This is a genomic window from Yersinia frederiksenii ATCC 33641 (assembly GCF_000754805.1).
Lineage (GTDB): Bacteria > Pseudomonadota > Gammaproteobacteria > Enterobacterales > Enterobacteriaceae > Yersinia > Yersinia frederiksenii.
Window position 1 is genome coordinate 1 of sequence record NZ_KN150731.1, and the last position, 55,720, is coordinate 55,720.

Genomic DNA, 55,720 nt, shown 5'->3' on the forward strand with positions numbered 1-55,720 from the left:
GGTCTTGCTGCTACTGTTCCTATTAATGCTAAATCGGTTAATGGTTGGGTAGGGATAACGACAACGGGCCCGGCAAATAATCAGATTTTTGTCGCGTCATCAGCGTCAGGGATTTATGAGCATTTGATTCAGTCGGCCCAGATAACAACATTAAACGCATCTCTACCTGAAATCCCCATCATTACCCCGCAGGCGGTTTATTATAAGGCGGCCTCAAACGGTACGGTGTCTCTATTCGTTATTGATATAAACGGGTACACGTTCTAAGAGAGGAAATGCTATGTATGTTCAATTTGCAGACGCTACTGAGGCAGTCATTATTAGTTATTTCTGCTGCCAGCAAGATCCAATTTATTATTCGTTCTTGGGAGAAGTTGAGGTGGATGACCCCCGCTACATAGTGTTTTATGAAAAGATGCCGGACTATGTTCAAGTGAGTTTACCTACGCCTATCTATCCATAACTGATATGGCAGGGATGCCAGTATAATAAATACAATACCGGGCTTAATGGCCCGGTCTATTCATCTACTTTATTAACTGACAGTTCACGCCTGAAACCAATCATCTGCACTTTCCCACGTCTCCTTCAAAATCTCCTGAATCACTTCTTTGTCATCAGGCATCCCACCTAGAACGGTTAATCCATCCGCGCCCGCAAATCTTACTTTCACGTCAAAATCGCTAAATTTCCGACTGAGGCGATTTGTTAACTCTTCTGTCAGAGCATTAGTGTAGCCAACCGGAAAGCTCTTCGCATTCAGCTTATCTATCGTCACTTCGACACGCAGCATAAATCCCCCTCAATTAAATATCGATAACTAGCCACTGATCTGCTTCATCAAACATTTCCTCAACCAGTCGGCTGAGGATGGCCTTATCACCTTTGCTGGCGTCGGTATTGATGCCATTCGCTTGCATGGGCTTAACCTTGACCTCAGCTTTAGGGAAGACACGGCGCACACGCTTGGTTAGTTCAGCCAGGATCAGCTCGTTGGCACCCGGAATCTCTTTCACGTTTCGCTTATCGTAAACCAGTTCAACTTTCATGATTTCACACCTCATTAAGTAACTGTGTTTTTATACAGTAAAGTGGTGGTGATTATCAATAGGGATTCATAATAGCGGGCTACCGTCTGACATAACCCGCTGATTATAAAGATCATAAAAAAGTTAATATATTATGAATATCATATCTAACTCATTGTTTTAACTTAAAACCAATGGCAATTTAAAATCCCTCGGCTTATGGCTGTGCGGGTTCAAGTCCCGCCCCGGGCACCATGGAAACAAATCTAAGTAAAACAAAGTAGTATGAGTATGTCGTTAACCGCCGTGAGGCGGTTTTTTTGTGCCTGAAATTTGGCAAGTGGCAGCAAAATGGCAGCAGGGTGGCAGCACCAGTTTTTTGATGCCATGAAAAATCCCGCCGAAAGCAGGATTAAGGTAGGGCAGATAAATATATTTTCGGTAGTCAGAACATAACCACCTGACCACCGTTTTGTGGGTGGGGTTGAACTGGGTTAATTTCACCTGGTTTTGATATTGAACGCATAAAACTTTCCATCGTCACAAAGGTATGGCCGCAATTCACATTGATGCACTGGTGATAGCGTTCTTTGGTTTCGGTGGTGATTTGGCTACTACTGCGGGTATGGGCTGCACTGTGGCATAAAGGGCAATTGAACATGATCCGGACTCCGGCATCATCCCGACTATGGTCGGTGTTAATGATAATTATGCGTGATTATTGATTAAAAATCATCATTCCATATCCAAATCATCTATTTTCACCTCTAATTCCAGCGCGGTAGTAAAGCCGGTGTCACTCACTGAATGGGTAACAGTGACTAGCGTCCAATCGGCCTCGTCAATCTGCTTTTTGAATCCGGTCACTTTAACCGGCACTTCTGGATAAAGATCGGCGCGACCCTTGGCAAGTTGGATGGAGAATTTCGCCGCGCCACGTTGCAGCCGTTCCCAATTCGATTTAGCCGCCCGTTGTGCGTTGTTTTTACTGGCGTAAGTGGTGCGCAAGGTCAGCACGTTTTCATCCGTGCCAATCAGATATTCACCTTGTTTCTCTTCTGGCTCTTTGGGCTTCGTGGCGGCGGTTGTTTTTCTTTTTCGTTTGCGCTTTACCTTAACCACCGGTTTTTCCGTGGTGCGGGTATTAAGCCAGTTCGCCACTACGCCGGTATATGCGCCTCGGTCAGCCATACTAAATTGATGGCCGTCACCCAAACTGCGGATAACGGTCATGACTGGTATCGGTTTACCGCTGGCAGTTTTCGATTGGCCTTGTTTAATAAATAACAAATTGCCATTCTTCACGGCGGCAATAGCGCCATATTGTTTCGCCAAGCGGGTAATTAAATTACCGTCTGATTCGTTGGTTTGGTCTATATGGTCAACCGTTAAATCAGACATGGCTTTATTTAAAGTTGGCGTGAGTTTATTGCGCTCGGCAATTATTTTAATGATCCCACCAATGGTGGTTTTATGGTAAGACTGATCACGGCGAACATTCAGCGTTTCACGAAAATCCGCACTGCGGGCGCGAATAGTCAGCTTATCCGGTGCGCCACTGTGCTCTATTTCATCCACGGTGAAAGTACCTTTATCAATCAGCGCTGCCCCTTGCCAGCCTAACGCTACGGCTATTTTTGCCCCTCGGCGTGGTAGCACTAATTGACCGTCTGAATCATCTAACTCAATATCAAGCTGATCCGCTTCAAAGCCACGATTATCGGTTAGGGTTAATGACATTAGGCGCTTTTTAATGCCGCTGCTTTTATCGATGCCATCCACGGTAATAGAATAATCCGGCGCGTTATGGCCGCTATTTAGCAGGCTATCCATCATGTTCATGATAATAATCCGCTGGCAGTGTCAGATATTTGAGAGGCAATATCATCAAATTGCTGAGATAAATCACCAAACATTTCTTTTAATGATTCATCGGTACGTTTCAGCGTGAGGGTAAATTCAATTTTCCGCGCCGACCCGTCACTAAAAAAAATACTTTTAGTACGGCTAAGATTCTCAATCACAAACATGCCGTGGATCGCGCCGTTCCCCTCAATCAGTGACCAGGCTTTGCCGGTTTCTGCCATCAGTTGTAACGCCATCAGTGAGACTTTACCGCCAGTCAATTCAGGGTATAACACACCGGATAAGGTAATTGATTCCTCGTCTGGCCCTAAAAACTGACTGACAGGCCGCAAGCCAAAGCGGGCATTGGACGGGTGACGCCATGCCATTTGATGCTGAAAATCTTGATAGGGGACGGTTTGCAACATAAAGACAAACATCCCTAATGCCATCATCATGTTATAGCTCCTTAGTCGTCATGGTCTTGATAGCTGCGGTTTGATTTGTTTTGTACCTGGCGGTTATAGGCCGCAAGTTGTCGCGCCACCTCGCGGGCAATATCCTGTGCATCATGCTGTGGTAGCGGGTAGATATTGATGATTGGCGCGGGATGGCCGCCAGTTTGTTTTTGCTGACCATTGTTAGTTGGCCCGGTGTGGTGATTGCGGTACTGCGCAGCCGGTAAACTATAGGGATGCAGCGGTGCGGCGGCGGCCTGATAGCCGCTAAATAGCATGGAGGCGGCAACTGCCATAGCGGCAGTATTCCGGCGGCCGGTGACCTGCGCCGGGCCGTTAATGATTTCCGGGCCATGCTCACCCACCACGCCAAATTTACCTAATGGGATGTAACCGCCGTTATCATATTCGCCGGTATATTTCGCGGCGATATCAGCGGCGCTATTGCCCTTGGGGGCTGGCTTCCATGTGATGCCGTAATTACCTGCGGCGGCAGCTACCGCCGGATTTGCTTGTGCCAGTTCGCGGGTTTTCTCGGAGCGCTGTTTCACTTCATCCAGCTTTTCCAATACCCACTTAATGGATGAAATTAATAACTTAAGCGGTGTCATTGCTAAATCAATGCCATCAGCCAGGAACTTACCAAAGGCTTTACCGGCATCGGCGGCGCTGTTCAGGTCGGCAGTGGTCGATTGCACCGGCTCTAATAACTTTTTAAACCAGTTCCAGACGCTTTTAACCGCATCACCAATCCAGTCAAATACCGGCCCCAGCGGTTTAAGTGCCTCTTTGATTGGCGCGGCAGCTTGCATAAAACCATCCACCACACCACCGAGAAATGCCTTAATTGGCTGCCAATACTTGTAAATCAGCAAGCCAGCGCCAACGATGGCCGCACCAATGAGGCCAATCGGGCTGATTAATATCCCGAACAAGCCACCGAGGGCAAAGCGCAGGAATTTAAGCGGGGATTTAGCCAGCCAGCTAACGGCATTGCCCAATATTTTAAAACCGCTGATACCGGATTTAACCGGTGAACGCACCACATTAACCAGACCATTACCCAGCCCTTTAAGGGTGGCAATTGCCGACTGACCGCCATTTTTAGACAGGGTGAGCAGTGAGCGACTAAAGTTGCCGATCTGTGTGGTGGTTATCGGGGTAGTGCTTGCCAGTCTGGACATACCAAACGACAAGCGCGGCAGCAAGCGAATGCCTAATACTGAGGTAGTAAAGCGCAGTAGTGCGAACGGCCCCAAAATACCGACAACGGCAATCGCCAGTGCGCCAAATGCGGCGGTCGCAATAGCGATAGCGGTACCCACTTGCACAATGCCAAGACTGATTTTTGGGTGAGCCTTGAGGAACTCAGCCACACCATGCATAAATTCAGTAATACTTTTGGCTGTAGACCTGAGCCATGCGTCATTTTTTTCAAATAATTCAACGCTGACGTTTTCCAAGGCTGCGTGAATAATTGTCATGTCGCCTTTCAGGTTGTCCAGCTTGGTAGCAGCCACGCGAGCCGCCTCGCCGTCATACTCACCTGGCTGCCCGCGCATCTTATCGAGCGAGCCATTACCGGCAGCGTGCATCAACACACCAAAGCCGGTGACAGCATATTGCCCGGCTATGTCCTTAAAGATAGCCCCGCGCTCAACGTTACCCATCTTGGCGGTTTTCTCATTGATATCTTTGAGAATATCCACCAGATCGCGCATGTTGCCGTTTTTATCGGCGGTCTTAACGCCTAAATCTTTAACGGTACTAGAGCCACCAATGCGGCTTAAGATGCTGCGCATGGTGGTACCAGCCTGGCTCCCCTGAATACCGGCGCTACCCAGCATGGCGGTGGAAGCGGCGACCGTTTCCAGACTCTGCCCGTATTCCCGGCCAACACCGCCGGAATACTTCATAGACTCACCCAGCATCGGGATATCCACGTTATTACGGGTAAACAGAGCGGTGAGCACGTCGGCCACCCGATCCATTTTCTCCGCCGGTATACCCATCGCGGTTTGAATATTGGAAGCAATATCCGCCGTAGTACCGAGATCAATATCGCCTGCGGCCGCCAGATTCAGCATACCCGGCATCGCCCCAACCACTTGTTTAGGGGTGTAGCCGGTACGACCAAGATAATATTGACCCTCGGCGACTTGCAGATCGGTAAATTTAGAAGAGAGAGGCAAGGTGCGCGCCTGATGGCGCATAGCTTGCATTTCAGGCGAGTTTTTATCTTGAATGCGGGTTACTGCCTGAGTGCCGCTCATCATGGCGTCAAATTCATAACCGACATGCAAGGCGTTCTCAATCCCGCGCCCCATCGCGCGACCAGTGGATAGCGAGGTGTAACCCAATCCGGCGGCAATGGCTTTGCGCTGATTGCTGCTATCAAAGCGGTTACGGGCGGCACTGAGGCGCTGTTGCTGTTGGGCTTGCTGTTCTAACCTGCGCTGCTGTGCGGTCAGTGCGGCGGTGGTGCTGGTGATATTAGCCTTAAGGGATCGTTGAGCCTGACCTAATCGGTTAGTGGCAATGCCGCTGCTTTGTAATGCGGTGCGTTGGGTATGTAACGCAATACGTAAATCATTGTATTTTTGCTTAAGCCTGGCGGCTTCTTCACTGGCGCGCTTAAACTCTCTAGCCTGTTTAGCTGTGGGGGAGGCACTGTTTTTTAACTCGGTGGCAAGCTGGCGTGCTTTATCGCGGGCGGCGGCCAGCGCCTGAGCGGCACCATTGACCGCCACTTTATTCTTGCGAAAGCCCTCAATTTTAGCCGCCTGGCTATTGAGTTGTTTAAGTTCTTCTTTGGAGTTTTTAATAGATGCGGCCAGCATCTTATTGCTGGCCAACATAGATTTAAATGGCTTGGTGACTTTATCTATGGCACTTAAAGAAACCTGTAAGCGGAGGTTCTTATCACTCATCACTGCCCCCGTTGCGGATAATGGCTTTATGTCGCCATTCTAAAAGTTCGCCGACCGTCATCGGATCGGTGGCTGACGGCGGCCAATGGAAGGTGACCGCAATATCAGCCACCAAATCATCAACGGTTAAGCACTCAGGTAGTCGGACTTGACCGAGTTCGGCAAGAAAAAAATCGCCAGCGCCTGAGACAGCGCATAGATATCAGCCGGATCAAGATTGCTAATTTCTGGCACGGTCAGATTCGGGGTAGTGATGCGTGGCAACACACGGATCAAGGCGTCAACATCAGTATCTAATAGCGCTTGCAACTTAGCCCCGCGCAGTGCTCCGGCGTTGGGCTTGTTAACGGTCACTTCGGTGATGGTGGTATTGCCCCGAACAATAGGCACATCCAGAGTGATTACGTTAAATTTGTCTTGCTCCGGCGCAGTGGTATCAATCCCTGTTGCGGCCTCGGTGACTGCTTTGTCTACTTTCATGATGACTTTCCAAATAAAAATAAAGATAAGAAATGAAATAAGGTGCGAAATAATCCACGCGACGATATTCGCCATGTTACAGACCGATATTGCGGCGGTGGGCTTCCAACATGTCTACGCCATTAACGATTTCAACCATATTCACAATATCGACCTCGATCAGCACTTCGCCGTCCCACGTCAATTTGTAGTAGGTGTTTTTGGTGGAAATCTTGGTGGTGGTGTTATCACCTTGCTTGCTGTCACCGCCGTCAATTTCCTCATGGCGGCCACGCATTACGATCTCTACCGCGTGGGTTTCGCCGGTATCGTCGCGCTGATAGGAGCCTGCAAAACGCAGCAATACACCGTCAACCTTGGTTACACCCCATTGCTTATAAATCTCGGACTCAATGCCACCGAGTGTCCAGTCGACATCTAACGCACCATCAGCCAGCCCCAAATCGACCTTGGCGCTGCCATTCATGCCGCCACCGCGAAACTCTTCAAATTTGCGGTTGAGTTTTGGCAAGGTGATCGATTCAACCACCCCTTGATAGCTGTTCCCGTCATTGAATACATTCAGGAACTTAAGTTTGCGTGGTAAGGCCATAATTAAGCTCCTTAGCTGTTAACGGCGGCGGCGAAATTAGCCAGATAGCGATCAGTAATGCGCTGGCGCAGGGTTAAATCTTCCAGTGGTGGCACTGGCGTATAGTCGTAATCGATAAACAGGCGGCCCGCTTTCAGGGTGTCTTTATCGTTCACGCTGTCGTCATACCAGCAATCGCCATCGATCAAATAGCCCAATGATTTCAATTCGCGCATTTTGGCGCGAATGCCCTCAATGATGTCTTTTGCCAGTGACGGCGTAAGCGGCTTATCGTTAGCCCACATATGCGCCTCGGCCATGGTGTCAGCCAATACCTGTGCGGTGCGGGTGTAATTTTCAAAGGCAAATAGCGGATCATCAGAGCAGGAGCGGGAACCCCAGAAGCGATAGCCGTCTTTGCGGATCAGCGTGGTGACGTCTTTACTGTTAAGTAAATTGGCATCGGTGGCGCTGTTTTGCAGATCCCAAAACACATCTGCGCTAATACCGGTGACGCCATTCACCCCAACGTTAGACAGTGTTTTATGCCAACCAACATCATTATCAATCTTGGCACGCAATCCGAGGGCGCGTGCAGTCGCAAAGGCGGTAGCCTCAGCATTAGTGACCGTATCCCAACTGAGAAAATCCGGCCAAATCACCATGGCCTCTCGCTGGCTGAAATTATCGCGGTAGATAATGGCCTCTTCTTTGGTTTTACAACCATAAGCGCTGATGTAGGCAAAGGCGCGTAAATCTTGAGCGATAGAAAGCAGTTCAGTGGCTACCGCTTTAGTGTCATGACCGGGTACACCTAAGATGCGGGGTTTAACGTCAAACTTGCCCTGTGCGGCTAACAGCGCTTTCATGCCGGTGTAGCGGCCATCTGGCGTGGATCCACCAATGATGTTTGACGTGGTTTCGGCTTCGGTTTCGCCTTGAGCGACACGAACAACGATAGTGACGGGTTTGGTTTGGTCGCCGATAGCATCCAATGAGTGGGCTAATGTGCCGGTTTCACCGGCCTTGCCACTGGCGGCTAACACATCGGTGAGTAATACCGGGGTATTTAATGGAAATACGGTGGCGTCAGCATCATCGGAGGTACAGACCATCCCGACCACCGCCGTACTGACAGTGCGGATCGGGCGAGTGCCTTCGCTAATTTCAATGACGCGCACACCATGGTGGTAATCGGTTGCAGACATGCGTTTTCTCCGGTTAAGCGTTCATTCGCTATGATGCCGGATTGTCACGCGCGGGGCAGTTAGTGGGGATTGTGTGAGAGGTGGCACAAGAAAAGGGCGGCTACTACCGCGATAGTAGCAGCAACCACTGCATGATATTAAGGATAGACTGGCGGCACCATTCCTATTTTTCCCATTTCTGGGATTGACTCATAAAAACTGATATAGCGGGGATCGTTTACTTCAACCTCCCCGAGAAATTCATAATAAATTGGATCTTGTTGGCAGTAGAAACAACCAATAATCACTGATTCAGCCGCATCTGCAAATTGAACATGCATATTATTTCCTCTCTTAGAACGTGTACCCGTTTATATCAATAACAAATAGAGACACCGCACCGTTTGAGGCCGCCTTATAATAAAACGCCTGTGGGGTGATGAGGGGGATTTCTGGTAGAGGCGTATTTAATGTTGTTATCGGAGCCGACTGGATCAAATGCTCATAAATCCCTGTCGCTGATGATGCGACAAAAATCTGATTGTTTGCCGGGCCTGTTGTCGTTATTCCTACCCAACCATTAACCGATTTAGCATTAACAGGAACAATAGCAGCAAGACCGATGGCAATATAATTTGCAGGCAAACTATTTGATGTTGTTGCCGGTACAACTGGCGTAATTATTCTTCTATCCGCCTGGTACCCAATAACAAACTGACTATTCGCTGTTCTCCATACGCTAACCAATGCCGAGGCTGTATATCCTGGCGGCATAATACCGTACAAAACCTCCGGAGCTAACACAGGTGTTGTATTAACAGCCAGCAATGCAGACGCCTGAGTGGATGGGTTGTAAATCGCATACAGCGCGACAAATCCAGTAACCGGCACCGAGCCGGTATCCATACCGCCAGCGCCAGTGGTCGCCAGGTTAATCGTTTTGTTGAAGCCAGTTAGCTTGTACTGAAACCCACCTAACGCCGTTTGCACGATTAATTCATCTGCCGTGAAAGTGGCTGTAGATGAAGCCGCCGTAACGCTCATTTTTGCATTGCGTGAAGTACCAATGACGCCAGTCAGTTGTGCCATCTGTAAATATTGCTGATGGGGGTTGTCTGCTTTGCCGTGGTCATCCAGTGCCTTGGTTGTCGCCTCGGAAACCGTCTTGACGGCCTTTGGTGTAGCGGCCAGCACTTCGCTATCGCTGGTTGTGGCGCTGCTTAATTTCACAAAGCCTTTTTCGGTTTTGCTGGCGTCCGGGTGGTTACGTGATTTCTCATGTTCAACCAGTAAATTATCGGCGTATTGCTTAACCTCAATTGCTTTGTCATCGGCGTACTTACGCGTTGCCAGCACCACCGATGGATCGATTTTTAATGTGACCGCTTCAGTACTGCTCACAATCAGCACCATGCGCACGGTTTGCGTGCGGCCACTGCCCTCCTGCAATTGCGGTTTATAGGTTTCCGGGCAGTTGGCAATGGCGATTAATACGCCGTCTTTATCAAACAGACCCACTTCACGTATCCACCAACCGCCATCCGTTTCCGGAATAACCTGTTCCGCGATAATCTGGCTACTGTTGGCCGCATCAATACTTAATGAATTCAATGCGGCGCGGCGTTTTTCACTGATAAGCTGCGTTTGTGCCGGGCTAGGTGTGGGCAACGCGCCGCCACCGTCACCCACTGCCATCTGCGTAATTTGTAATTGGGTACCGAGAGCGGCCGCATTTGCCAGCTTGGCCGCCCCCAAATTGGTCAGTAGCGCAAAATATTTCACTGTCATGGGTTCACTCTCATATCATCAATCAGATGCACAACACCGCCAGTGTAATTCTGGCCGGTGACGGTAATGGTTTCGGGTAGGTAGGGGTAAATGGTCATTTCGTCACCGTCATAACTGGCGGCGCTGATGGGGATGATTCCATTTACATCCAAATTAATTGACAGGCCGATCAGATGGCGGCTACATGGCTTGGCATCTTCAATCAGGCGTTCTAATTCCTGATACATTTCTTCGGTAATACCGGTTTCCAGCACACCTACATCCAGGCGAAACGTGCCGGGTGCCTCGTTGGTTTTCCACCACTCAATCACACGGATCAGATAACCGAGCGGCTCCACTACGCGGCGGATCGCGCCAATGGTGCCTTTGCGTTTATGCACGACGTAAGAGGCTTTGACGACGGCGCGCTTTGTCGCTTCCGGCCAATTCTCATCCCAGCGATCCACTGACCAGGCCCACGCCAGATATGGCAATAATTCCAGTGGGCAGGTGTCAGCATTCCATAGCTGGCGTAATGGCACCTCAATATCCGCCATGCGCGCACAGGCTTGCGCGGCGGCAATTTCCAGTGGTGTAGAGCCAACGGGTAACAGGCGTTTATTCATCAGAGCCGCCCACCGTCAAGGTATAGCCGGTACAATAAGCGGCCTGCGTCCTATCCAGTACCACATCAACCATCGGCGCGGCCAGTTCGACCCGTTGCACACCCTCAACATGCAGTGCGGCATAAATAGCGGAAAGGCGAATATCGCGCCCTAATCGGCGCTGAGTGCTGATATAGGTTTGCAATTGGGCTTCTGATGCTGCGCGGATAGGCTCGGCTTCCGGCCCTGGGTAAAAATAGAGCGTGGCGTCAATCTGGTATTCCACGATATCAGCGGCGTTAACCGTCAATCGGTCGGCAACTGGCCGCACATTCTCATCATTCAGTGCGGCAAAGACTTTATTCAATAAATCCTGTGGTGCCGTACCGTTTCCCTCACGGGATAGCACGGTGACGGTAACGCAAGCGGGGGACGGGCTGATTGCGGAGGCGTCAGCGATGCGGCCGTCAGCACTACGTGCATGGTATTCATACGCGCCGGTTGGCCCCGCCACACTCAACCCCTCAAAGGCTTGCGGGATACGTACCCGGAAATCGTCGTCAGACTCCATCACGGCGGCAGTGGGCGGGATGGCATCTGGATTGGCTGGCGTGATGGTTAATCGCTCAATACCATTATTCGCGCCGAGGTGATCTAAATCGCTACCCATCGCATGAGCCACCATCACCGCCTGCGCCCCCTCATTGACACGCTGGCGCAACAGCAATTCACGGTAGGTACTTTCCTGCAACAGTTTCACGATGGGTTCCGACTCAAATGATAATGTTAGGCGCACCGCGTCTTGTTGGTCAGCTGGATATAAGGCGATAAATGCCTCTTTGCGTAAGGTAAACAGGCTTTCAAAATCCAGTGATTCAATCACCAGCGGGGCCGGTAACTGGCTTAAGTCGATAGTCGGCATTATTGGCCCCCTAGCGGCACGGTCAGACTTAACCGGTTATTGCTGTCTGTGCGGCTGCCGGTTAAATCCACGATCATTTTGCCGTCAATCTGCGTGCTAATACTGATGGCGTTTAGGGTAACGCGCGGTTCCCAGCGCATCACCGCACCATAGACAGCGGCCATCATTTTTAGCCGTAAGGCGGGATTCTGAGGCTGGTCGATTAAGGTTGATAATAGCGAGCCATAATCACGGCGCATTACCCGCGTGCCTTGTGGCGTAGTCAGAATGTCGCTGATTGACTGGCGAATATGGTCAATATCGCCGATGGCTAAACCGCTATAGCAATCCATGCCGATATATTGATAAGTTGTCATTTAATCCCCGCCGTATAATCCCCGCCGCGCTGCACTGCCCCGTGGTCATGCTCATCGACAACCACACCATTAGATGAAAACTTACCGCCACTATGCTCAATATTCCCGCTCATTTTGCCGCCTTGTTTAACTTCTAAGGTGGAGGTAGTCAGATGTTTGGTGCACTCCACAATAGGGGTATCCAGCGTGATTTTTATTGAGGCGGTATTGGTAATATTGGGGGCGGTGGCATTGATTGATTCACTGGCATTGATTGCCGCAGTCTTTATTCCGGTTACCGCTAAATGACTGGTTTCCGGTTCGTACTCAAAACGCGCACCATCAGGAAAGGTGATCACGATGGCATCAGCCGATTGTGACGGGGCTGGATTGGCATCCGAAAAGATGGCGGGCAGCACAAAGCCGGTGGTGAGTTCACCGCCGATACTGAGCACCATGACTTGCTCACCCACGGAGGGGGCAGACCAAAAACACACCCGACCGGCGCGCAGGGTTAACCAATTGAGCCAATCGGTTTCAAGGTTGCCGATTTTGACTCGGCATAATCCGCTAGCAAGATCGACGTCTGAGACGATGCCAATGCGGATAATGTTAGCCAAGAGGCGCTTGAGGCCAGCAATAAGGATATTCATTCGGTCAGTTTGCCGCCTACGGGCGCGCGGGGCATGTGATGGTTTTTGTGTGAGGGATGGCACAAGGGAAAGGGATCGCAGACCATGGAGCATCGTCACATCTATCTGTACTGCAGCTTATTTTTATTTCGTTTAACCAAGGCGGCCAACACAGATAACAATGACTATTTAGCGATATGCTCTAACGCTAAATCGCCTATCCATTCGATATCACTGTCAGTAAAGCCGAGTAATTGGCGGCGCTCGTATTTCACTGTTGGCCCGTTCTTTGTGACTTTATCCCGCAAGCCGTAGTGGTGCACCCTGGCCAAATTATTGACCGTACCGCTAAAGGTGACGGCGGCCTCATCGGCGCTGGATTCGGCCTTGATAAAACGGGCGGTGCGCAGTTTGGTAAACATCTTACGCTTGATGCGGCCTTGTTTATCACGGCGCTTTTTCTTGCGGGCCACAAATGGAGATCCGTCAGGATTTTGTTGTGCCTGAATGTGCTTTTGTTGACGCTGGCGCAGTTCTTTAGAGACTTGACGCATAAATGCGCCGCGCGCCTGTGGGGATAATTGCGCTAGCAAGATTGATAATGTTTGGTCTAATTCGTGCAGGTCACTCACTCGGCCCACTCCGCGACGGTTTTACCGTCAACGTTCACTTTGTAACTGTTGACAAAATATTCCGGTGGCACTGGCTCATCCAAATGAGTCACGGTTAACACCCCGTCTTGTTCTTTAACGATAGTTCGCTCGGTGAGCTTGAGATCAATACTGATATCTCGCAGCTTATTATCCAAATAATCCACCTCAAAGGTGAAACCATCTGGCCGTTTATCTGGGTTTGCCATGATATCCGGCTGGTTTGTGCGCAACCAATGCAGGATAGGGACAATGATCAAATCCAAATTATCGGCATAATCCGTAATCACCAGATTTAAGGTGTACTGATATTCAAAGGATAATGACGGGGCCAGTGTGGCAATAATGGCCCCGTTGTCGATAAACAAATGCAAGCAATCGGGGTTTTTCTTGATGTACGGCACGGCTTTCATGATATTGGCGCGCAAGGAGTCAGGCTTTAGCATCGGAAGCGGCCTCTTGCTGGCAAATGAGAACAGTATCAATCTGCGCGGCACAAGCGTGCAAAGCCGCTTCTAATTGGTCGATATCGTCGTTTAAATCACCGTTAGTTTGTGGGCTAGCCGCCGGAAACAGGCAGGGCGTGACTGTCGGACAGCCATTGACGGTAATCTTCGGCCCCGGTGAGGGCGGGCCGTCGGCGCAACCGGATAATATCATCAGGCAGGGGAGTGTCAGCCCAATGGCGTAGCGTTTCATTTTCACGGTATAACCTCTTAAGCTGGTTGCTGCGTTGCGCCAGCAACTGATCCGCATTAGCAACCTGTTGGCGTAACCGCGCCTGTGCCTGATTGTTGGCATTGGCGGTCAGTGCCAGGGCGATAAGCTGGCCGTTTTTACTGGCTGTTTCGGCTGCTTGCATATCAATCACCACCTGGCGGGCCTCCGATAAACGGTAGGTTTGTACACTACCGGCAACCAATAAGACGGCGGCGACTGTCCAGGCGAGTGGGGCTGTATTGATAATTGACATGGATTAGCCCGGATATTGACGAGCGGGCAATTGAAAATGCGGGCCGTCTTTAAAGGTTGTCCAATTGCCGCCCCATTCCACGGCGATCCCCAACTCGGCGGCGGCCTGTTTCATGGCGTCAGCCATGGGGTAAAAATACCTCCATTCCCAACTGATCTTACCGTCCGGTAACGGCACGATATCGACCGCATGGCCGGTTAAATGGCGGCTGTTTAGGGTCTGGCTGGCACCGGCTTTGACTAGGTCACGCTGGCGCTCTATTGTGCGGCGGCCCTCAATCACTTTAAAATCAATGGGGGTGAGTTCTAGGGCGCGGCGCACGACTTTGACCAAATCAGGATGCACGCCGATCAGATTGCTCTCGCTGGCCTTACCGAAAATGAATTTATTGTTTTGCATCCGTGGTTCCCGCCTTTTTGTTGATGACTTTGAATACCAGTTCACGAATGGCTTGTAAGCCAATCAGCCCGATTAGGCAGCTAATAAAGATTTCTACTTTCCCAGCGGCGACTTCGGTTAATGCACCATTCAGCCAGGGAATAGCATCAATAAGTCGGATCAGCATGGGGGAAATGACCGGGCCTATATTGACGCCGACCAGCCCACACACCACGCCCTCGCCGATGCCTTCACGTAACTTGCCACCGCCCCATACCACACGACGAAACGCCACAATAAAGGCGACAAAAAAGCCATTTATCATGGTGGAATGGGCGGAATAAAAGGCCAGTGCCGCACCTATCCAACTTGGATCTTTTTCTGGCATCTTCATGTCCGTTACCCCCTTGTGGGGAATTATGCAATTAGTCCCAAAGTTGCAGGGTTTGCGTGGTGGTTGCGGTGCTCACTTCGGGCATTTCCACCGGATAACCGTGCGGTAAAAACGGCCCGATATCGGATAGCCCCGGATTAGCCGCCAACACTTTTTCTGTCACACCCTCAGTGCGGCCGTAGTAGCGCCAGCACATCGCGTCAACAGTGTCGTACTGCTGCGCCAGAATGCGCACTAAATCAGCTCCACTGTCATACGGCTGATAGCCTGAATATCGTTAATCGCCCAGGCAGCATCACGGCGTAAATTGTCAATGGTCGGCTCCAGTGAATCGGCCCGCTTCCCTCCCGCGCCAGTGGTATCAAAACCGCGAAAACGATCAGTCAAACGGGCCTGCATCAGGCAAAACACCGCGCTGCGGTACAACTGAATGCGGGTGCTTTCATCGTTCAGCTTTTCCGCTGGCACATCAGCCGCCGAGAGATAACCTTGTTTTTGCTGGGTTAAGCGCCAGACCATCAGCCGGTTATTCACTTCATTGATGGCAAACAGCGCCGCTTCCATAACCCGTGGCTGGGTAATGGTGCCGTCTTGCCGCGACTCTTCGCGGTACTGCTTTAAGTCGATATCCGGCCAGAAACCGTCATTTTTAATAACAATATCTTCGGCTGGCTCCACCGGTGCTGGCGTATCTGGCGTCTGATTGGTGTTAATAACGATATCCATGCTGAGACTCTCAAAATAAGCGGGCGGTGGACGGTGGCCTTGTTAGGGTAAAAAATATCCTGACTTGGCTACCGTGCCGCCCTCGCCGGGGCGTAGGGTTATGAGACTGCTTTAATCAGCTTCTCAAGATTCTTGATATCGGTTTTTACACCGCTGTTATCATCCAGTTGCAGCGCCGTTTTCAAATTTGCCAGCGCAAGAACGTTGTCGCCGCCCTGACGCAGGGCATAACCGACAAACTTATGCAGACGGGCGCAAACCATATCCGGCATATCCTGACCGGTGAGAATTTGCTGGGTACGCAATAGCTGCGGGGTATCTAGCGGCTTTTGGTCGGTCAAGGTGCGCTGTGCAATGGCGGCGACTTCCTCGGCAATCAGACATGCGGTGGTGCGCTTAAAGCTGTCTGGCGTGACCAAATCATGCTTAATGGCGTACTCCGCAATATCTAAACCGCGAGTGATGTCGCCGACATCCAGATGCCAAATCAGCATGCGCATCAGAATGTCATCCTGCTCACCGCTCCCTTTCGCCAGCACCCCCGCCACCCACGGCTGATAAGTCGGTAACATGCCTTGTTTGACCTCGGCCTTGCGGGCTATCGACTCAATACGGCCCAATTGGGCCATATCCTGTTGCAGCTTGAACAACAACAGTTCGTAGTTGCTGGCGTGGCTCAGTGTGGCCGCCTCGCTCAGTGAATCCGATTGTTGAGCCGCCACAAATAACCGGTGACGGCGAACGGGGTTGCTCATAATGGATTAACCTTCTGCTGGGACGGAGAAATCACCGAATTCAATGTTTTCAATGAATGCCACGCAGCCAAAATCCTCAACCACATAGGCTTCATTGACCGACTCATAGTTTTCAATGCGATCCCGCTTTGGATTGTCGATGATTGAACGGCGGCGGGTGCCGTCTTGCCAGTAGATAGACAAGTTATCCAAGCGAGTGATCAAGATGGCATTCGCCGGGAAAGACGGTGCGCGCACGGCGGGCTGACCGCCAACACGTTTCTGGCTGATAATTAAATCGGCCGCCAATGCTTCGGTGTTCGGCTGTTCTTTATTGACGATCGGAAAGTATTTATCTGCCAGTAACTGACGGCCCACAATGGCGACCAGTTCGGTATCCTCTTGGAACCACGGTTGGATCATCTCATCAGTGGCCGCCATCACCAGCGCATCCAGATTATGGAAGTCGCCGCCTTTGCCGATGCGGATTTTCGGCGAGATAACAGCACCCTGCTCATCAACCACTTTATCCATCACCTGGCTGGGTGCATTGTCTCGAATACTTTGCAGCCAACCGATATTGACGTCTTGCAAGAGCATATTGACGGTGTGATCAGAGGTTTTCGCGCGATGCGTACCGTTAAAACCGATCATGATGCGATCAAGCGCCTGACGCTTCACAATGGCATCACGAATACGGGTCTGGAAATCGGGAAACTTAGACCACATGTCTAACTTCTGATAAGGCAATGCGGTGTCAAAGTTGGTTTGGGTGCAATTGTAGCGAGTGCCATCTAAGCCGCTCGGATCAGAGGCTTCACGTTCTTTCAGGCTGGTATCGGTGGTACTGGCAATCGGGCGTTCGATACCCAAACCGACCTTTTCACCCTCTTTCTCATCCACCGGGTACATGTTAATTTTTAACAGAAAAGCGCTGCTTTCCTGCTGTTTTGTTTCCAGTTTTTGCGCAATGGATGGCTCAACGGTAAATTTCGCGCTGATATCCTCTTTGCTGTCCAAATTATTCAATCGGGCAACTTGCTGTAAAAACTGGTTGTACTGAAATCGGGTCGTTTTTTTCATGTGAAATTAAATCCTTAACGTAGCAAGCGGGCTGACTTAGCAATCCGTCAGAATGGCGCTGTCATTGCCGGTTGATGGTTCGCGCTGGGAGAAACTGCGATCTGTATTGCTGAGCGTGGTTTTTAACGTGGCAAGCTCTTGATTTGTCGCATCGCTGGCCGCTTTGAGGTCGGTAAATTTCTGTTCCAAGGCGGTAAGGGCGCTAAATTTCCCCTCAACTTGCTGCGCAACCAACTCAACCGCCTGATGCACATCGTTGAACTGCGCATCATCACCGGTCTGTTTTTTGGTGAACATGGTTTTGATAGTGGTTAGCAGGTTGGTTTTGGGTTCCTGCTCGGCTTCAAATTCCAGATTAATTTCGGTGGCTTCGGTAAAAATGGCGTCCGACTGGCTTTTGCGTGATGCCAGCGGGCTATGCTCGCTCTGCGCGCAGAATGTCAGCATTTCAGCGCCTAATGAGGCGGGAACATCGGTAAAACCGATGCCGGTCAAATAGGCTTTGCCGGTATCAGCAAACTTCTCAATATATTCAATGCTGGAATAAACCTTTTGCCGCGCCTGACGCAGTTTTACCAGATCGTCGGTGGCATCGACCTGAACAAGCAGCGCTAATTTACCTTTCAGTGGCCCGTCTGCGATTTCCTCATACTTGGCCGCCGTGATATCGCCATAAGCGCGGAACTGGCTATCAGGCAACACACTCTTGATGTGTTCCAGATTGGCGCGCGAACCACGAAATGCCGGGTTGTAGCTTTCAGCCATTTCAATAATGTGTGCGCGTGGCACATGGCGGCCATCACTGGTTGCCCCCTCAACGACGGCACGGAAAAACTTGGATATTGGCATGTGATTGATCCCGGTCTGATTCGATAGTAGTGACCTATGTTGGCGACCAGCGACCAACGGAACAATCAGGCGCTCTTGTGCTATGGCTGGCACAAGGTGTAATGCGGGAGGGAGAGGGTGTGGATAGGTAGCCTTGCGGTAATTGAGCAATAAAACAGGCTATTTCACATGGAAATCTCTTCTATCAATGCCGATTTAGATCCCCGCCGTCAAGCCATGTATCTGTATTGGCAAGGGCTGCGCATCGCCCGAATTGCGGAAATGATCGGTGAGAAAGCGGTCACGGTACACAGTTGGAAGCGCCGCGACAAGTGGGACGCTTACGGGCCGCTGGATCAGATGCAACTGACCACGGCGGCGGAATATTGCCGCCTGATAATGAAGCCTGTCAAGGAAGCCAAAGACTACAAAGAGATTGATTTGCTGGGCCGACAGGCTGAGCGTCACGCCCGCATTGGTAAATACAATGATGGTGGTAACGAGGCCGTCCTTAATCCCAATATTGAAAACCGCAACAGTGGCACGCGTAAAGCCGCGCAAAAAAATGTATTCAGCGAGGCGCAGATTGCCAAACTGAAAGATATTTTCAATGAATCTATGTTCGGTTATCAGCGCAACTGGTATGAAGCTGGTTTGTCACCTGATTTTCGTATCCGTAATTTGCTCAAATCCCGCCAGATAGGAGCAACCTACTTTTTCTCATGGGAAGCTCTGTTGGATGCGCTCGACACCGGCCGCAACCAAATGTTTGTTTCGGCCTCCAAAGCGCAGGCGCACCAGTTCAAAAACTATATTGTTGCCGCGGCGCGCCAGGTGGATGTTGATTTGCGCGGTGAGGTAATTATTTTACCCAATGGCGCGGAAATGCACTTTCTCGGCACCAATGCCAGCACCGCGCAGGGCCGTCCCGGCAATCTTTATCTGGATGAATATTTTTGGATCCCCGGCTTTCAGAAGCTGCGCCGCGCTGCATCGGGCATGGCCTCGCAAAAAAGATACCGCTCCACCTATTTTTCTACGCCATCCAGCACGTCACATGAGGCTTACCCGTTCTGGGCTGGCACCTTATTTAACAAGGGAAAGGCTAAAGATAAGCGCATTGAAATTGACGTCAGTTACCCACGGCTGGCCGCTGGACGGTTGTGTGAGGATAAGCAGTACCGCCAGATTGTCACCATTGAAGATGCCCTGAAAGGGGGTTGTGACCTGTTTGATATTGATGAATTACGCAATGAAAACAGTGATGAAGATTTTGAAAACCTGTTTATGTGCGGCTTTATTGACGATAACGCCTCCACCTTCAAGCTGGCCGAAATGCAGCGTTGCATGGTGGATAGCTGGGAAAAATGGTCAGACGTTAAATTACTGGCACTGCGCCCGTTTGGTGACCGGCCGGTGTGGATTGGTTACGACCCGGCCAGCACCGGCGACAGTGCCGGTTGTGCCGTCATAGCCCCGCCAGTGGTGGCGGGCGGTAAATTCAGGGTGTTAGAGCGCCACCAGTGGAAAGGCATGGATTTTGCTGACCAGGCCAGCAATATCAAAAAGATCACCGAGCGCTATAACGTCACTTACATCGGTATTGATGATACCGGGCTGGGCCGTTCCGTTACGCAATTAGTGCGGCAATTCTTCCCGGCAGTTAACGCCATTCACTACAGCTTAGAAATGAAAGCCGACCTGATTTATAAAGCAAAAAATATCATTCAAGGCGGCCGCCTGGAGTTTGACGCGGGCTGCATTGATATCGCCACTGCGTTTATGTCTATCCGTAAAACCATGACCGCCAGCGGCCGCAACGCCACCTTTGTGACTGACCGCTCCAAAGACGTCAGTCACGGTGATGTGGCGTGGGCCATTATGCACGCCTTATTCCATGAGCCTCTTGAAGGCATTAACAGCAATAACACCAGTGTGATGGAGATCTATTAATGAAATATGCTTGTTTTGATGAAACTAATACTGAGCACCTAAAATACTGGATGCATATGTGGGCCTTTAATCATCAGCGCGAATGGTATAAGGCTGGCATTGATAATCGCACACGGAATATCACTAAAACTCGGCTGGCGGGGGCGGATCTGTTCTTTGCTCTTGAGGGATTGATTGATGCCCTGGAGACTGGCCGTGACCAAATCTATTTTAGCGCAGGGGAAGAGACTGAGAGTGCAGCGTGGCAATATATCCTTACCTGGATGGCTGTAGGTAAACTTGCCGTGACAGATTCTTGTAGGGATGAGTTCAATGAAGTGAACTTTATACGCTTGAATAACGGTGCGCAGATCAGCTTTCTTAATGAAAAATCACTTGCTGCGGGATATTCCGGCAATGTCTATGTGAGTGAATACGCCTGGGCGGATAATCCAGACAGATTATTAAAAGTGGCCGATGGTATATCCATGCATAAGCGCCACCGCCGCACGTACTATACGACGCCATCCCCTAGCGTCGCTGCGTTTACACTTTGGCAACAAGCGCTAGAGAACGATCGCCAATGGAGCCAAATTGTCACCATTGAAGATATCGCCGGTAACGGATGCTTATACAGCCCGGAAGATATTGTCAGACTCAGGGGAGAAATGAGCGAACTCGAATTTGCCATGCTTTACATGTGCCAATGGCCGACGCGGGCAGTTAATCAAGGGGCCGCACTATGAGTCGTAAACAGCGAAATAAACGTAATACTGCGGCAATGGTAAAAAGTACCGCACCACAAGCCGAAGCGTTTACTTTTGACGACCCGATCCCGATGATGGACAGGCGCGATATTCTGGATTATCTGGAATGTGCGGTTATGGATCGTTGGTATGAGCCACCGGTGTCCTTTAATGGGCTGGCGAAATCCTTTCGCGCGGCGGTACATCATAGCTCACCTATCTACATGAAACGTAATGTATTGGTTAGCTTGTTTGAGCCGCACCGGCTGCTATCCAAGCAGGATTTTAGCCGTTATGCGCTGGATTTTTTGGTGTTCGCCAACTCATTTTTAGAGGCCCGTTATAACCGGTTGGGCGGCATAATGAAACTGGTACCCAGCCCAGCCAAATACACCCGCCGGGGGGTGGAAACGGACACATATTGGTATGTCTCATCCTATGCGAACCCGCACCCGTTTGAAGCCAATAGCGTTTTTCATCTGCTCGACCCGGATATTAATCAGGAGATCTACGGCGTTCCTGAATATCTCGCCTCGTTAAACTCGACCTGGCTCAATGAAGCCGCGACACTATTTCGCCGTAAATACTATCTCAATGGCAGTCACGCCGGATTTATCCTGTATATGAATGATGCCGCCCATAAGCAGGAGGATATCGACGCCTTACGCAAGGCATTGAAAGAGTCCAAAGGGCCGGGCAACTTCCGCAATTTGTTTATGTATGCCCCAGCGGGTAAAAAGGACGGTATCCAAGTGATCCCGCTGGCAGAAGTGGCCGCCAAAGATGAATTTATGAACATTAAGAACACCACTCGCGACGATCAGCTTGCTATGCAGCGAGTGCCGCCTCAATTGATGGGGATCCTACCGAATAATACCGGCGGTTTTGGTGATGTGGAAAAAGCCGCGCGGGTATTTGCCATCAATGAATTAGCACCATTACAAGAACGGCTAATGGAATTAAATAATTGGGTGGGAGAGGAAGTTATCAGATTTAAACCTTATGAGTTACTCGCCAAACAAGAATAAATCCACTTTATGCATATGCTAACCGCCTTTTGGCGGTTTTTGCATTTATATGCACATGAAAAATTCAATTAGCGGCCTTTTTATTTCAGCAACGACGAATTGTGTCAGTCACAATAACTAAAAATTAATTGCTTGTGACACGTCACAAGGCTCTTGATTTTATTTCTGTGCCATGTCACGATTTTAAAAGAGCAAGCCGCAACGGCCGCCGCAAAATTCAGTGATAATTGCTCAAATTGTTTAGTAAACTAACCTCAACATATCTGCAAGTTCAAAGCGCAATAATCCGCATGATTCTATTCACTCCCTAATCACTATCCAGACCGCGCCAATGCTGGGTTTTCAGTCTCTTTCTAAGTGCATAAAAAGTGAATATTTAGTCATTGCAGCGTGGGGGCGGGGGGGCACGCGCAGCGGGGTGTGGTCGGTGGTGTCACGCATCCTCATATGTGGCATAAATCACCCTGTATACGCATGTGCTCAACCCTGCCTTTTCGACATAAAATGTGTATCATCGGAGGAGGAATAAAAAAGCGCCTCTCTGTGTGGCGTGGAGGCGCTTTTGTGTAGGGTGATTTTGAGGGTAAATTGAGTGACATCTTTATTTTATTCAAACTATCGCATATCTATTCATTTTTATATCTTATCTAATATTGTCGTGGTACACTATCAGCACCCGCGCTATAGGGTGTCTAGCATCAGTTTCTTATAGTTTTACGTCTACATGCTCATGAGCTACACTGCTTAAAGGAAGTAGCCCAAATTTCTTTAATCTTAAAAAAACATCGCCATTGTGTGATTCATCTTCATTCTTGTGTAGCATGTAGAAGAAATTCAATAGGTAAAGGCTGAGACGGCGGAATGCTATATAAATTCTTCTCTTTAAATGATAACTCTCTATCCTCCTTATATAATTCTTCCCTCTGGTTCTCAAAGGTCTGTGATTTCAATGATCCATTTGAGGGACAGGTTAAAATAATAGATGGAGAGCTGACAGATTCTAATATGGTTAAATTGATTAAAGTTATGAATTCATCAGGAGGGTTGAATAGGTTTCTGAATTTAAAAAACTCTAATGAGACATTAGATGCACTCACAGAAATAATGATACTGAATAAAGGTGAAATACTTAAGAATGAAATTCTTAGGATAGCTAGGCATGCCTTTAATACTGTTGTTGAGCGCTACACAAATGGCGGAGCTTGCTGCTTTGTTTCTGATGGAAATCAATCTAACGACTTGCTAAGCCCTTTAACAAGTAGGCTTATGTGGGGACATTACGGTAATGGCCTTCGTGGGTTTGCATTGAAATTTAGAGATGACATTTTCTGTGATGTAAATAGTGAACTAAAAAAAGAAATGATTTCGGGGCCATATGAAATAGATTATATAAATGATTATCCGGTTGTTAATTTAGTTGAGTTATCTAACCAGCTTTATGTCGAAAAAAATGAACTTAAGGTGTTTAAACATATTGGTAAGTTAACTTCATCTAAAAATAAAGACTGGGAGTATGAGCAAGAAGTTAGATATATTTCAATGGAGGGGAACAGGCTTTTCAAGTACAACCCTGAGCATATTGAATTACTTTGTATTGGTGAAAAAATGCCTAATTATCAAGTTAAGTGTTTATTATCAATTGCAAAGGAATTAGGAATAAAGAAAATTTGCAGAACAAAACTATCAAATGATAGTTATACAATAGGGTTAAATTACGAAGTTTATTAGAAGAGTTTTGAATGTACTGACTAATACTTGAATTGAGGCTCTTGTTGAACTGAGCCAAAGCTAGTCTGACATTGGTTTTTATGCCAAACTAGGGACATTACTCAAATCACAATATGTTAATCAACAGGGAACAGATCAACTATCTGTAGATGGAATACAGGCTGAAACAAACAACTTGCCAAAATCAGTAAGGTGAATTTCACTAAAACAACGAATACCGGTCTGAACTCCATTCACAAAAATTGGATCTTGTTTTGTAACGGGCCATGTTACTAAAGAGAGTGATTCAAGATGAGAATAATATATCCCCATAGATTCCGGAGATAATAAATCGTCTAACGGTATAGTCGAACTTTCAATTACTCTATTCTCAAGCCTATTTTCTTGTAAATTTAGATCCTGTGTATATACCTGATGAAAAGGTTCAACATCCAATTTAAGAAGCAACAAAGCCTCATCGCTGGTCAATTGTTTAATTATTTGCACAAATGATGGATGAACAAGCTCTACATACTTTTGGTCGGCAGATTTAAATAATACCTCTTTGAATAAATCCCATAGAGGACTAGATTCTTTTATAAAACGCATAGATTCAATGGCTGGACCAGAAATCTCAGGAGCTACTTCGATTCTTCGAGATTCAGGAATGCGTACATTCATTTCACGTAATAAACGTTCCAGACGATCCTGAAAGGTTGCAGCAATCTGTAATGGTGCAAGCAAAAGTCGAGCTGTTTTGACTAAATCCGCGCCAACCTTACCCAGTTCTTTAAGTCCTGGAGAAAGCGCATCGTTGTATGTATTCTCAACAAGTTTAGAGTCAATAACGCTATTAATAATCTTGCTATTATCCATTTGTTGCCTCTCAATTGTTAACAAAATGTTCACTCTTATCCTAGCAACTTCATCAGATTAACCAAACGATGAGTTACTAGACTGGTCTTAAACATGCGCCTGTAGAAAAAAACAAAAATCTGATTGCTATAGTCGCAGTGCACTTTGTATTGATCGAAAAATAGCAAATTCACGCCGTATTTCCAACCAAATCATAAATCCAGTTAGCCACTTTTATCTCTTCATACATTGATGTTGTTAGATAAGGCCTTAGTCCGCATTCAGTCTTATGTTTTGATTTTGGGTTCGATGGGTACTGACTGTCATATCGACGTCAATTGCAAACTTTATCGAGACTATTTTTATATTTATCAATTGGATAAGTGGAGTATATCCAACATCAACCGCCTATACCCCAACGTCTGCCAACACTCCGCATCCCCCTGCAAGCAACAACCAGCCTTATCACCTGGCAGCGTATCCCCGCACCGTTTACAGCTACTTTTCTTCAATTCGGCAAGTTGCTTATGCAGTAACTTATTATCCTGGCGGATCAGGCTGGCTAAATACTCGGTCACCTCATAAGGTTGACGAGCAATGCGGCGCTGTTCGCATCCCTCCAGCACCATAGCCAATTCCTGTGCATCTAAACGCAGGGTAAGTGTAGTTATGCCTAATTCTTTATCACGCTGGCGTTGGGCGCGTTTACGGTCACTTGCTGTCGTCATTTTTTATATCCCTGACCTTTTTCCGCCAGCCCACGAATTGCCGGGCGGGCCAATATGATTTTCTGACAATCGTGAATGGCTCGGCAGAACTCATCACGCTCACAAGGATGTTCAATCGGAAGCTGTAAATATTGATTCCACACATCGCCAAGCATTTGAGCCACTCGCTGTTCGTCGGCTGACAATATACAAATGGTATCGGTGTAATTAATGCTGGTGACTTTCATGCTTTATCCCCTCTCGTAATTTCGCCACTCGGCTCATTACGCTAAATACCCGCTGGGCGGTGGTTGGCTGGCATTGGTACAAACAACAGTCTTCTCTTGCCCGCCAGTTCTGGCCGCCGATAGTCAACGTTGCCCCGCAAGCCAGTGATTGCGCTTGCTGTATGCTGATGGAAAGCCCGATTGACTCCGCAAAATCACGAATTTTTGTTGCCACGGGTGCCAGTTGTGCGGTTTTTTCTTGCCGCTGGGTGGCTTTTTCGGCTGATGCCTTGCGTGCGGATCCCTCGGCTGGCGTTAATGCGTTGGTTTTAATGACTGTCGGCGGCTCTTTTTTCACCCTGCGGAGCAAGGCTCGACGTTCTGCATCAGTGATCGTGGTGAAATCGATTACTTTTTCTTCTAATGTTCTGTCTATAGCCTCGCCCGGTTCGCGTGTTTTTTGCTCTACCGGAGAGTTATTGACAGAACTCCAAGGGACGGCGGGGCCGTCCTGAAAAACATCAACCCCCACGGCAACGGCGGGTTTCGCCTTTTGGCAGGCAACAATTTTCCAACTTTTTAAGCGGGTACAAATTCGGGACTCTTCCCCTAGGCGTGGGGAATAGACGCCAAAAATCTTTTCGGTAGTTTCGCCGTAGGCGTTAGGCTGCTCGTTGTCCTGGTAGGCAATGCGCACGGTGTAATCATCGCGCGGAATTAGGACGCCGCCTTGCTTCATGATGTAGGTAGCAAAGCAGCCAGCATCGGCGGCGGCGGTGACCGCATCCATTGCCGGATCAATCAGTAGTGGCTTGCCGCGCTGATAGGTGCCGGAAATCTTGAGTGTAGTGACCAGTTGATTGCTCAACTTGCGCAATTCTCGCCAGACAGTCACCGGCGGTGTACCTATTGGCTGATATTGACGGATACGGTGACGTGACGCCCAAGCCATAGCAAAGCGGGCCGTTTCTTTCAGTGGCTTGCCGGTTTCATGGTCTAGCTCGCCGTCCAGCGCGTAACCATCAATATTTTTACTGATGTATTTAGCGATATAGGCGGTGGCGCTACCTTTCTTCGGATCCAGCCGTTTAGTGGTAAACCGGGCGCTGGTTCGCTTACCTAATTCGGCGCGATCAGTTTTGACAGCATAGGCGCGCATAATCTCAGTGATAGCGTGGCACTCTTGCGGTTTCATGAACAACAGTAAGTGCCAGTGCGGTGTACTGTCATGATGCGGCTCAGCGACACGGAAACCGTAAACACGCAGATTTTCCCTGCCCAATTTGGAGGTAATGTTGCTCCATAACTTGGTGAGATAAGCTTGCGCCTGTGGTGGCGTGGTGTGATTCCACTTCGGGTTAGCGTGGCCGCTTTGGTTGTTGGCGTGGTATTTAGACGGGCAAGTGATGGTGTAAAACACCCCAACATCACCACGCGACTGTGCAACCAGTTCGATCCCTTTCATGCGTGCCATTAATTCATGGCGGCGTATCGTCGGATTGCTGATACTGGCATCCACCATCGCTTCTAAAGAAACGGTGTTACCCTCGTTATCAACTAATTCATGTTGCTTGAAGAATTCACGGTTGCGGCGTTTTTGCTCTATCCAGTCGGCCAATGCCTCTTTACTGACATAGGGTGCGGCACGCTTATGGATCAAGCCAGCAGCGCGCAACTGACTTTCTCGCCAGTCATTACGCAGCCGCCACAATTTACGCTCCCACCAATCCGCATTAATCAGCCGGGCAATAGCAGAGTGATAGATTGTGCGATCAACAGGCTTATCTGGCTGGCCGGGCTTCGGCCCCAACTCGCGCCAGTGCGACGGCCTGACCCGTAAAGACCACACTTCGAGCGCAATATTGCGATAAATGGTCAATAACTCGGCATCAGATAAAGTGCGAGTTTCTTCTGTGGGTGTGGATACCTCAGTGCAGAACATTTCATTAATACGGCCAGCAATATCATTTGCCAGCGACTTAACCCGGCGTTTGCTCAACTCGGCAAGATGGCTATAGATGCCCTGAAAATAAGCCATTAGCTCAGAAACGTGACCTTGGCTAACGCCTTGGTATTGGCGCACGGCATCCAGACGTAACAATGCACTCTTGCCGGTTCCGGTTAAGAATGCATTGGTATGTTTATCGCCATGATTTTCACGTAACCATCTAATTTTATTTTGAAAATGAGACTTAATAAAAATAGGCTGCTCATCAATACGAGCTTCTATGCCCTCTGCTGAATTCGCCCATTGTTGCTTATCACGTAAATAGATCTCGCGCTCCAGCTCAGCGCGTTCTCTCCACATTTTTAGTAAGGTTTGGTTAGGCTCCCGTAGTTCGGTATAACCCAACGCATTCAAACGTTTTACGTAACGGATAACCAGCGGGTGTGATTTAGGTTTTGCCACTACAGCAACCGGCGCTAAAGGCTGATAACCACCAATCGCCGGACGCGGGGCATTCCACGAGTGTTCCCATTCAATAGAAACATCACCGTTGCCCGGATAAGGTAACGGTGATGTGGGCGTGATACGGCCACGGGAATGTTCAGTCATTTAATTGTGCCGGAATTGTCGCAATAATCTCCCCGATGCTTTTTCTGCCATCACTTTTACAACTGATAGAGCGCGGAGCCGTAATAGAGTGGAGGGTGTAGCGGCTATAGAGATCGCGGGTGATAGGGGTATCGCTATTGGAGGCAACAACGTGACAACCATTTTCACCGGCCCTTGCCAGTAGGCGGGCTAAACGAAATTGCTGATCAGCGTTAAAACCCTCGGTGTGATAGTGGGTAAAGTCAGCGGTGCTGGATACTGGGATATAAGGTGGATCGCAATAAATCACATCACCGGCAACGGTCATTTCCAGTGCTTCGGAAAAGTCGCAACACAGGAATGTGGCTTTCTTGGCTTTCTCGGCAAAAAAACGGATCTCAGCTTCGGGGAAATAGGGCGCTTTGTATTTACCATAAGGAACGTTAAATTGCCCTTGTTGGTTATAGCGACAAATACCATTAAAACAGTGACGATTTAGGTAAAGGAATATTGCCGCTCTGGATATATCATCATGATTTTGTGCATTAAATATTTTGCGGAAAATATAATATTGTTCGTGGGAATTAGCCGTAAGAAACAGTGAGGACGCTACATTGATTAACTCGCTCGTTTCTCTTTTGGCTATTTCATAGAAATTAATCAGATCACTATTAATATCAGTAATCAAATACTCATCATAATCCGTATTTAGCATCACAGAGCAGGAGCCAGCAAACGGCTCAACCAACCGTTTACCGGTTGGCAAATGTTGAAGTAAGATTGGCATAATACGGGCCTTTGAACCGGCCCATTTCAGCGGTGAGCGATTTATTTTCATCAGCCGCTTACTCATTTATTTTATTTTGGATTTTATCGGACTCTTGGCGCAGTAATTCCACCGATTCTTTAACACATAAACCACGGGCAATAATGACATTAGCCAGACTTTCCAGAAGCTCAGAGGTCAGTATTGCTTGTTTCCTGCGCTCACTTATCAAGGCATCATTGAGTAAATCAGCATTTTTAATTTTCTTACTCGGCATATTCAAATCCTTAATTTTAGATAATAGGAATCCCGACGCGGTAAATGCGCCATATTTGATAACCCGCTAAAACGTTATTTCTTTATAACAAGTCTTTTGGAATTGAATTTAAATCAACCCATAAATCCAAAGCCGCTTTACGTACTGCGTTTCTCTCGTGATATTCCAATTCACGAAATTTTCTTTCGTGGCTGTCTTTCTTTATCCCAGCGGCATAATAAATAATACCTTTGGTCTTACCCCTGCTTAATGACTCCAAACATCGCTCAAACTCTTCATCTGGATCTTTTTTAAACAGTTCCTTTATGCGGGCTAAATGCCGTAAGCCTACTTTCTGGTTCCATTCCTGCATTGAAAGTGGTGATGTATCTATATTCGCTTGCTCCATCATTCGCACCTCACGTGAGAACAATTAATGCGGGTTAAACCTACTGACGCGCTTTGCGCTCTACCTCTTTCTTGATATTGCTACGGTTGCGGTGATCGCGGATCACGGCGCGGACAGATAAAACCCCAATCCAGACCAGTAATGCCAATACAACCAATGCACCGCCAGTCAATTCAATTAGCTGTCCTGGCATGTTGGTACCTCATCATTAAATGGCTGAGGAATAACACCGGATTCACGGAATTCCTGCGTTGCTATATTCAATTGATGAAAAGTGGCTAAATTATTCTCACCTAATTGCCAGGCAATGGCCGTAATCATGCTCAAACCTGCAAGGGTATTACTGGCGATGGCTTTTTTCTCACGGGCATGAAGATTTGTTTTAAGGGATAGAACGCCATTTTTCTCTATCGTATGGTGAGCTAAGTGGCCCATATCGGTTATATGAGTTCGCAGTATGGCGTTAGCTATTTGTAGGCAAGGTGATTTCATGCTGCGGCTCCTGTCTCACGTTCGCTATGCAACTGATCGATAAATCCTGTTGCGATTGCTTGAGCATCATGTAAACCGAAAGACTGTTCACCTAACAGCACTTCATAGCGAGCAATGGGATTAATCGCTGTTCTTGGTCGGTGAGTAATAATAAAGCCACGATAGGCTGATGAATGGCGGCTAATAATGGTTAAGGCGTACATTGTATTTTCCCCTAACTATTGGCTATGGCATCTTTCAACATAGCGACCAAATTAACTTCAACTTTGTCACCGGCTTTAATTTTCGGACGAATAATAATCCGGCCATCACGCACCATCCCTCGGCAGGTAGCAAAAGGAATGCCTGTCATTACTGCATACTCTTTCAGAGAGACATAACCAGTGGGTACGGTGATGTTGATGGTGACATTACCCATAATTTCCCCTTATCAATCAGCCTGAATAGCCGCGATGCCGCGCAAGTAAACCAGGCGGGCCATACTGGAAATTGAACGACTTTCTTTTGCTGCAAGTGCTTCTAATTCTGAGCGTTCATCATCAGACAAACGCATCGGGGTAGGATTTTTTGAGGCGATCCCTTTCGGTAATCGCGAGCGCTGATCATGTTCGACTTGTTTCATAATGGTATATTGTGATCCACTAAGTTCCTGTACAACACAATTTAAGGAAGTATTGTTCCTATGTCAAACAAAAAAGAGGAATTATTATTCCTAATTGGCGCGCGACTGCGTGAAGAAAGGGAAAAAACGGGTGAAAGCCAAGAGGCTATGGCGACAAATTTCGGTGTTTCAACTAGAACTTGGGGTAAATACGAGAGAGGGGAAACTGTGCCTGATGCTGCCACACTCGCATTATTGAATGCTCAGTATGGTTTAGACGTCATGTACATATTGACTGGAAAACGAACCCCTCCAGACACTATCTCTACAGAAGAATTGAAACTAGTAGAGAATTACCGAGCAATGGATGACTCGGCAAAGCTAAATATACAGGCGGTTGGCGATGCGTTCGCGCAATCAAAGCCGAATAAATTGGCTAACAATAATTAGTAAATAAACATGATTTTTACGAATAAGGAGGTTGTTTACAATGAAGCTAATAAATAGATTGCTGATTGCATTCACGTTGATTTTTTCCAGTGCGGTCTATGCAGACGGCCCTACAAAATTTTCATCTGTTCCAGATATGATTCAACAGTTTAATGATTTTTCTACTGACAATGGCACTTTTAAAGTAATTTCAAAAAAACCTCTTCATATCCAATTATCTCCAGAAGTATTTCCGAATGATCTAAAAAAAGTGATTTCTGAACAAACAGAAAGAGCGGCGATATATGGTATATATCGTAGTTTTATCCATACAGATGTAGATAAAGTCACTGTAACTGCCATACCTAAAATTTATAGTAAAGATGATTATCTGAGTGCAGATAAAGTGACTATTACAAAGACTCGCGTCCAAGCATTAAACGATATTCAGAAATTTATACCCATAACTGATTTTTCTGAACTCACTATGTCAGATGAATACGGGCATGATGAGACATCTAAAGAATATAAGCAGCTTTATTATAATGATCAGGGCGGAGCTGGCCTTAATGAATTTTTTAAATATATCACCAAGAACTAACTAAATAATACAAAAAATATCTGGGAGCTATCATGAGCGAAGAAAATAAAATTAGGGATGCCGCAGATGCAGTGGCTGGTATTGTTAAAGCTGTCCCAGTATATCAGGATGTTCTGCAACCAGCAGCTCAGGAGGTTGGCACAGCACTACAGACGGTGGCTAAAACAATACATATCGTATTAGCACCGGTGAGTGCCATGGTCTGGGGATATGATAAAATCAAAGACTTTATTTCTATTAAAGTAGCAGAAAAATTAAAGGATGTACCACCTGAAAATTTAATTTCACCAAAACCTAATGTGGCAGGGCCAGCTTTAGATGCCTTAAAATATATAGGTCATGATGAGAGCTTAAGTGATCTTTATGCAAATTTATTAGCTTCCTCAATGAATAAAGATACTGCAAATTATACACATCCTTCATTCGTTGATATCATTAAACAATTAACGTCAGATGAAGCCAAGTTATTGAGATACATTTCAGTTAATAGTATTTTGCCAATAATTGATGTGAAATTAAGAACTGATACTGGTGGTATTATGATATATAGACGGAATTTTTCACTTTTAGGTGTTAACTCTGAAGTTGAGGTTACGGAAAACACATCGAGCTATATTGACAATATATGTAGGTTAGGACTGTGCGCTATTCCTATAATGTCAGAATATGTTGATTCAAGTCATTACTACGATATTGAGGATTTACCTGAGATTAAGTTTTTAAATAATTCTGACTCTGGTGATGTGCCTAGATTAAAGATTGAGCGTAAGGCTTTAACAATAACTGATTTTGGTGTTAATTTTCTAAACACGTGTGTTAGCCCTAGCGTTCAATAGTGTTACAGCATGGAGCTTGTATGTATGGCTGTAAGTAGATTATCTAGCGGTAAATGGCTTTGTCAATGTTTCCCTTATGGGCGTGACGGTAAGCGGATACGTAAACAGTTTGCGACTAAAGGCGAAGCGCTTTCATATGAACGCCGTATGATGGTGAATAAGCAAGATACGGAGCTAGGTGTCAGTGCGGTAACGCTTAATGAATTAGTTGAGCGCTGGTATGAAATGCACGGTAAAACCCTATCTTCTGGCGAGTCCCGTAAAACTAAATTATTGGCTATTTGTGAGCGAATAGGGGAACCCTTAGCGGCAGATGTCGATAAAAATATGTTTGCTGTTTATCGGGAACGACGGCTGAATGGCGAATGGCAAGCAAAAGGGCGCACTATTGTAAAAGAAGCCACTGTTAACCGTGAACAATCATACCTACATGCTGTATTTTCAGAATTAAAACGCCTTGGCGAGTGGGAGGGAAGTAACCCGCTTGATGGTATCCGGCAATTTAGCGAGGGCGATCAAGAGCTGGCCTTTCTGTCACAAGATGAAATCAAGCGGCTTTTAGTCTCCTGTGATGAGTCGGAAAATAAAAGTTTGGGAACTATCGTTCGCCTCTGCTTGGCTACAGGTGCTAGGTGGGGAGAAGCGCAGGATATGAAACAGTCGCAGATATTACCTAGTCGTGTGACTTATATTAATACTAAGGGCAAAAAGAACAGAACCGTACCGATATCTGAAAAACTATTTAAACGTATACCAAAAAATCGCGGCGCTTTATTCACTCCATCCTATGATGCATTTAAACATGCATTAAAAAGGGCGGCTATTGAGTTGCCTAAAGGGCAACGCACACACGTACTCAGACATACCTTTGCCAGTCACTTTATGATGGGCGGCGGAAACATTTTAGTGCTGCAACAAATTCTTGGTCATAGCACTATTTTAATGACGATGAGATATGCACATTTTGCCCCTAACCACTTGGATGCGGCCATCGCATTAAACCCCTACGACAAGCTAGTTATTGAGTGATAAATAGTGAATTTTAGTGGCAGCAAAAACAAACCCTGCGAAAATATAGCTAAACATACGCATTTATAACTTATTGAATCAACTTAACTTATTGATTTTAAAAGGTAGCATCAAATTTTTAAAATCCCTCGGCTTATGGCTGTGCGGGTTCAAGTCCCGCCTCGGGCACCATGGAAACAAATCTAAGTAAAACAAAGTAGTATGAGTATGTCGTTAACCGCCGTGAGGCGGTTTTTTTGTTTCTGAAATCACATTTCACCATTGCTTCACCATATCATTTCGCCACATTCTGCCCACCCACTACGGGAACAACATTTACTTTTCTATCATACCCCGCTGTCTACGTAATATTTGCATGTCCGAAATAAGCCAGCTTCTCCCCCAATGATCCTTCCAAGTCGGAAATTCCCTTGGCCTTTAGGCCATAGAACGTGAAATTAAAATCCAATTCAGGAAATGTATTTGCGGCCAGTTTTATTGCCTTTAGCCATCGGCTATTGAATTCGTCTATTTTGTAACGATGTCCAGTGGACTGATGTAATACATAAATGCCATTTACGCCAAGATACACTTTAGCTAGTTCTTCTTTTTCTGGATAAACTGGTTGGTTGCGTAAACTAAAGGGGGTCAAGAAGTGCCCCCACGTAGTTTGATAGCGCCCATCTCAACTGTGATGAAGAATATTCTAGCTTTACGTAAAATCTCACATTGCTTTGATGGAATGCTATAACTTGTCAGCCAGACCAGATCTTTCTGTGTGATAAAATTATTTAATAGAGATACCATCAAGCCTTGTATATAGAGGATTATGGTAAATGCTTAAAAGAGATGGTGTGATACCACGAGCCTACAAACAGGTGGATGTATTTACCACCTCGCCATTGCAGGGGAATCCCTTGGCGGTGATCCTAGAGGCTGAGGGATTGAATGAAATTCAGATGCTTTCATTAGCTCGCTGGACCAACCTTTCGGAAACGACGTTTGTTTTTAAACCCACTAATCCGGTTGCAGATTATCAGGTGCGCATTTTTACCCCCGAAAAAGAGTTGCCCTTTGCTGGACATCCGACACTAGGTACGGCCCACGCATTATTGGAGGCTGGGTTGGTTACCAAACAGCCGGGGGTTGTTATGCAAGAATGCGGGATTGGTGTGATTGCGGTCAATATCTTACCTGAAGGAACACTGGCATTCGCGGCACCTGCGGTAACGTTTCGAACGGTGGCTGTTGAGGGAAGGGAACTGCTAATGGCCGCTTTTCAGCCTGCGGTGATTGAAACAGATACGATGCTGATGGTTGCTGATATGGGCATTCGCTGGCTTATGGTGCGTATGCCAAATGCTCAATCTTGCCTGGCTGTGACGCCGGATCAAACCATGATTAAAAAGCTACAAATTGCTTGTGATGTTGATGGCGTGGCGCTTTATGGCGCCTATTCATCTGGTGATCCAGCAGATTATGAAATGCGAGCGTTTCTGGTTGAATGGGATAAGTTGGTTGAGGATCCCGTGACGGGCAGTGCTAATGCGTGCTTGGCCCGTTTATTGAAGGTCAATAAATTCCCAGACGGTGGCTTGAAGGCACAGGGGTATCAGGTTCGACAAGGTACCCAACTACAGCGAGAAGGTCGGGTTAGCGTTCGTTTTATTCACGATGAACCATGGATTGGTGGACAGAGTTGTACGTTGATTAATGGCTGGTTGCACATTTAGGTGTGGTAATAATCTACTGATTATCAGACATTGTGACCGAGAATGAATACAGCGCTTGTTTCCGGCCCGAATAATAAGCACTGATGATTATAGATGCTGTTCTGCATCATGATAACAAGTGCCCGCAAAATATCGCTGTGGTTAAATCACTTTCCAGTGACGGTTTCAACCAATGGCGCTGGTATATAAGAACTAGCGTAATGTAATGCCTAATTAATAAAAATGAGAATTATTATCAACAATGGTTAAACAAATTAACTTATTTGATTGATTAGTAAGCATGCTGAATCAATGATTAAAGCGGCTATTACGGGCACTGAAAGTAATAGCCGAATCGTCCGTCATTTTAGGTATGGCGGCTAATCATGGAGGAAGTTACGATGAAAGATATGTTAAAAGGTTTACTGTTAGTTGGCGTTATGTCCGTATCTGCGGGCGCGATGGCTGAAGAATGTAATCCTTCCAGCAAATGGTGGCCTTATTGCAATGATCCTGCTACTGGGCCAGATGTAGGCACTCCTGAGTATGCACAGTGCCAAGCTAATGGTGGATGCACTAATAATTAGATGAGCATGAAGAATCCCTATGTTGGGAGTCTAGTTTAATATGCTCAGTATCATTGCCAAACCGTCTACGGGCGGTTTTTACATATCTGGCCACCACTCCCAAGTGAATTCAATAAAGCAGGAGAGAGCAAACTAGCCACATATTCAATGCAATATGGTGAAACCGACCGTGACAGGGAAAGATGATTAATTTGGTCAAAGAGTTAAAACCGGTGATATTAGCGAATCGCGCAGTAGTGGAATAGTAAGTAGAAAAGGTTCTTCGAGATATCAGTGTTACTTCGCTAACACTCTGTTAAACAGCAATTCAGGTTTCATAACCTAACGTGGTATAGTCCAATATTTACGGAAGAATCAATTTGAGTAACTCATCCATTCGCCTTAACAAATACATTAGTGAGAGCGGCATCTGTTCTCGTCGTGATGCCGATCGTTATATTGAACAGGGAAATGTGTTCATTAACGGTAAGCGGGCTGTAATTGGCGATCAAGTATATGCTGGGGATGTGGTGAAAGTTAACGGTCAGCTTATCGACGCGCGTGATGAAGATGACTTGGTATTGATTGTTCTGAATAAACCGGTTGGTATCATAAGTACCACAGAAGATAGTGAACACAATAATATTGTTGATTTCGTCAACCACAGTAAACGAATCTTCCCTATCGGGCGTCTGGATAAAGACTCTCAAGGGTTGATTTTCCTGACTAACCAGGGCGATTTGGTTAACAAGGTCTTGCGTGCAGGAAACGATCACGAGAAAGAGTATGTAGTGACTGTCAACAAACCGGTGACTGAGGAGTTTATTCTCGGTTTAGGGGCCGGAGTACCAATGCTTGGAACAGTGACAAAAAAATGCAAAGTGAAGAAAGTATCAACCTTTGTATTTAACATCACTCTGGTACAAGGGCTTAATCGCCAGATTCGCCGCATGTGTCAGTATTTTGGGTATGAAGTCACTAAGCTTGAACGTACTCGCATCATGAATATCAACCTGAAAGGGCTACCACTGGGTGAGTGGAGAGATTTGAATGATGATGAACTCATTGGTTTATTTAAATTAATTGAGAACTCCTCATCCGAAGGAAAAACAGCTAAAAAAGTACAAACTAAGTCTGTTACACATAAAAAAACAAATAGTAATGGGCCAAAAAAGGCTGAGAAACCGGATGGTAATTCCGCTTCTCGTAAACGCTTTGCTCAGCCTGGACGTAAGAAAAAAGGGCGCTAGATTGGTATAATTATCGTCGGCCTGGGCAACTCATAAATCCTTCTAGTGTATTTTGCCGCGGCCGATTTCATTCTGTTCACATAATGACTGCAGATGCATAATAGCGGATTCAATTCTGTTTCTTGTTACGTGTTCAATTTGAGTATCTTGACTCTCAAACGATGACTGCTCAGGGTGTGATTAGATTAATTAATAGACCCTTCCATTTTTTATGTTAACTAACATGAAAGGGCAACTTTAGCCTTTGATTTATTTTTACGCGAAAGGTGGCTCTTTCTTTAGAATTTTATCGATCACATTGAGTACACCGGAGTCATTATTTGATTCTGTCTGATATTTTGCTATTTTTTTAATATTTTCAGGTGCGTTGGCCATTGCGAAACCAAAACCGGCATACTGCAACATTTCAATATCATTACCTCCATCACCGAAGGTGACAACTTCCTCATCTTTTACACCCCATATGTTTTGCAGTAATTTAATACCATTGGCTTTGTGTACACCAGGCACTATCAGATCGACAGAACCGTGACCACTGGACACTGGGGTGACAATCCCTGCTAATTCATTTTCAATGAACAACATAAAGTCGGCCAACTTATCATTGGGTAAACTTATTGCGAATTTGAATGCTGGCTCATCAACTTGACTAAAGTTATCGATGATTTTAAGTCGATAGTAATATTGACTCATAGTAGTAAAGAAGTCATTGCTTGAAGATTTCAACATGTAAGCGCTGTTTTTGCCGCAAACGATGATGTCGATATAGGGGATCGGTAATAATGTTTTTATGACTTTAGTACAATCTTCATCTGAAATTTTTCCGCAAAAAATTTCACTGTTCTCATTGCTGACGTAGGCGCCATTTTCAGCGACAAATGCTATTTCATGAGCAATTTCCGGAAAGTAGGTAATTAGCTGATAATATTGATTTCCGCTAGCAACAACAAACTTTATCCCATTGTTTTTTAATTGGGAGTACTGCGAACTAAAGCGTTTCCTATCAAAATTCATTTGATCATTGAGAAAGGTTCCATCCATATCAACAGCAATAATTTTAATACTCATGTTATTTCCTTCTTTAACATATCAAAGACACTGGTTTGATAGAGGATATCTTAGTACTCTTCATTTAAAAAAAAGCTAGCATAATTCTGCTAGCTGGTAAAATTACCATACTCAGTCACAAACTTTATTTTCAGAGAACGTTAACACTCAGTCATCTGCTTATCTCTAGCGGTAGGATAGAAACTAGTCGCAGGAATAGTTCAGCTTAAAAGCACCTGCTGCGATGACAATGAAGGTTAGCGCGACGATAGAGAATGCAGTGTAGAGGTCTGTTAAGTGTGCAATGAAACCGATTAGCGCAGGGCCACCCAGAACACCGAAATAACCTAGCGTTGCCACCATGGCAACTGACATATTCACTGGCATGACTTTTTCTTGACCGGCCAATGTTATCAACACTGGAACAATATTCGCAGCCCCTATTCCGACCAAAGCAAACCCAAGTAATGTGAATTTCCAGTCCGGTATAATGACCGCTACGGCATAACCGACCATGGCAAATAGACTACTCAAGATCAGCACATGTTTACGCCCCAGAATGCTAACAACTTTATCGCCAGTAAAGCGCATGACAGACATGGTTCCACCGAAAACAGCAAATCCCCAACCCGCATGTGTTATATCAAGGCCACGATCGTTCGTAAGAAAGACACCACTCCAATCCAACACTGCTCCTTCAGCCATAAAACAAATCATGCACATCAGTGCCATGAGGATGAGGCGAAAATTTGGTCGCGGTTTGGTTATTACAAGCTCATTAGGTTCTTTATTATCACCAAAGGGGATTAACTCATTGAATACGGCTGATGTAATTATTGCTATCAGGACGATGGCAATGAATGTCACAGTAAGAGGCATTAATCCTAAAGCAAAGAGTATTGCGCCTCCGCCTGCACCGGCAATGGAACCAATGCTGAATAGGCAATGAAAGCCAGACATCAGTGGCTTATCTGATGATTGCTCAACCAGAGAACCCTGCACATTAACGGCAACATCAACCAAGCCAATCCCTGCGCCAAAAAAGAACAAGCAGAATGCCATCAAGGAAAATTGATCAATTATGGCCAAGGTGGGTAGGAAAATACAGGTAAGTACAATACCGAATAGCATGATTTTCCTACACCCAAAGTAGCCAATCAGTCTCCCCGAGAACAGCATGGCGAGCAGTGAGCCTGTGCCCAAACAAAGCAAAAGTAATCCTAATGAGCCAGCCTCGAACTGGAGCCGATGTTGTGCGTAGGGGACGAGTGAAGCCCACAATCCCATAGCAAATCCAGCGATGAAAAAAACCGCACGGGTGGATGTCCGTTTAGCACGGGTATCCAGAGGGAAATCGATGGCATAGCTAGACATTAAAGGATTACCTTCATCTGATTAATCGCGGTTGTTTTCAATCTAAAACACTTTATAAAAGACTTAAATTAAGTGATAAAATATAATGGCGCAGCTTGAGGTGTCAAGGACATTCTTGTCATAAGAGGTTTATAGTGAGAGGTGAGAGACTAGGACGGGGGGATGATTGATTGCTGTAGACTTGCGCTATTTCGGCCCGTGATAGAATTGCCGATCGATAAGTATCCGGGCGAGTTAAATATCAAAAACCCTAAAATTATTATATGCATCAAGTGTATATTCGAATATCCCATAATGGTAATCCGACTTGATCGAGTCACGATAAACAAAATGTGGAATATGTTGACTATCAAACTTTTCCAGTAATTTAGCAGATAGTTCATCAATGCAATGCTGGCTAATTTTGCTCCCCGATATAGCGATGGTAGCTGGGTTTATTATTGCAATCAGAGAGGATGTGATATTAATCAGTTTTTCTAGAGTGAGGTTTATTTGAGCATTATTACTAGCTTCATTTTCTAAATCATCATAGAAAGGAAGTTTTGAAACTTCTCCTGCAAATTGGCTGGCACCACGGAGCATTTCGCCTGAAATAACAATTCCGCAACCTGCGCAATGTCTTGGTGGCATATATATATAAGCAATAGGATCATTTATATTACGGCAATTATGTCGGTAAAAACCAAATGCAGCATAATTCATATCATTACCGACCTGAACAAAAATACCTAATTTATGACTTAACAACTCTGCTATTGCTAAGTCTTCGATACGGGGTATATCACAGGTGAGTACTTTGCCATCGACCACAACACCGGGTAGCCCAAGCCCTATTGCCTTTATATTACTGTGCTTATCTATAACGTTTTGAATGTGGATCATCAGTTTATCTACAGTAAAATCGTGATAAATTTCGTTATACTCTTCGATTTTTTTGCCATCAGCAGAGGTCAGAGAAGATGATATCATCCCCGAATTACCAACACCCTCAACATAAACGCTTAATACGCTAAAATAACTGGCATTATATTTATAGCGCTTTGCAGGCCGACCACCGCGCGACTGATCGAGAGACTCTTCAATAACCTCTCCCTTTACACATAATTCATTCAAAATTGTGCCACAAGTTGCCAGACTTAACCCTGTTTTTATCGATATATCTCCTTTGGTGGCTGATACCAGTGATTTTATTGTGTTAGCAACCAACATGATATTTTTTTGTTTCATCTGTTTGGTTGTATTAATCAGCACGGCAGTCATTTTTTTCACCAGTAATTTAACCAAAATAAATATAACATGTTCGTATTTATGAAGAAATAATTATCATAATCTTTGCTCGGAGGTTACAGCGAGTAAACTTTGCGATAAGTTGACTCACTTGTCGACATATCTTATTCAATGTTATCTTTCGTTTAGGTGTGTATCTGTCGCGGGTACTAGCTTGTTCAACTGGCTAGATTGTTTGAGGGCTATTTGATGGAATCGCTATTGACTGATCGTTTGTTGCTATTGCCTTTGACGTTACGAGATGCGCAGCAGATACAGCAAAAATTTCCAATTTGGGACGTCGTTAAATATCTTGATGCTTCAGCGGTTCCCTGGCCTTATCCCGCTGAGGGTGGTTTAACTTTTGTGCGTGACATTGCATTGCCTAAGATGCAGTGTGGCAGTGGTTTTTTCTGGTCAATTCGCCCTAAAGTTGCCCCAGATACATTGATTGGTGTCATTAATCTAGTTTGTGATACTGAAGATCATCGCGGTTTTTGGTTAAGTCCGGAATGGCAGGGACAGGGGCTAATAAGCGAAGCCAGCACAGCAGTGACCCATTTTTGGTTTACCCAATTAAATCGCCCCTATCTGCGGGTAACAAAAGCTGCGCCGAATCAAGCCTCCGCCGCTATCTCTCGTAAGAATGGGATGCGTTTGGTAGGAAGAGAAGAACGAGATTATGTGGGCGGTCATTTCCCGACAGAAATATGGGAGATTCGCCGCGAAGAGTGGTTGAAAAATAATAGGTGAACAGAGTCAGTCATCTTTGGCGTAACATCGCCTGAATTAATTAAATGTGGATGGATACATGGCAAGTAAAAAAAGAGGGATGGGATATATTGCCATCGTGGTTGATGATTACGATCGAGCGATTGAATATTATACCGAAAAATTAGGTTTCTTTTTACGAGAAGACGAGCCACAGCCAGGTAAGCGCTGGGTATCAGTGTCACCGAGTGAGGACAGTGAATGCCGTTTATTGTTGGCTCGGGCGTCAAATGATCATCAAGCCACATTTATTGGCAACCAATGTGGTGGCCGGGTTTTCCTTTTCCTTGAGACCGAGAATTTCTGGCGTGATTATGAGCTTATGAAATCAAAGGGGGTTACTTTCTGCGAAGAACCCCGTAAAGAGTCTTATGGCATGGTGGTGGTATTCGAAGATATCTACGGCAATCGTTGGGATCTTTACCAAAAATAGATAATCCCATTAAACCAGTCAAGCGTACTGAATGTTGTATCTCATTCAGTACCTATTTTTTACCCTCGATTTCAATCTATCGTTGCCACAGTTCCCTACTTATTTTCCAAATATCAAATGCTGCGCGAAATATTTTCCATGCCTTAAATGTGGGTATATCATGGCTAACACGACGCCTTTTTCTTGTGGCGACAATTTTTCGTAAGGGAGCTTGGGTATATGAAAGGAAAGTTAGTGCTGGCAATGTTGATAATGGCCAGTTTCTCATTGCAGGCAAATGAACATCATGGCTGGGGTTACGAAGGCAAAGAAGCGCCCGAAAACTGGGGGAAATTAAGCCCTGAATTTCATTTGTGCCAGGATGGACAAAATCAATCACCAGTTGATATTCATGGAGCATTGCATAGCAATTTAGCACCACTGGCGGTGCATTATATTACTGAACCTCAGAATATTATTAATAACGGTCATACTCTACAAATTAATGTTGCTAAAGGCGATACTCTAGAGATAGATGATGAGTTATTTACTTTGCAACAATTCCATTTCCACGTTCCTAGTGAGAATGAAATAAACGGGCAGCAATTCCCATTGGAAGCACATTTAGTGCATATGAATGACCGCGGCGAACTATTGGTCGTGGCAGTGATGTTTAATGTTGGCTCCGCTAATCCAGAACTTAATAAGGCTTGGAGCCAAATACCTGAGACGTTAAATCAACAGGTTGCACTGAAAGAAACATTGAATCTGAACACATTGCTACCGACAGATAGACATTACTATCGTTTCAGTGGTTCTTTAACCACGCCACCTTGTTCTGAAGGGGTCCGTTGGCTGGTAATGAAAAAGCCATTAACTGTCTCCGCTGCACAAATCGCACAATTTAAATCAGCTATTCATCATGATGCTAATAATCGGCCGATACAGCAATACCACGGCCGAGTGATTGTTGATTAAGAAATAGAAACCCGCATCAAGCGGGTATATAAAACGGCAATTTAATAAAACCCTGATGTTGGCAAAGTTATGTGTCAACGGTAAACACACTAAAACTGACACGATCAATAGTAGGCGATAGCAGAATTGTTGGAACAGGCAGAACAGTAAATATTTCGAAAAGATAATCTCAGTTAGATCGGTATTTTTTATGCTATCGGCTTTTGTGAAAAGTATAGTTTTACGCTTACCGGAATTGGATAGCACCGATGGAGAGAGTCATCACGCGTTTATTTGCTGTCCCTCATTTAGTTGTTCGGGCAGAAAAAGATGACAGGAGATTGCTATGAATAAGATAAACTTACAACGGGTTTATGATGTTCAAGCGCCATATCATGCCAATACCTTTCTCGTTGACCGTTTGTGGCCACGGGGGATCAGTAAGGCCCGCTTGCAAGGGGTGGTATGGCTAAAAGAGGTCGCTCCAGATAATGCACTGCGTCAATGGTTTCATCAAAATCTCGACTGGCCGGAGTTTGTGGTGCGCTATCAGGCCCAGCTCAACCATTCAACAGCATGGCAACCTTTGTTAGAGGTGCTTAAGCAGCAACCCATAACCTTGTTGTATGGTAGCCGCGATGCTGAACAAAATCAGGCAATAGTCTTGCGCGATTTTTTGCTCAGTAAGTGCACGGAAAACTAACAAACCCGGCTAATTTCACGCCAATATGAATAATGTGAAACTCAGCCCGTAGGTAAATTTACCCACTGACGGGCTGAGAATTCGTATCAACTCGCTGATTTTTGTTCGCGCAACTTCACTGATTGTGTCGTTATTACTACACTTTCTTCTTCTTTGGCGGGTGTTTCTACTGGTTCTGCCGCGACTTCACGGGCCCGTTTACGTAGGCTGAACCAGCCTACAACTAATAACAGAGCGACCACTGGCAAAGTGGCAATGGTCCACGTCCCGTTTGGATAGTCGAAAGCCATCATGACTAAAACACTCGCTAGGAAAAATAGCGTTAACCACGATGTCACTGGAGCTCCTGGCATCTTGAAAGCAATGGGTTTTGCTGTTCCTTTCTTAATTGCCTGACGTAATTTCATCTGGCAAATAATGATAAAGGCCCATGAACTGATAATCCCCAATGAGGCGATATTCAGCACAATCTCAAATACTTGAGAGGGAACGAGGTAATTGAGTACCACACCGAAAACATAAATTCCAACAGTCACCAGTATTCCGGCATAAGGAACCGACTGTGAGCTCATTTTTGACATGAATTTTGGTGCAGATCCGCCCATTGATAGTGAACGAAGGATACGGCCAGTAGAATAAAGACCTGAGTTTAGGCTGGAAAGTGCGGCAGATAGCACCACAATATTCATGATTGTTCCGATATAGGGAACACCTAGGTTACTAAAGAATGTTACAAAGGGGCTTTGACCTGCCTGATAGGCATTCCAAGGCAGTAAACATACTAATAGAACCACAGAGCCGACATAAAACAGGCCAATACGCAGAATGACACTGTTGATGGCCTTGGGGAGCATTTTTTCTGGGTCTTTACATTCCCCGGCAGCGGTACCGATAAGCTCAATCCCCGCGAAGGCAAATATCACCCCTTGAACTAATACCAATGCCGGTAATAATCCGTGGGGGAAGAAGCCACCATTATCGGTGATCAGATTCATGCCCGATGAGTGTCCTGCAACACTTTGGCCCGTTCCGAGGAACACCACCCCGACGATCAAAAATATCGAAATGGCAGCGACTTTAATCAGTGCGAACCAAAACTCCATTTCTGCGAACCATTTCACACCAATCATATTCATTGTTGCAACAATCGACAGTGCCCCTAGCGCAAACAGCCATTGGGGAACATCAGAAAATGTGCCCCAATAGTGCATATAAAGTGCTACGGCGGTGATATCGACGATCCCGGTCATCGCCCAGTTGAGGAAATACATCCATCCGGCGACATAGGAGGCTTTTTCCCCCAGAAACTCACGGGCATAAGAAACGAAGCTACCGCTGGTAGGGCGGTGCAAGATCAGCTCTCCGAGAGCCCGAAGAATAAAAAACGAAAATACCCCACATACCAGATAAACTAAGGCCAGTGCTGGGCCAGCCATTTGCAAACGTGCACCTGTGCCTAAAAATAAGCCAGTACCAATAGAACCGCCAATCGCTATCATTTGTATATGACGTCGGCCCATACTTTTGTGGTAACCGGTATCATGAGAATCTAACCAGCGCTTTTTTGCGGCATGATGGTTCTCCGTAGCGTGCTTTCCTGACATCATAGACATTCCCTATTTTCCTGTCTGTTGTGCAATCATCGTGAATGTATTACTGCCACCGATTGCTAAAGATTAATGCATAAATAGCGTCTTAGCGCCTTCAGTTGTTATGGTGTATATCATGACTATTGAATTATGGGAGGGCATGCTATCGTTTCTGTCGTGATGAGGCAAAAAAATATTCACTTATAAACTATTTCTTTTCCGTTATTACTAGATTCACTAATTGGTTGGCTAAGATTAATTAATAACCAAGGGGAATGTTGTTATAATAATGCATTTTCCATCTCCATTGGTTAAATTTAGAACAGTAGGCAACGTGTTGTTATGTGGCGAAATCTAATTACACTCCTTTCTTTAGTAACCAAATATGACCTTATCATAACTATTAATACTGTTTTTCAACTGATGTTACTCCTACATACTATGATTCCACATAAAATTCCTATTCATCAGAATGAGGTGAAATAGTGGCTGCTATTTCTATAGGCACCATTTAAAATTTATTATTTATTTATACATAGCGAAGTAAATATCTACAATGATATTTGCTAAATGATTGGATTGTAGGCGATGTGAGCATATTACCAATAAATAGTGTCACTACTTTTACCTTATGCATAGTGCACGGATTATCACTTTTAGTGATAAATAAAGCCCTCAAGATAAGGCATGACAGTAGGCGTTGCGGCGCTATTGATGTTAGTTTAACCACTTCGGATTTCTATGATCTGCACTAAAAAAGTTGACTAATTATCAACTGAAAAGCATAACAGATAAATCTCCATTATCTTAAATTATTTAATTACAAAACCCCGAGTTAAGTTAATTAAAATAAACTTGTTGATGTGTTCTCAAATACCAGTTAATTACTGGGGGTTACAGTTTTTTCTTTTTGGATATAATGGTATTTTGATTCTGCATATTTACACTTTTCTTTAATTGATTTGTGTCAATAAAGGATTTTTGGTGCTGGGTTAGTCGATATTCTGTCGAAGAGTATCAGAAAATTAAAGGTTATTAACTGGCATAGCATTAGATTCGTTACCTTCCGTTTTTCAGGCGCTACCAATAGCAGGTTTAAAATGAAAAAAATAAATCAGGATGCCACTCTTACTTCCGATAAAGAAATTAATACAGCAGAGAGATATTCAGTCAAGAGGCTGATGGAAAATATAAACCAGATGAATATAAACACTATGCCGATGGCTTTATTTATGACCATTTCGGCTATTGTGTTTATTTCAGCCTATGCGAGTTATTTGCCAAAAAATATGATTGGTGGCTTGGCGGTGATTATGACTATGGGTTTTGTTCTCTCCCATATTGGTCGTCATATTCCGCTGTTAAAAGATATTGGTGGTCCGGCTATCTTGTGCTTAATGGTACCCTCTGTTTTGGTCTACTTTGGTCTATTCCAAATTAATACGCTCGATACGGTTCACTTGCTGATGAAGGAGGCTAATTTACTCTACTTCGTCATCGCCAGCCTGGTTGTTGGCAGTATTCTTGGTATGAATCGCGTGGTGCTCATTCAGGGGATGACTCGTATGTTTATCCCACTGGTGGTGGGGACCATAACTGCTGTAGCGGCGGGATTATTGGTGGGGAAATTATTCGGTTTTAGCCTTTATCACACCTTCTTTTTTATTATCGTTCCCATAATTGGCGGCGGAATTGGTGAAGGCATCTTGCCATTGTCACTGGCTTATTCTGCCATCTTGGGACAAGCACCAGATGTTTATGTTGCGCAGTTGGCTCCGGCTGCCGTGGTCGGTAATATTTTCGCCATTATTTGCGCTGGGGTGCTGGCTCGTATTGGAATACGTCGTAAGGATCTTAATGGTGAGGGGATGTTAATTCGATCAGCACAGGATAATGCCATATTCACCTCGCAAGAGGGGCCAAAACAAGCCGATTTCCAGTTAATGGGAGGGGGGCTATTGATGACCTGCGCCTTCTTTATTGTGGGCGGGTTGTTTGAAAAACTGGTGCATATTCCAGGCCCAGTACTGATGATTCTGATTGCGGTAATGTGTAAGTATGCGCAGGTGATACCCGCGAAAATGGAGCAAGGCGCGCACAGTTGGTATAAGTTTGTGTCTACTACTTTGGTGTGGCCACTGATGATTGGCTTGGGTATGTTGTATGTGCCGCTGGAAAGTGTGGTAGCGGTGTTCTCTGTAGGATATATCGTCGTGTGTGGGGCTGTTGTTCTATCAATGGCCGCTGTCAGTTTTATTATCGCACCTTATTTAAATATGTATCCCGTGGAGGCTTCCATTGTGACGAGTTGCCATAGTGGGTTAGGGGGAACTGGCGATGTCGCTATTTTGTCTGCTTCTAACCGAATGTCATTGATGCCGTTTGCCCAAATAGCCACCCGTATTGGCGGTGCCTCTACCGTGATTGGTGCCACGCTGCTGTTAGGCTGGATTATGTAAATAAATGCTAAGGGGTTAGACATAACAAGTGGCATTCTTGCTCAGATGCCACTTGTTATTAGGGGCCGAAATGATCAGGCCAATGGCTACTGGCAATATTGTTTCAATACTTCTTGTTGGCTGGGTAAGAGCTTATAGAGATAAACGGGTCGCCCTGTTGCACCATAAAGAACTTTAGTACTCAGAACTTCTGTATCAGAGAGATAAATCAAATATTTACGGCAAGAAACGCGTGAAATCCCAATAGCATTCGCCATCTGTTCAGTTGAGAACTCTCCATCCTGCATCTCTTGAATCCATTCACATACAGTACGCAATGTTTGTGCTGTTAGTCCTTTTGGTAATTTTTTGCGCTCGATAGGGGCTGAGTTATTGCGCCGCAGCAATGTGTCCACATCTTCTTGGGCACAATATTCACGTTGCTCCAGCAAATTCTGTTTTTCGCGATAAGTCGAGAGTGCCTCTTCAAAGCGAGAAAATTGAAATGGCTTAATTAAGTAATCAACGACCCCATATTGCAGGGCTTTTTTAATGGTATTTACATCCGTAGCAGATGAAATAACAATGACATCGGTATGTTCGCTGAATTCGCGTAGCACAGGCAGCAAGTCTAGCCCATTGTCTTGGCGCATAAATACATCCAGTAAAACCAAGTCAATAGGCTGCTCCGCTGCCATTAAATGCTCTCGGGCTTGTTGCAAAGTGGATACTGAGCCACAGCAGTTGAAACCGGCTACTTGGCTTAGATAACACTTATTCAGCTCAGCCACCATTGCATCGTCATCCACTATTAATACATTAATCATGATTTACCGCGCTGATGTTGTTTGACGAATTGTCACTAGCGGTCATGCTATTCGACGTTATATTGTAGGGAAGGCTAATAAAGAACTGTGTAAACACGCCAGCTTCAGAATCAAACTCAATACTACCACCGATACTCTCTAAACTTTGCCGAACCAGACTCAAACCGATGCCATGTTCATTGCCTTTGGTCGAAAAGCCATTATCAAAAATACGGTCTTGTAACTCGGCTGCAATGCCCGGCCCATCATCACTGACAACACAATGTACCCGGCCATTTTGATAATGAAAGCTAACATTAATTTCCCGCTGAACCTGCTCCCCAATTGCTTCCATGGCATTCTCAATGAGGTTACCCAATACGGTAATCATGGTGGTGGTGACTTGCTCATTATCAGTATCGGGTAAGAGGCTATCGTCACTGATTGATAGGGTGATACCCAAATCGCGAGCCCGATTGATCTTCCCTAACAGAAAACCGGCTATTACCGGAGATTTTACCTTGCGCAACAGAGAACCAATTTCTGCCTGATAATTATTGGACGTTTTGACAATATAGTCTTCGAGTTGCTGGTAATATTTCATATGTAATAAGCCCAGAATAACATGGAGCTTATTCATAAACTCGTGCGATTGTGCCCGCAATGCATCGGCATAATGCACCATACCGGTTAGGCGTTGCATCAATTGGCTAACTTCTGTTTTATCACGAAAAGTTGCAATAGCACCGATAATATCGCCTTTCACCATTACTGGAACGGTGTTGGTCAGTAATATACTACCATTAAAGTTTATCTCTTCATCGCGCCGCGCAATACCGGTTTCCAGAACCTGCTGTAAATACAAACGTACCGGCCAGTATTTACTGGCATTACTCAGTAATAAATTCTCCATCGGCCCACTTTGTTTAAACAAACGCTTCGCTTCATGATTAACCACAGTAATGCGTGAGTCGGCATCAACAGCAATAACCCCCTCCTTAATGGATTGCAGCATAGCGTTGCGTTGTTCGAACAAATTAGATATCTCGTAGGGTTCAAAACCCAGCATCATTCTTTTAAGTACTTTTACTAAGAACCACGTCCCTAGAGAACCAATTAATGCGCCAAATAAGATGGTCCAAGGGATAGTCCAGCGAGTTTCACTGACTACGGAGTCAATACTGGTCAGGGAAATACCAATGGCGACCACGCCAATTTGTTTCCCATGAGGCTCATAGACCGGAAGGAAAATACGTAATGCGCGCTCCAACACGCCTCGGTTTATTGCGCTATTTTCCTTACCTTGTAATGCGGGCTGCAGATCATTGCCAATGAAATGCTGTCCGATCATCTCAGGATTGGGGTGCGAATAACGGATACCTTTCATATCGGTCACAACAATGAATAGCAGGTCATTAGCTTGCTGAACTTCACGGGTATAAGCCTGTATTTGCTGCCCAGCCACCGGATCACTTAATCCTTTTATTATCGTGGGCGAAAAAGATAATGCCCGCGCCACAGCAACCGCTTTGTCTTGCAAACTCTCTTGTGCCATCCGACTGAGCTGAACAAAGAACAGTGTATGGACTACCAATAGCACAGATATAATCACCCCAGAGACCATCAATGTGATTGAAGTGCTAAGCCGTAACGGCACTTTTTGCTTTCCTGCCGTTGTTGCGTTGTTCATGTCATGCTCCAGAGACACCGGCCTGAGTGATTGTCAGACGTCTAGATTGATGAAATGGGGGCGGTATAACGAGTGGCAAGTCAAAATATGTGAGCAGCCAAAATCGCTCTCTAGTTTACGCTGTTTATTCTATAGGATGCTAAGACTTAGGATTACTTTAGCTACATAACTATTTATATAGTTATCAAATTTACTACTCTTGGTAACCTACGATGACATGAAGGGCCGTGGGGAGTGGGACTAAAGATTAGGTCGGAGAGTGATAGATACTGATGTTCAACTCAATTCGTTAAGACTCGCGCTTTCTGATGTGTTGATGATGCCTTGGTGTTGTTAGCATGAATTGGTATAAAGAACAGTCATCGTTAATATAAGCGTCCGCGCTTCAGCGAGTCATCATGACACTATCTTTTCATATGGCGATTATTAACTAACAGTCTGCCTGTAATATGCCGCTATTATGCCATATGAATAGTCAATTACACATTAATCTGCTATTCCTAATTAAATCAGCTCTGATCTAAATCGTTTAACGCACCTCATTAATGCCATGATACTGCGATAGAATCATTGTTCTACCGATTGACAAAAGATAATCAAAGTATTGAAAACAACTGATATACAGTTTTCTTAACCTAGGATATCTTACTCTAAGAATTTCATGATCAATTGATAGGACTAATGTTCAAAGACGCGGGAAATTGTTATTGCCATTCTATATAAATAAAAATCTAACAAGTATTTCTGGCGTTATAATAAGTTATAGAGTTAGAAAAAGCAGAAAAATAAACAAAAAGTAAACGGGAGATAACTATATGCCTAAAGATGATAGCAATAATGGAATTATCGACTACGTATCAACCGGGCATCTGCCAGATCAAGACACCGTTATTAAACTGGTACAAGAAGCCCATAAACGTTTTGGCACTGATACTGAAGGTGTAGTTTCTACGGTTTACCCTGCATTAGAACGCATTCCTCCTAATCTCTTTGGTGTGTGCATGGTCGGTACGAATGGCAAAGTGCATTCAGCCGGTGATGTGGACTATGAATTTACCATTATGAGTGTCTCCAAACCTTTCGTCTTTGCTTTGGTCTGTCAGGCCATTGGGGCGAAAGTCGCCCGCGAAAAACTGGGAGTGAACAGTACGGGAATGGCATTTAACTCCGTCACCGCCATTGAGCGAGCACCCGATGGGCGCACCAATCCGATGGTTAACTCCGGTGCAATTGCAACCACCAGTTTGGTGCCGGGAGCAACTTGTGATGAACAGTGGAAATTTATTTACGACGGTTTATGTCGTTTTGCCGGTCGTGAATTGACGCTGAATGAAGAAGTATATCAATCCGCCTGTGAAACCAATTTCCGTAACCGTGGTATCGCCAATGTATTGGAGAGTTATGGTCGTCTGGGATGTGACCCGCTGATTGCCACCGACTTATATACCCGTCAGTGTTCATTGAATGTCAGTGCTCGTGATCTGGCGGTGATGGGAGCGACCTTGGCTGATGGGGGAGTTAACCCACTGACGCGTGAACGAGTAGTCGATAACGATGTATGTCATTACGCCTTAGCCGTAATGGTCACGGCGGGGTTGTACGAAACATCCGGTGATTGGCTTTATGACATTGGCCTTCCTGGAAAAAGCGGTATTGGTGGTGGGATTGTGACAGTGTCACCGGGAAAGGGAGGGTTGGGGACTTTTGCTCCGTTACTTGATAGCGCGGGTAATAGTGTTAAAGGTCAGCTAGCTGCCCGCTTCTTATCACGTAGTCTTGGGATGGACATGTTTGTTTCTGAACCTTACACCGAAAAGAGTTGATCGGTGGGAGTCAGAAAGCGCTCGAAAGCCAGTTATGGTTCGCACGACACGGTGCTGTAAATCGGATTGAGCTTAAACCACAACGTTGTTCAAAAGTTGCTTTTCAAAAGGGTAGATACATTTATGGCAAATCAATCAGCTCACCACGCAGGTGCGGAAGTTAAAGAGTCCTGGGTGCCGATGATAACCATCGCATTGGCTCAGATTCTGATGTCATTTAACGTTGCCTCCTTGCCAGTAGCATTGGGCGGGATGGTAAAAAGCTTTAATGTGCCACCGACGACGATTGCAACCGCGATCGTCATGTACTCATTGTCAGTTGCCGGTTTTGTCATGTTGGGGGCCAAACTTAACCAACGTTTCGGGCCATTGGTCGTATTCCGCACTACTGTTCTGCTGTTTGGTATTGCACAAGTCATGATGACATTCAGCCCGAATGTGACCGTGATGATCAGTGCGCAGGCATTAAGTGGTCTGGCGGGGGCTGCATTGGTGCCCGCCCTGGTGGCGCTAATTGCTGAGAATTATCGTGGTACGCAACAGGCTACTGCACTCGGTGCTTTGGGTTCTGCCCGTGCCGGTGCGGGTGTGGCGGCGTTCATGATAGGGGGGGTACTCGGTACCTATATTGGCTGGCGTCCGGCGTTCGGCATATTGATTGTGTTATCTGCCATCATCTTTGTGTTGAGTTTTCGTTTGAAATCAGACCAAGGTCGCCCAGAAATTGGCATCGATATTATGGGTGTGATTCTGGCCGCGTCAGCGATTATTTTGCTGTCGTTTGGTTTTAATAACCTAAATCGTTGGGGCTTCGGCTTGGTGCGTGATGGTGCACCTTTCGATCTGTTGGGCTTCTCGCCAGCACCCTTTATGATTGTATTAGGTATCGTGTTGGGTCAGGCGTTTGTGGTGTGGACTCGCCGTCGACAAGAGCAGGGTAAAACACCATTGCTGGCACTGGAGGTTATTACCTCTGGCCCTGAAAAAGCGGCAGTATTTGCCATGTTCGCCGTGGTAGCGCTGGAAGCTATGCTGAACTTCTCAGTTCCGCTGTATATCCAGATAGTGCAGGGCAGTACACCGATGGCGACGGCGATTGCCATGATGCCGTTTAACTTATCAGTGTTCTTCTCGGCTATGCTGATTGTTCGCTTCTACAAGAAACTGACGCCACGTAAAATTGGTCGTTATGGCTTTATCACTTGCACTATTGCCTTGTTATGGCTGGCGTTTGTGGTACGTAATAACTGGAGTGAGTTCGCGGTACTCTTTGGTCTGGTGGTGTTTGGTCTCGCTCAAGGGGCGCTGGTGACTTTGCTATTCAACGTATTGGTTAGTGCCTCACCAAAAGAGCTGGCGGGTGATGTCGGTTCGTTACGTGGGACCACGAACAACCTGGCAAACGCCATTGGTACTGCGGTTGCCGGTGCATTGCTGGTGGGCTTACTCAGTGCCAACGTCATGCGTGGAGTGGCTGAAACCCCAATCCTGACACCTGAAATTCAAGCGCAAGTTAATATGGACAGTATCAACTTCGTGAGTAATGACCGTTTGCAAGGTGTGCTAGCACAAACTACCGCCACCCCGGAACAAGTTGCAGAGGCGGTGCGTGTTAATGAAGAAGCACGTCTTCGCTCTCTGAAATTTGGCTTGCTGATTATGGCGCTGTTATCACTGCTGGCTATCTTCCCAGCGGGGCGCTTACCTGACTATCTGCCAGGAGAGTTACCTGCGGATAATCTGGATGAAAAAAGCCGTAAATAAGTTGTAGTAACCATTGATGTAATAAAACAGACGGACAGTGTTATGCACTGTCCGTTTTGCCTTATTTATTGGAGGACAGACTAGCCTTGCTGTGGGTGTATAGCCATGACAGTTGCATCCCAGCGTGTATTGGTTACGTAATGACGGCTCACTGAGCCCCCTCGATAGATTATCCCAGTGGCAGATTTCGTTTTATGGAGGTGAATCACTGATGGAATAAACGTTATTAAAGGCAGAGTAAGCGTATTTTTGTAACCACGTAATTGAGGCAAGCAAAGTAGTATGAAGATGCGTTGCTTGCTCATAGAGATCACAATGAGTGGCGGTGCTTTATGTTGATTTCCCCGGCTTTTACTGGGTCGGTGGTGTTAGTACTGTAATAGAAGAAAACTGCAAGTGATGCATAAATTCACGCAAAATCAGTAAACGTGCGGCAAACTCATTATCTGCTGGGATCCCTTCAGATGCTGCGGGTCTCCCCATCATCACTGCGGCTAAGCGATCAAACAGGCGCTCCACTGATTCGAGTGACAGGGTTATTTCAGTTTGCTGCGGCAAACCCGCAAGTTGGGCGATAGCGCCGATATGGCTGTCGGCAGTAATCAGTTGTGATGCTCTGTTCACTGCAGGGCTAATACGGATAACTTCGTCCTCAACTACCATAATGGCGGTTTCCATCTCATCTGCTGTCGGTGGATTGTGTCTAAAATAACGCAAGGCGATATTATTAGAGCCAACAATAAGACGCTGTTCAGCGAAAGCCATACCTGGGTTATCAGTCACTACCGTTGTAGATTCATGGCTAATATATAGCAGTGTTATCAGCCGATTATCACCAAGTGCTGCACGAATATTTTCATATCCTGTCTGAATGTCATTCATATCAACCCACCTAAAACGTTGTCAGTTATTCACTCAAACTATGTGGCGTAAGTAACCTAGTTGATGTATGCCGCGTATTTTTGAGTAAAGAATTGCGGTACTTCCCGCATTTTTAAACAAAAATTCAAAAGACTAAATATTTTTTGATGCTGATCAAGACACATTTCCCTTGTTTAGTGTTAATGTAAATAAATCTCATTATCAACATCATGTGCGTTAATCATTATGCGAATTTGGCTCAAGTTCTGTCTGCTTTGTTGCTGTTGGTGGTTATCAAGCTCTATCGCTTGGGCCAATCCAGATTACCAGCAGTGGGTCAATGATATCCAATCCCGTCTCGATAAAACTTCCCAGTTATATCAACAGCAGAATAATGACGAAGCCCGTACTACGGTGCAAATGGCGTATTTTGAAGTCTTTGAGAACCTCGAAGGGCCGATTCGAATCAATATTTCGGCGCAGAAAAGTTATCAGATGGAAGCCGCCTTTGGTGAAATTCGCCGGATGATCGGCGAGGGGAAATCTCAAGCCGAGGTTGATAATAAAATTAACTGGCTTAAAAACGAACTGACTGGGGTGTTGCCCATCCTGACCGATGGTCACAAGCTAACTGCCGAGCAGCAGCATGCGACTTATGAAAATAACGATATTGCCGTGTATTGGCAGCAAAGTTTCAAAATCATCGATGATTTATTGGCACAGGCTATCACTGAATATCAGGATGGTAACCTCGCTGCTGCCAGCCAAAGCGTGCAACAGGCTCATTATCAAGGTTTTAAAAACTCTGAAATGGAAATGTCTGTGCGGGGGAATCGCTCCTCACAGCAGGCTGCAGCTATTAATCAGCAATTTACGGCATTAATTGATCTCACCAGCAAACCGGATCAAATAACAGAAATTGCCTATCGAGTCACCGGGTTGCTCCAAACCATTGAGGATATCCTTCCGGGGTTACCGACGACGCGCGAGCAACAACAAGTTAGCGCCGATCAGACCGCAATGGGGCAA

General features: G+C 45.9%; 66 protein-coding genes and 1 pseudogene (1 of these 67 cut by a window edge). 20 read left to right on the forward strand and 47 right to left on the reverse strand.

Translation table 11 applies throughout. The annotated features are described in order from the left end of the window. Positions 1-267 (forward strand): annotated as a pseudogene (locus DJ58_RS23710) (phage tail protein); the annotation flags it as partial. A 280-nt stretch (positions 268-547) separates the two neighbouring features. On the opposite strand, the gene DJ58_RS21335 reads toward DJ58_RS23710, so the two are convergent. The 27 genes from DJ58_RS21335 to DJ58_RS21230 all read right to left on the reverse strand — a co-directional run bounded on the left by DJ58_RS21335 (position 548) and on the right by DJ58_RS21230 (position 18,547). Next, entirely contained in the window at positions 548-793 is a 246-nt protein-coding gene (locus DJ58_RS21335) for a DinI-like family protein (RefSeq protein WP_004712480.1), read from the reverse strand. Positions 794-806: 13 nt separating this feature from the next. Further along, positions 807-1,049 carry a DinI-like family protein gene (locus tag DJ58_RS21330; protein ID WP_004712479.1) on the reverse strand — a complete coding sequence of 81 codons (243 nt, stop codon included), beginning with the start codon at positions 1,047-1,049 and terminating at the stop codon, positions 807-809. 424 nt (positions 1,050-1,473) lie between these two features. Continuing rightward, positions 1,474-1,689, reverse strand: coding sequence for an ogr/Delta-like zinc finger family protein (locus tag DJ58_RS21325; protein WP_004706384.1), 216 nt, complete (start codon positions 1,687-1,689; stop codon positions 1,474-1,476). 74 nt (positions 1,690-1,763) lie between these two features. Continuing rightward, the gene (locus DJ58_RS21320) at positions 1,764-2,870 is read right to left on the reverse strand and encodes a phage late control D family protein (protein ID WP_032910084.1); all 1,107 of its coding nucleotides are present in this window, start codon (positions 2,868-2,870) and stop codon (positions 1,764-1,766) included. Then, on the reverse strand, positions 2,867-3,331 hold the full coding sequence (locus DJ58_RS21315; protein WP_004706386.1) for a phage tail protein: 465 nt from the start codon (positions 3,329-3,331) through the stop codon (positions 2,867-2,869). The genes DJ58_RS21320 and DJ58_RS21315 overlap by 4 nt, the downstream gene beginning before the upstream one ends. Before the next feature lie 11 nt (positions 3,332-3,342). Further along, entirely contained in the window at positions 3,343-6,261 is a 2,919-nt protein-coding gene (locus DJ58_RS21310) for a phage tail tape measure protein (protein ID WP_032910086.1), read from the reverse strand. Continuing rightward, positions 6,254-6,373, reverse strand: a complete 120-nt coding sequence (locus DJ58_RS0121350) for a GpE family phage tail protein (RefSeq protein WP_004706388.1) — start codon at positions 6,371-6,373, stop codon at positions 6,254-6,256. Before DJ58_RS0121350 ends, DJ58_RS21310 begins: the two co-directional genes overlap by 8 nt. Positions 6,374-6,387: 14 nt before the next feature. Next, positions 6,388-6,741 carry a phage tail assembly protein gene (locus tag DJ58_RS0121355; protein ID WP_226977631.1) on the reverse strand — a complete coding sequence of 118 codons (354 nt, stop codon included), beginning with the start codon at positions 6,739-6,741 and terminating at the stop codon, positions 6,388-6,390. A 76-nt stretch (positions 6,742-6,817) separates the two neighbouring features. Continuing rightward, complete coding sequence (locus tag DJ58_RS21305; protein ID WP_004706390.1) at positions 6,818-7,333, reverse strand: phage major tail tube protein; 516 nt, start codon at positions 7,331-7,333, stop codon at positions 6,818-6,820. A gap of 11 nt (positions 7,334-7,344) precedes the next feature. Beyond that, positions 7,345-8,520, reverse strand: coding sequence for a phage tail sheath protein (locus tag DJ58_RS21300; protein WP_004706391.1), 1,176 nt, complete (start codon positions 8,518-8,520; stop codon positions 7,345-7,347). A 137-nt stretch (positions 8,521-8,657) separates the two neighbouring features. Further along, complete coding sequence (locus DJ58_RS21295; protein ID WP_004706392.1) at positions 8,658-8,840, reverse strand: hypothetical protein; 183 nt, start codon at positions 8,838-8,840, stop codon at positions 8,658-8,660. A 13-nt stretch (positions 8,841-8,853) separates the two neighbouring features. After that, complete coding sequence (locus DJ58_RS22110; protein ID WP_050413870.1) at positions 8,854-10,287, reverse strand: phage tail protein; 1,434 nt, start codon at positions 10,285-10,287, stop codon at positions 8,854-8,856. After that, a complete protein-coding gene (locus DJ58_RS21290; RefSeq protein WP_032910088.1) occupies positions 10,284-10,892 on the reverse strand; it encodes a phage tail protein I in 609 nt (202 codons plus the stop codon). Before DJ58_RS21290 ends, DJ58_RS22110 begins: the two co-directional genes overlap by 4 nt. Next, positions 10,885-11,793: a baseplate assembly protein gene (locus DJ58_RS21285; protein WP_004706395.1), complete on the reverse strand. Its 909-nt coding sequence runs from the start codon at positions 11,791-11,793 to the stop codon at positions 10,885-10,887. Before DJ58_RS21285 ends, DJ58_RS21290 begins: the two co-directional genes overlap by 8 nt. Beyond that, a complete protein-coding gene (locus tag DJ58_RS21280; RefSeq protein ID WP_032910089.1) occupies positions 11,793-12,149 on the reverse strand; it encodes a GPW/gp25 family protein in 357 nt (118 codons plus the stop codon). The genes DJ58_RS21285 and DJ58_RS21280 overlap by 1 nt, the downstream gene beginning before the upstream one ends. Next, positions 12,146-12,781 carry a phage baseplate assembly protein V gene (locus DJ58_RS21275; protein ID WP_004706396.1) on the reverse strand — a complete coding sequence of 212 codons (636 nt, stop codon included), beginning with the start codon at positions 12,779-12,781 and terminating at the stop codon, positions 12,146-12,148. Before DJ58_RS21275 ends, DJ58_RS21280 begins: the two co-directional genes overlap by 4 nt. A 164-nt stretch (positions 12,782-12,945) precedes the next feature. Then, on the reverse strand, positions 12,946-13,392 hold the full coding sequence (locus DJ58_RS21270; protein ID WP_032910090.1) for a phage virion morphogenesis protein: 447 nt from the start codon (positions 13,390-13,392) through the stop codon (positions 12,946-12,948). Then, on the reverse strand, positions 13,389-13,856 hold the full coding sequence (locus DJ58_RS21265) for a phage tail protein (RefSeq protein WP_004706398.1): 468 nt from the start codon (positions 13,854-13,856) through the stop codon (positions 13,389-13,391). The genes DJ58_RS21270 and DJ58_RS21265 overlap by 4 nt, the downstream gene beginning before the upstream one ends. Next, positions 13,843-14,070, reverse strand: a complete 228-nt coding sequence (gene lysC, locus DJ58_RS23760) for an Rz1-like lysis system protein LysC (RefSeq protein WP_080544578.1) — start codon at positions 14,068-14,070, stop codon at positions 13,843-13,845. Before lysC ends, DJ58_RS21265 begins: the two co-directional genes overlap by 14 nt. Then, the gene (gene lysB / locus DJ58_RS21260) at positions 13,970-14,383 is read right to left on the reverse strand and encodes an Rz-like lysis system protein LysB (protein ID WP_004706399.1); all 414 of its coding nucleotides are present in this window, start codon (positions 14,381-14,383) and stop codon (positions 13,970-13,972) included. Before lysB ends, lysC begins: the two co-directional genes overlap by 101 nt. Before the next feature lie 3 nt (positions 14,384-14,386). Further along, positions 14,387-14,782 (reverse strand): M15 family metallopeptidase, encoded by a 396-nt coding sequence (locus DJ58_RS21255; RefSeq protein WP_032910091.1) that lies wholly within the window; start codon positions 14,780-14,782, stop codon positions 14,387-14,389. Beyond that, entirely contained in the window at positions 14,769-15,155 is a 387-nt protein-coding gene (locus tag DJ58_RS22280) for a phage holin family protein (protein WP_071985006.1), read from the reverse strand. Before DJ58_RS22280 ends, DJ58_RS21255 begins: the two co-directional genes overlap by 14 nt. A 31-nt stretch (positions 15,156-15,186) precedes the next feature. Beyond that, entirely contained in the window at positions 15,187-15,390 is a 204-nt protein-coding gene (locus DJ58_RS21250; RefSeq protein WP_032910092.1) for a tail protein X, read from the reverse strand. Then, the gene (locus DJ58_RS21245) at positions 15,390-15,881 is read right to left on the reverse strand and encodes a head completion/stabilization protein (protein WP_004706402.1); all 492 of its coding nucleotides are present in this window, start codon (positions 15,879-15,881) and stop codon (positions 15,390-15,392) included. The genes DJ58_RS21250 and DJ58_RS21245 overlap by 1 nt, the downstream gene beginning before the upstream one ends. 98 nt (positions 15,882-15,979) lie before the next feature. Beyond that, positions 15,980-16,636, reverse strand: a complete 657-nt coding sequence (gpM, locus tag DJ58_RS21240) for a phage terminase small subunit (RefSeq protein WP_004706403.1) — start codon at positions 16,634-16,636, stop codon at positions 15,980-15,982. Between the two features lie 6 nt (positions 16,637-16,642). Beyond that, positions 16,643-17,698 carry a phage major capsid protein, P2 family gene (locus tag DJ58_RS21235; protein WP_032913164.1) on the reverse strand — a complete coding sequence of 352 codons (1,056 nt, stop codon included), beginning with the start codon at positions 17,696-17,698 and terminating at the stop codon, positions 16,643-16,645. A 36-nt stretch (positions 17,699-17,734) separates the two neighbouring features. After that, the gene (locus DJ58_RS21230) at positions 17,735-18,547 is read right to left on the reverse strand and encodes a GPO family capsid scaffolding protein (protein WP_032910093.1); all 813 of its coding nucleotides are present in this window, start codon (positions 18,545-18,547) and stop codon (positions 17,735-17,737) included. A gap of 168 nt (positions 18,548-18,715) precedes the next feature. Between DJ58_RS21230 and DJ58_RS21225 the strand changes: the two genes are divergently transcribed. From DJ58_RS21225 to DJ58_RS21210, 4 genes are all read left to right on the forward strand, one after another. Next, on the forward strand, positions 18,716-20,479 hold the full coding sequence (locus tag DJ58_RS21225; protein ID WP_004706406.1) for a terminase large subunit domain-containing protein: 1,764 nt from the start codon (positions 18,716-18,718) through the stop codon (positions 20,477-20,479). Then, on the forward strand, positions 20,479-21,204 hold the full coding sequence (locus DJ58_RS21220; protein ID WP_050413871.1) for a terminase large subunit domain-containing protein: 726 nt from the start codon (positions 20,479-20,481) through the stop codon (positions 21,202-21,204). Before DJ58_RS21225 ends, DJ58_RS21220 begins: the two co-directional genes overlap by 1 nt. Beyond that, positions 21,201-22,232: a phage portal protein gene (locus tag DJ58_RS21215; protein ID WP_032910094.1), complete on the forward strand. Its 1,032-nt coding sequence runs from the start codon at positions 21,201-21,203 to the stop codon at positions 22,230-22,232. Before DJ58_RS21220 ends, DJ58_RS21215 begins: the two co-directional genes overlap by 4 nt. An 861-nt stretch (positions 22,233-23,093) precedes the next feature. Beyond that, positions 23,094-23,960: a DUF2971 domain-containing protein gene (locus DJ58_RS21210; RefSeq protein ID WP_004706408.1), complete on the forward strand. Its 867-nt coding sequence runs from the start codon at positions 23,094-23,096 to the stop codon at positions 23,958-23,960. Positions 23,961-24,095: 135 nt separating this feature from the next. On the opposite strand, the gene DJ58_RS21205 is transcribed toward DJ58_RS21210, so the two are convergent. From DJ58_RS21205 to DJ58_RS21155, 12 genes are all read right to left on the reverse strand, one after another. Beyond that, positions 24,096-24,815 (reverse strand): DUF4393 domain-containing protein, encoded by a 720-nt coding sequence (locus tag DJ58_RS21205; protein WP_032910095.1) that lies wholly within the window; start codon positions 24,813-24,815, stop codon positions 24,096-24,098. 350 nt (positions 24,816-25,165) lie between these two features. Then, complete coding sequence (locus DJ58_RS21200; RefSeq protein WP_032910096.1) at positions 25,166-25,522, reverse strand: hypothetical protein; 357 nt, start codon at positions 25,520-25,522, stop codon at positions 25,166-25,168. Further along, positions 25,519-25,749 carry a hypothetical protein gene (locus DJ58_RS21195; protein ID WP_032910097.1) on the reverse strand — a complete coding sequence of 77 codons (231 nt, stop codon included), beginning with the start codon at positions 25,747-25,749 and terminating at the stop codon, positions 25,519-25,521. The genes DJ58_RS21200 and DJ58_RS21195 overlap by 4 nt, the downstream gene beginning before the upstream one ends. Further along, the gene (locus tag DJ58_RS21190) at positions 25,730-28,285 is read right to left on the reverse strand and encodes a replication endonuclease (RefSeq protein WP_032910099.1); all 2,556 of its coding nucleotides are present in this window, start codon (positions 28,283-28,285) and stop codon (positions 25,730-25,732) included. The genes DJ58_RS21195 and DJ58_RS21190 overlap by 20 nt, the downstream gene beginning before the upstream one ends. After that, complete coding sequence (locus DJ58_RS21185; RefSeq protein ID WP_004706413.1) at positions 28,278-29,102, reverse strand: DNA adenine methylase; 825 nt, start codon at positions 29,100-29,102, stop codon at positions 28,278-28,280. Before DJ58_RS21185 ends, DJ58_RS21190 begins: the two co-directional genes overlap by 8 nt. Positions 29,103-29,109: 7 nt before the next feature. Continuing rightward, positions 29,110-29,307, reverse strand: coding sequence for a DUF2732 family protein (locus DJ58_RS21180; RefSeq protein WP_004706414.1), 198 nt, complete (start codon positions 29,305-29,307; stop codon positions 29,110-29,112). Between the two features lie 82 nt (positions 29,308-29,389). Beyond that, a complete protein-coding gene (locus tag DJ58_RS21175; protein WP_004706415.1) occupies positions 29,390-29,698 on the reverse strand; it encodes a DUF5347 family protein in 309 nt (102 codons plus the stop codon). Positions 29,699-29,735: 37 nt separating this feature from the next. Beyond that, complete coding sequence (locus tag DJ58_RS23260; RefSeq protein ID WP_115155702.1) at positions 29,736-29,888, reverse strand: hypothetical protein; 153 nt, start codon at positions 29,886-29,888, stop codon at positions 29,736-29,738. Beyond that, positions 29,873-30,187 (reverse strand): hypothetical protein, encoded by a 315-nt coding sequence (locus DJ58_RS21170; RefSeq protein ID WP_032910101.1) that lies wholly within the window; start codon positions 30,185-30,187, stop codon positions 29,873-29,875. The genes DJ58_RS23260 and DJ58_RS21170 overlap by 16 nt, the downstream gene beginning before the upstream one ends. Next, a complete protein-coding gene (locus tag DJ58_RS21165; protein ID WP_004706418.1) occupies positions 30,184-30,390 on the reverse strand; it encodes a hypothetical protein in 207 nt (68 codons plus the stop codon). The genes DJ58_RS21170 and DJ58_RS21165 overlap by 4 nt, the downstream gene beginning before the upstream one ends. 11 nt (positions 30,391-30,401) lie before the next feature. Continuing rightward, positions 30,402-30,605, reverse strand: a complete 204-nt coding sequence (locus tag DJ58_RS21160; protein WP_004706419.1) for a hypothetical protein — start codon at positions 30,603-30,605, stop codon at positions 30,402-30,404. Between the two features lie 12 nt (positions 30,606-30,617). Then, the gene (locus DJ58_RS21155) at positions 30,618-30,809 is read right to left on the reverse strand and encodes a hypothetical protein (RefSeq protein WP_004706420.1); all 192 of its coding nucleotides are present in this window, start codon (positions 30,807-30,809) and stop codon (positions 30,618-30,620) included. Positions 30,810-30,869: 60 nt separating this feature from the next. Between DJ58_RS21155 and DJ58_RS21150 the strand changes: the two genes are divergently transcribed. From DJ58_RS21150 to DJ58_RS21135, 4 genes are read left to right on the forward strand one after another with little or no spacing between them, the layout of a single operon-like run. Beyond that, positions 30,870-31,238 (forward strand): helix-turn-helix domain-containing protein, encoded by a 369-nt coding sequence (locus tag DJ58_RS21150; RefSeq protein ID WP_004706421.1) that lies wholly within the window; start codon positions 30,870-30,872, stop codon positions 31,236-31,238. A 40-nt stretch (positions 31,239-31,278) separates the two neighbouring features. Continuing rightward, positions 31,279-31,818 (forward strand): hypothetical protein, encoded by a 540-nt coding sequence (locus DJ58_RS21145; protein WP_032910103.1) that lies wholly within the window; start codon positions 31,279-31,281, stop codon positions 31,816-31,818. 32 nt (positions 31,819-31,850) lie between these two features. Then, positions 31,851-32,654 (forward strand): DUF4393 domain-containing protein, encoded by an 804-nt coding sequence (locus DJ58_RS21140; RefSeq protein WP_004706423.1) that lies wholly within the window; start codon positions 31,851-31,853, stop codon positions 32,652-32,654. Positions 32,655-32,678: 24 nt separating this feature from the next. Beyond that, positions 32,679-33,683, forward strand: coding sequence for a phage integrase (locus tag DJ58_RS21135; protein WP_004706424.1), 1,005 nt, complete (start codon positions 32,679-32,681; stop codon positions 33,681-33,683). A 340-nt stretch (positions 33,684-34,023) separates the two neighbouring features. Here the strand turns inward: DJ58_RS21135 and DJ58_RS23765 are convergent, their stop codons facing one another. Continuing rightward, positions 34,024-34,314 (reverse strand): site-specific integrase, encoded by a 291-nt coding sequence (locus DJ58_RS23765; RefSeq protein WP_050413872.1) that lies wholly within the window; start codon positions 34,312-34,314, stop codon positions 34,024-34,026. 184 nt (positions 34,315-34,498) lie between these two features. On the opposite strand from DJ58_RS23765, the gene DJ58_RS21130 reads away from it, so the two are divergent. From DJ58_RS21130 to rluF, 3 genes are all read left to right on the forward strand, one after another. Then, positions 34,499-35,395: a PhzF family phenazine biosynthesis protein gene (locus tag DJ58_RS21130; RefSeq protein ID WP_004706425.1), complete on the forward strand. Its 897-nt coding sequence runs from the start codon at positions 34,499-34,501 to the stop codon at positions 35,393-35,395. Positions 35,396-35,775: 380 nt separating this feature from the next. Further along, a complete protein-coding gene (locus DJ58_RS21125; RefSeq protein ID WP_004706427.1) occupies positions 35,776-35,961 on the forward strand; it encodes a hypothetical protein in 186 nt (61 codons plus the stop codon). A gap of 359 nt (positions 35,962-36,320) precedes the next feature. Further along, positions 36,321-37,190: a 23S rRNA pseudouridine(2604) synthase RluF gene (gene rluF / locus DJ58_RS21120; RefSeq protein WP_004706428.1), complete on the forward strand. Its 870-nt coding sequence runs from the start codon at positions 36,321-36,323 to the stop codon at positions 37,188-37,190. A 255-nt stretch (positions 37,191-37,445) separates the two neighbouring features. Here rluF and DJ58_RS21115 read toward each other — a convergent pair whose 3' ends face one another. The 3 genes from DJ58_RS21115 to DJ58_RS21105 all read right to left on the reverse strand — a co-directional run bounded on the left by DJ58_RS21115 (position 37,446) and on the right by DJ58_RS21105 (position 40,871). Further along, positions 37,446-38,258: a Cof-type HAD-IIB family hydrolase gene (locus DJ58_RS21115; RefSeq protein WP_004706429.1), complete on the reverse strand. Its 813-nt coding sequence runs from the start codon at positions 38,256-38,258 to the stop codon at positions 37,446-37,448. A 183-nt stretch (positions 38,259-38,441) separates the two neighbouring features. Further along, complete coding sequence (locus DJ58_RS21110) at positions 38,442-39,611, reverse strand: MFS transporter (protein ID WP_032910104.1); 1,170 nt, start codon at positions 39,609-39,611, stop codon at positions 38,442-38,444. 234 nt (positions 39,612-39,845) lie between these two features. Beyond that, complete coding sequence (locus DJ58_RS21105; protein ID WP_032910106.1) at positions 39,846-40,871, reverse strand: ROK family protein; 1,026 nt, start codon at positions 40,869-40,871, stop codon at positions 39,846-39,848. Positions 40,872-41,087: 216 nt separating this feature from the next. On the opposite strand from DJ58_RS21105, the gene DJ58_RS21100 reads away from it, so the two are divergent. The 4 genes from DJ58_RS21100 (at position 41,088) to DJ58_RS21085 (ending at position 43,720) form a co-directional block, all read left to right on the forward strand. Beyond that, positions 41,088-41,630, forward strand: a complete 543-nt coding sequence (locus tag DJ58_RS21100) for a GNAT family N-acetyltransferase (RefSeq protein ID WP_032910108.1) — start codon at positions 41,088-41,090, stop codon at positions 41,628-41,630. Between the two features lie 58 nt (positions 41,631-41,688). Then, on the forward strand, positions 41,689-42,081 hold the full coding sequence (locus DJ58_RS21095; protein WP_032910110.1) for a VOC family protein: 393 nt from the start codon (positions 41,689-41,691) through the stop codon (positions 42,079-42,081). Positions 42,082-42,300: 219 nt separating this feature from the next. Further along, positions 42,301-43,038 carry a carbonic anhydrase gene (locus DJ58_RS21090; protein WP_004706434.1) on the forward strand — a complete coding sequence of 246 codons (738 nt, stop codon included), beginning with the start codon at positions 42,301-42,303 and terminating at the stop codon, positions 43,036-43,038. Positions 43,039-43,363: 325 nt separating this feature from the next. Then, positions 43,364-43,720: a DUF488 domain-containing protein gene (locus DJ58_RS21085; protein ID WP_004706435.1), complete on the forward strand. Its 357-nt coding sequence runs from the start codon at positions 43,364-43,366 to the stop codon at positions 43,718-43,720. Positions 43,721-43,806: 86 nt separating this feature from the next. Here DJ58_RS21085 and ansP read toward each other — a convergent pair whose 3' ends face one another. After that, positions 43,807-45,327, reverse strand: a complete 1,521-nt coding sequence (gene ansP / locus DJ58_RS21080) for an L-asparagine permease (RefSeq protein ID WP_032910216.1) — start codon at positions 45,325-45,327, stop codon at positions 43,807-43,809. Positions 45,328-46,409: 1,082 nt separating this feature from the next. Here ansP and DJ58_RS21075 point away from each other — a divergent pair. Then, a complete protein-coding gene (locus DJ58_RS21075) occupies positions 46,410-47,768 on the forward strand; it encodes a 2-hydroxycarboxylate transporter family protein (RefSeq protein ID WP_004706437.1) in 1,359 nt (452 codons plus the stop codon). Between the two features lie 86 nt (positions 47,769-47,854). Here the strand turns inward: DJ58_RS21075 and dcuR are convergent, their stop codons facing one another. Continuing rightward, complete coding sequence (gene dcuR, locus DJ58_RS21070; RefSeq protein ID WP_032910111.1) at positions 47,855-48,574, reverse strand: two-component system response regulator DcuR; 720 nt, start codon at positions 48,572-48,574, stop codon at positions 47,855-47,857. Further along, entirely contained in the window at positions 48,567-50,243 is a 1,677-nt protein-coding gene (locus tag DJ58_RS21065) for a sensor histidine kinase (RefSeq protein WP_032910112.1), read from the reverse strand. The genes dcuR and DJ58_RS21065 overlap by 8 nt, the downstream gene beginning before the upstream one ends. Positions 50,244-51,058: 815 nt before the next feature. Here DJ58_RS21065 and glsA point away from each other — a divergent pair. Beyond that, positions 51,059-52,066, forward strand: coding sequence for a glutaminase A (glsA, locus tag DJ58_RS21060; RefSeq protein WP_004706440.1), 1,008 nt, complete (start codon positions 51,059-51,061; stop codon positions 52,064-52,066). A 123-nt stretch (positions 52,067-52,189) separates the two neighbouring features. Further along, positions 52,190-53,830, forward strand: a complete 1,641-nt coding sequence (locus tag DJ58_RS21055; RefSeq protein WP_004706441.1) for an MFS transporter — start codon at positions 52,190-52,192, stop codon at positions 53,828-53,830. Positions 53,831-54,181: 351 nt separating this feature from the next. Here DJ58_RS21055 and DJ58_RS21050 read toward each other — a convergent pair whose 3' ends face one another. Beyond that, the gene (locus DJ58_RS21050; RefSeq protein ID WP_004706442.1) at positions 54,182-54,712 is read right to left on the reverse strand and encodes a hypothetical protein; all 531 of its coding nucleotides are present in this window, start codon (positions 54,710-54,712) and stop codon (positions 54,182-54,184) included. A gap of 225 nt (positions 54,713-54,937) precedes the next feature. Here DJ58_RS21050 and DJ58_RS21045 point away from each other — a divergent pair, with 225 nt between their 5' ends. Further along, positions 54,938-55,720, forward strand: partial view of an FTR1 family iron permease gene (locus DJ58_RS21045; protein ID WP_004706443.1) — the 5' portion only. The gene runs 1,152 nt beyond the window's last position; only the first 783 of its 1,935 coding nucleotides appear in the window; its start codon is at positions 54,938-54,940; the stop codon falls past the right edge of the window.

What these genes read in the sequence shown, in the direction of transcription:
- DJ58_RS21335 (WP_004712480.1), bottom strand. Translation starts at nt 793, where the DNA reads ATGCTGCGTGTCGAAGTGACGATAGATAAGCTGAATGCGAAGAGCTTT.
- DJ58_RS21330 (WP_004712479.1), bottom strand. Translation starts at nt 1,049, where the DNA reads ATGAAAGTTGAACTGGTTTACGATAAGCGAAACGTGAAAGAGATTCCG.
- DJ58_RS21325 (WP_004706384.1), bottom strand. Translation starts at nt 1,689, where the DNA reads ATGTTCAATTGCCCTTTATGCCACAGTGCAGCCCATACCCGCAGTAGT.
- DJ58_RS21320 (WP_032910084.1), bottom strand. Translation starts at nt 2,870, where the DNA reads ATGAACATGATGGATAGCCTGCTAAATAGCGGCCATAACGCGCCGGAT.
- DJ58_RS21315 (WP_004706386.1), bottom strand. Translation starts at nt 3,331, where the DNA reads ATGATGATGGCATTAGGGATGTTTGTCTTTATGTTGCAAACCGTCCCC.
- DJ58_RS21310 (WP_032910086.1), bottom strand. Translation starts at nt 6,261, where the DNA reads ATGAGTGATAAGAACCTCCGCTTACAGGTTTCTTTAAGTGCCATAGAT.
- DJ58_RS0121355 (WP_226977631.1), bottom strand. Translation starts at nt 6,741, where the DNA reads ATGAAAGTAGACAAAGCAGTCACCGAGGCCGCAACAGGGATTGATACC.
- DJ58_RS21305 (WP_004706390.1), bottom strand. Translation starts at nt 7,333, where the DNA reads ATGGCCTTACCACGCAAACTTAAGTTCCTGAATGTATTCAATGACGGG.
- DJ58_RS21300 (WP_004706391.1), bottom strand. Translation starts at nt 8,520, where the DNA reads ATGTCTGCAACCGATTACCACCATGGTGTGCGCGTCATTGAAATTAGC.
- DJ58_RS21295 (WP_004706392.1), bottom strand. Translation starts at nt 8,840, where the DNA reads ATGCATGTTCAATTTGCAGATGCGGCTGAATCAGTGATTATTGGTTGT.
- DJ58_RS22110 (WP_050413870.1), bottom strand. Translation starts at nt 10,287, where the DNA reads ATGACAGTGAAATATTTTGCGCTACTGACCAATTTGGGGGCGGCCAAG.
- DJ58_RS21290 (WP_032910088.1), bottom strand. Translation starts at nt 10,892, where the DNA reads ATGAATAAACGCCTGTTACCCGTTGGCTCTACACCACTGGAAATTGCC.
- DJ58_RS21285 (WP_004706395.1), bottom strand. Translation starts at nt 11,793, where the DNA reads ATGCCGACTATCGACTTAAGCCAGTTACCGGCCCCGCTGGTGATTGAA.
- DJ58_RS21280 (WP_032910089.1), bottom strand. Translation starts at nt 12,149, where the DNA reads ATGACAACTTATCAATATATCGGCATGGATTGCTATAGCGGTTTAGCC.
- DJ58_RS21275 (WP_004706396.1), bottom strand. Translation starts at nt 12,781, where the DNA reads ATGAATATCCTTATTGCTGGCCTCAAGCGCCTCTTGGCTAACATTATC.
- DJ58_RS21265 (WP_004706398.1), bottom strand. Translation starts at nt 13,856, where the DNA reads ATGCTAAAGCCTGACTCCTTGCGCGCCAATATCATGAAAGCCGTGCCG.
- lysC (WP_080544578.1), bottom strand. Translation starts at nt 14,070, where the DNA reads ATGATATTATCCGGTTGCGCCGACGGCCCGCCCTCACCGGGGCCGAAG.
- lysB (WP_004706399.1), bottom strand. Translation starts at nt 14,383, where the DNA reads ATGTCAATTATCAATACAGCCCCACTCGCCTGGACAGTCGCCGCCGTC.
- DJ58_RS21255 (WP_032910091.1), bottom strand. Translation starts at nt 14,782, where the DNA reads ATGCAAAACAATAAATTCATTTTCGGTAAGGCCAGCGAGAGCAATCTG.
- DJ58_RS22280 (WP_071985006.1), bottom strand. Translation starts at nt 15,155, where the DNA reads ATGAAGATGCCAGAAAAAGATCCAAGTTGGATAGGTGCGGCACTGGCC.
- DJ58_RS21245 (WP_004706402.1), bottom strand. Translation starts at nt 15,881, where the DNA reads ATGGATATCGTTATTAACACCAATCAGACGCCAGATACGCCAGCACCG.
- gpM (WP_004706403.1), bottom strand. Translation starts at nt 16,636, where the DNA reads ATGAGCAACCCCGTTCGCCGTCACCGGTTATTTGTGGCGGCTCAACAA.
- DJ58_RS21235 (WP_032913164.1), bottom strand. Translation starts at nt 17,698, where the DNA reads ATGAAAAAAACGACCCGATTTCAGTACAACCAGTTTTTACAGCAAGTT.
- DJ58_RS21230 (WP_032910093.1), bottom strand. Translation starts at nt 18,547, where the DNA reads ATGCCAATATCCAAGTTTTTCCGTGCCGTCGTTGAGGGGGCAACCAGT.
- DJ58_RS21225 (WP_004706406.1), top strand. Translation starts at nt 18,716, where the DNA reads ATGGAAATCTCTTCTATCAATGCCGATTTAGATCCCCGCCGTCAAGCC.
- DJ58_RS21220 (WP_050413871.1), top strand. Translation starts at nt 20,479, where the DNA reads ATGAAATATGCTTGTTTTGATGAAACTAATACTGAGCACCTAAAATAC.
- DJ58_RS21215 (WP_032910094.1), top strand. Translation starts at nt 21,201, where the DNA reads ATGAGTCGTAAACAGCGAAATAAACGTAATACTGCGGCAATGGTAAAA.
- DJ58_RS21210 (WP_004706408.1), top strand. Translation starts at nt 23,094, where the DNA reads ATGCTATATAAATTCTTCTCTTTAAATGATAACTCTCTATCCTCCTTA.
- DJ58_RS21205 (WP_032910095.1), bottom strand. Translation starts at nt 24,815, where the DNA reads ATGGATAATAGCAAGATTATTAATAGCGTTATTGACTCTAAACTTGTT.
- DJ58_RS21200 (WP_032910096.1), bottom strand. Translation starts at nt 25,522, where the DNA reads ATGACGACAGCAAGTGACCGTAAACGCGCCCAACGCCAGCGTGATAAA.
- DJ58_RS21195 (WP_032910097.1), bottom strand. Translation starts at nt 25,749, where the DNA reads ATGAAAGTCACCAGCATTAATTACACCGATACCATTTGTATATTGTCA.
- DJ58_RS21190 (WP_032910099.1), bottom strand. Translation starts at nt 28,285, where the DNA reads ATGACTGAACATTCCCGTGGCCGTATCACGCCCACATCACCGTTACCT.
- DJ58_RS21185 (WP_004706413.1), bottom strand. Translation starts at nt 29,102, where the DNA reads ATGAAAATAAATCGCTCACCGCTGAAATGGGCCGGTTCAAAGGCCCGT.
- DJ58_RS21180 (WP_004706414.1), bottom strand. Translation starts at nt 29,307, where the DNA reads ATGCCGAGTAAGAAAATTAAAAATGCTGATTTACTCAATGATGCCTTG.
- DJ58_RS21175 (WP_004706415.1), bottom strand. Translation starts at nt 29,698, where the DNA reads ATGATGGAGCAAGCGAATATAGATACATCACCACTTTCAATGCAGGAA.
- DJ58_RS23260 (WP_115155702.1), bottom strand. Translation starts at nt 29,888, where the DNA reads ATGCCAGGACAGCTAATTGAATTGACTGGCGGTGCATTGGTTGTATTG.
- DJ58_RS21170 (WP_032910101.1), bottom strand. Translation starts at nt 30,187, where the DNA reads ATGAAATCACCTTGCCTACAAATAGCTAACGCCATACTGCGAACTCAT.
- DJ58_RS21165 (WP_004706418.1), bottom strand. Translation starts at nt 30,390, where the DNA reads ATGTACGCCTTAACCATTATTAGCCGCCATTCATCAGCCTATCGTGGC.
- DJ58_RS21160 (WP_004706419.1), bottom strand. Translation starts at nt 30,605, where the DNA reads ATGGGTAATGTCACCATCAACATCACCGTACCCACTGGTTATGTCTCT.
- DJ58_RS21155 (WP_004706420.1), bottom strand. Translation starts at nt 30,809, where the DNA reads ATGAAACAAGTCGAACATGATCAGCGCTCGCGATTACCGAAAGGGATC.
- DJ58_RS21150 (WP_004706421.1), top strand. Translation starts at nt 30,870, where the DNA reads ATGTCAAACAAAAAAGAGGAATTATTATTCCTAATTGGCGCGCGACTG.
- DJ58_RS21145 (WP_032910103.1), top strand. Translation starts at nt 31,279, where the DNA reads ATGAAGCTAATAAATAGATTGCTGATTGCATTCACGTTGATTTTTTCC.
- DJ58_RS21140 (WP_004706423.1), top strand. Translation starts at nt 31,851, where the DNA reads ATGAGCGAAGAAAATAAAATTAGGGATGCCGCAGATGCAGTGGCTGGT.
- DJ58_RS21135 (WP_004706424.1), top strand. Translation starts at nt 32,679, where the DNA reads ATGGCTGTAAGTAGATTATCTAGCGGTAAATGGCTTTGTCAATGTTTC.
- DJ58_RS21130 (WP_004706425.1), top strand. Translation starts at nt 34,499, where the DNA reads ATGCTTAAAAGAGATGGTGTGATACCACGAGCCTACAAACAGGTGGAT.
- DJ58_RS21125 (WP_004706427.1), top strand. Translation starts at nt 35,776, where the DNA reads ATGAAAGATATGTTAAAAGGTTTACTGTTAGTTGGCGTTATGTCCGTA.
- DJ58_RS21115 (WP_004706429.1), bottom strand. Translation starts at nt 38,258, where the DNA reads ATGAGTATTAAAATTATTGCTGTTGATATGGATGGAACCTTTCTCAAT.
- DJ58_RS21110 (WP_032910104.1), bottom strand. Translation starts at nt 39,611, where the DNA reads ATGTCTAGCTATGCCATCGATTTCCCTCTGGATACCCGTGCTAAACGG.
- DJ58_RS21105 (WP_032910106.1), bottom strand. Translation starts at nt 40,871, where the DNA reads ATGACTGCCGTGCTGATTAATACAACCAAACAGATGAAACAAAAAAAT.
- DJ58_RS21100 (WP_032910108.1), top strand. Translation starts at nt 41,088, where the DNA reads ATGGAATCGCTATTGACTGATCGTTTGTTGCTATTGCCTTTGACGTTA.
- DJ58_RS21095 (WP_032910110.1), top strand. Translation starts at nt 41,689, where the DNA reads ATGGCAAGTAAAAAAAGAGGGATGGGATATATTGCCATCGTGGTTGAT.
- DJ58_RS21090 (WP_004706434.1), top strand. Translation starts at nt 42,301, where the DNA reads ATGAAAGGAAAGTTAGTGCTGGCAATGTTGATAATGGCCAGTTTCTCA.
- DJ58_RS21085 (WP_004706435.1), top strand. Translation starts at nt 43,364, where the DNA reads ATGAATAAGATAAACTTACAACGGGTTTATGATGTTCAAGCGCCATAT.
- ansP (WP_032910216.1), bottom strand. Translation starts at nt 45,327, where the DNA reads ATGATGTCAGGAAAGCACGCTACGGAGAACCATCATGCCGCAAAAAAG.
- DJ58_RS21075 (WP_004706437.1), top strand. Translation starts at nt 46,410, where the DNA reads ATGAAAAAAATAAATCAGGATGCCACTCTTACTTCCGATAAAGAAATT.
- dcuR (WP_032910111.1), bottom strand. Translation starts at nt 48,574, where the DNA reads ATGATTAATGTATTAATAGTGGATGACGATGCAATGGTGGCTGAGCTG.
- DJ58_RS21065 (WP_032910112.1), bottom strand. Translation starts at nt 50,243, where the DNA reads ATGAACAACGCAACAACGGCAGGAAAGCAAAAAGTGCCGTTACGGCTT.
- glsA (WP_004706440.1), top strand. Translation starts at nt 51,059, where the DNA reads ATGCCTAAAGATGATAGCAATAATGGAATTATCGACTACGTATCAACC.
- DJ58_RS21055 (WP_004706441.1), top strand. Translation starts at nt 52,190, where the DNA reads ATGGCAAATCAATCAGCTCACCACGCAGGTGCGGAAGTTAAAGAGTCC.
- DJ58_RS21050 (WP_004706442.1), bottom strand. Translation starts at nt 54,712, where the DNA reads ATGAATGACATTCAGACAGGATATGAAAATATTCGTGCAGCACTTGGT.